The 55061-nt window shown below is 66.1% G+C and carries 54 protein-coding genes and 1 tRNA gene (2 of these 55 cut by a window edge); 28 read left to right on the top strand and 27 right to left on the bottom strand.

Annotated elements, in window-relative coordinates:
- Positions 1-669, bottom strand: the 5' portion of a protein-coding gene (gene fabB / locus ACU0DV_RS16455; protein WP_446242187.1) for a beta-ketoacyl-ACP synthase I. It extends 561 nt beyond the left edge of the window; 669 of the gene's 1230 nt are visible here — the first part of the coding sequence; it begins with the start codon at positions 667-669; its stop codon lies beyond the left edge, outside the window.
- A 184-nt stretch (positions 670-853) separates the two neighbouring features.
- Between fabB and ACU0DV_RS16450 the strand changes: the two genes are divergently transcribed.
- Together ACU0DV_RS16450 and ACU0DV_RS16445 are read left to right on the top strand one after the other, a co-directional pair.
- Entirely contained in the window at positions 854-1726 is an 873-nt protein-coding gene (locus ACU0DV_RS16450; RefSeq protein WP_446242186.1) for a sulfotransferase, read from the top strand.
- A 94-nt stretch (positions 1727-1820) separates the two neighbouring features.
- Positions 1821-2054 carry a hypothetical protein gene (locus ACU0DV_RS16445; RefSeq protein ID WP_283982068.1) on the top strand — a complete coding sequence of 78 codons (234 nt, stop codon included), beginning with the start codon at positions 1821-1823 and terminating at the stop codon, positions 2052-2054.
- 90 nt (positions 2055-2144) lie between these two features.
- Here ACU0DV_RS16445 and fabA read toward each other — a convergent pair whose 3' ends face one another.
- The gene (gene fabA, locus ACU0DV_RS16440) at positions 2145-2654 is read right to left on the bottom strand and encodes a bifunctional 3-hydroxydecanoyl-ACP dehydratase/trans-2-decenoyl-ACP isomerase (RefSeq protein ID WP_100928143.1); all 510 of its coding nucleotides are present in this window, start codon (positions 2652-2654) and stop codon (positions 2145-2147) included.
- Between the two features lie 166 nt (positions 2655-2820).
- Between fabA and irr the strand changes: the two genes are divergently transcribed.
- Positions 2821-3261, top strand: coding sequence for a Fur family transcriptional regulator Irr (gene irr, locus ACU0DV_RS16435; protein WP_283982067.1), 441 nt, complete (start codon positions 2821-2823; stop codon positions 3259-3261).
- 453 nt (positions 3262-3714) lie between these two features.
- Here irr and ACU0DV_RS16430 read toward each other — a convergent pair.
- From ACU0DV_RS16430 to ACU0DV_RS16415, 4 genes are all read right to left on the bottom strand, one after another.
- A tRNA-Leu gene (locus ACU0DV_RS16430) sits at positions 3715-3799 on the bottom strand.
- Positions 3800-3855: 56 nt separating this feature from the next.
- A complete protein-coding gene (locus ACU0DV_RS16425; RefSeq protein WP_446242185.1) occupies positions 3856-5679 on the bottom strand; it encodes a calcium-binding protein in 1824 nt (607 codons plus the stop codon).
- 121 nt (positions 5680-5800) lie between these two features.
- The gene (locus ACU0DV_RS16420) at positions 5801-6340 is read right to left on the bottom strand and encodes a tetratricopeptide repeat protein (RefSeq protein ID WP_254698360.1); all 540 of its coding nucleotides are present in this window, start codon (positions 6338-6340) and stop codon (positions 5801-5803) included.
- Positions 6341-6370: 30 nt separating this feature from the next.
- The gene (locus ACU0DV_RS16415) at positions 6371-6826 is read right to left on the bottom strand and encodes an Lrp/AsnC family transcriptional regulator (RefSeq protein ID WP_446242184.1); all 456 of its coding nucleotides are present in this window, start codon (positions 6824-6826) and stop codon (positions 6371-6373) included.
- 142 nt (positions 6827-6968) lie between these two features.
- On the opposite strand from ACU0DV_RS16415, the gene putA reads away from it, so the two are divergent.
- The 3 genes from putA to ACU0DV_RS16400 all read left to right on the top strand — a co-directional run bounded on the left by putA (position 6969) and on the right by ACU0DV_RS16400 (position 11823).
- Positions 6969-10424, top strand: a complete 3456-nt coding sequence (gene putA / locus ACU0DV_RS16410; protein WP_446242183.1) for a bifunctional proline dehydrogenase/L-glutamate gamma-semialdehyde dehydrogenase PutA — start codon at positions 6969-6971, stop codon at positions 10422-10424.
- A 284-nt stretch (positions 10425-10708) separates the two neighbouring features.
- Positions 10709-11452, top strand: a complete 744-nt coding sequence (locus ACU0DV_RS16405; RefSeq protein ID WP_446242182.1) for a rhomboid family intramembrane serine protease — start codon at positions 10709-10711, stop codon at positions 11450-11452.
- Entirely contained in the window at positions 11449-11823 is a 375-nt protein-coding gene (locus ACU0DV_RS16400; RefSeq protein ID WP_100928149.1) for a GFA family protein, read from the top strand. Before ACU0DV_RS16405 ends, ACU0DV_RS16400 begins: the two co-directional genes overlap by 4 nt.
- 33 nt (positions 11824-11856) lie before the next feature.
- Here the strand turns inward: ACU0DV_RS16400 and ACU0DV_RS16395 are convergent, their stop codons facing one another.
- The gene (locus ACU0DV_RS16395; protein WP_446242181.1) at positions 11857-12246 is read right to left on the bottom strand and encodes a hypothetical protein; all 390 of its coding nucleotides are present in this window, start codon (positions 12244-12246) and stop codon (positions 11857-11859) included.
- A 424-nt stretch (positions 12247-12670) separates the two neighbouring features.
- Here ACU0DV_RS16395 and ACU0DV_RS16390 point away from each other — a divergent pair, with 424 nt between their 5' ends.
- On the top strand, positions 12671-13078 hold the full coding sequence (locus ACU0DV_RS16390) for a hypothetical protein (protein ID WP_283982062.1): 408 nt from the start codon (positions 12671-12673) through the stop codon (positions 13076-13078).
- A gap of 18 nt (positions 13079-13096) precedes the next feature.
- On the opposite strand, the gene ACU0DV_RS16385 is transcribed toward ACU0DV_RS16390, so the two are convergent.
- The 4 genes from ACU0DV_RS16385 to ACU0DV_RS16370 all read right to left on the bottom strand — a co-directional run bounded on the left by ACU0DV_RS16385 (position 13097) and on the right by ACU0DV_RS16370 (position 16450).
- Entirely contained in the window at positions 13097-13888 is a 792-nt protein-coding gene (locus ACU0DV_RS16385) for an inositol monophosphatase family protein (RefSeq protein WP_283982061.1), read from the bottom strand.
- Positions 13889-13971: 83 nt separating this feature from the next.
- A complete protein-coding gene (locus ACU0DV_RS16380) occupies positions 13972-14292 on the bottom strand; it encodes a hypothetical protein (protein ID WP_100928153.1) in 321 nt (106 codons plus the stop codon).
- 542 nt (positions 14293-14834) lie between these two features.
- Positions 14835-15233, bottom strand: coding sequence for a hypothetical protein (locus ACU0DV_RS16375; RefSeq protein WP_100928154.1), 399 nt, complete (start codon positions 15231-15233; stop codon positions 14835-14837).
- A complete protein-coding gene (locus ACU0DV_RS16370; protein ID WP_283982060.1) occupies positions 15233-16450 on the bottom strand; it encodes a pyridoxal phosphate-dependent aminotransferase in 1218 nt (405 codons plus the stop codon). Before ACU0DV_RS16370 ends, ACU0DV_RS16375 begins: the two co-directional genes overlap by 1 nt.
- An 87-nt stretch (positions 16451-16537) precedes the next feature.
- On the opposite strand from ACU0DV_RS16370, the gene ACU0DV_RS16365 reads away from it, so the two are divergent.
- Both ACU0DV_RS16365 and ACU0DV_RS16360 read left to right on the top strand, forming a co-directional pair.
- Positions 16538-16930, top strand: a complete 393-nt coding sequence (locus ACU0DV_RS16365) for a helix-turn-helix domain-containing protein (protein ID WP_283982059.1) — start codon at positions 16538-16540, stop codon at positions 16928-16930.
- 50 nt (positions 16931-16980) lie between these two features.
- A complete protein-coding gene (locus tag ACU0DV_RS16360; protein WP_100930866.1) occupies positions 16981-17202 on the top strand; it encodes a succinate dehydrogenase assembly factor 2 in 222 nt (73 codons plus the stop codon).
- 75 nt (positions 17203-17277) lie between these two features.
- On the opposite strand, the gene ACU0DV_RS16355 is transcribed toward ACU0DV_RS16360, so the two are convergent.
- Together ACU0DV_RS16355 and ACU0DV_RS16350 are read right to left on the bottom strand one after the other, a co-directional pair.
- Positions 17278-18762 carry an inorganic phosphate transporter gene (locus tag ACU0DV_RS16355; RefSeq protein ID WP_283982058.1) on the bottom strand — a complete coding sequence of 495 codons (1485 nt, stop codon included), beginning with the start codon at positions 18760-18762 and terminating at the stop codon, positions 17278-17280.
- A 96-nt stretch (positions 18763-18858) separates the two neighbouring features.
- Positions 18859-19341, bottom strand: coding sequence for an NUDIX hydrolase (locus tag ACU0DV_RS16350; RefSeq protein WP_100928158.1), 483 nt, complete (start codon positions 19339-19341; stop codon positions 18859-18861).
- Positions 19342-19560: 219 nt separating this feature from the next.
- On the opposite strand from ACU0DV_RS16350, the gene ACU0DV_RS16345 reads away from it, so the two are divergent.
- Positions 19561-20058 carry a MarR family winged helix-turn-helix transcriptional regulator gene (locus ACU0DV_RS16345; RefSeq protein ID WP_198521836.1) on the top strand — a complete coding sequence of 166 codons (498 nt, stop codon included), beginning with the start codon at positions 19561-19563 and terminating at the stop codon, positions 20056-20058.
- A 252-nt stretch (positions 20059-20310) separates the two neighbouring features.
- Here the strand turns inward: ACU0DV_RS16345 and ACU0DV_RS16340 are convergent, their stop codons facing one another.
- The 5 genes from ACU0DV_RS16340 to ACU0DV_RS16320 all read right to left on the bottom strand — a co-directional run bounded on the left by ACU0DV_RS16340 (position 20311) and on the right by ACU0DV_RS16320 (position 24653).
- Positions 20311-20988, bottom strand: a complete 678-nt coding sequence (locus tag ACU0DV_RS16340) for a DUF1194 domain-containing protein (protein WP_100928160.1) — start codon at positions 20986-20988, stop codon at positions 20311-20313.
- The gene (locus ACU0DV_RS16335; RefSeq protein WP_446242180.1) at positions 20985-21701 is read right to left on the bottom strand and encodes a DUF1194 domain-containing protein; all 717 of its coding nucleotides are present in this window, start codon (positions 21699-21701) and stop codon (positions 20985-20987) included. Before ACU0DV_RS16335 ends, ACU0DV_RS16340 begins: the two co-directional genes overlap by 4 nt.
- Positions 21695-22129, bottom strand: coding sequence for a VOC family protein (locus ACU0DV_RS16330; protein WP_100928161.1), 435 nt, complete (start codon positions 22127-22129; stop codon positions 21695-21697). The genes ACU0DV_RS16335 and ACU0DV_RS16330 overlap by 7 nt, the downstream gene beginning before the upstream one ends.
- A 69-nt stretch (positions 22130-22198) precedes the next feature.
- Complete coding sequence (locus ACU0DV_RS16325) at positions 22199-23578, bottom strand: tetratricopeptide repeat protein (protein WP_446242179.1); 1380 nt, start codon at positions 23576-23578, stop codon at positions 22199-22201.
- Positions 23579-23582: 4 nt separating this feature from the next.
- Positions 23583-24653, bottom strand: coding sequence for a hypothetical protein (locus tag ACU0DV_RS16320; protein ID WP_446242178.1), 1071 nt, complete (start codon positions 24651-24653; stop codon positions 23583-23585).
- A gap of 224 nt (positions 24654-24877) precedes the next feature.
- On the opposite strand from ACU0DV_RS16320, the gene ACU0DV_RS16315 reads away from it, so the two are divergent.
- The 6 genes from ACU0DV_RS16315 to ACU0DV_RS16290 all read left to right on the top strand — a co-directional run bounded on the left by ACU0DV_RS16315 (position 24878) and on the right by ACU0DV_RS16290 (position 30288).
- Complete coding sequence (locus ACU0DV_RS16315; protein ID WP_446242177.1) at positions 24878-25669, top strand: thymidylate synthase; 792 nt, start codon at positions 24878-24880, stop codon at positions 25667-25669.
- Positions 25670-25680: 11 nt separating this feature from the next.
- Positions 25681-26187, top strand: coding sequence for a dihydrofolate reductase (locus ACU0DV_RS16310; protein WP_446242176.1), 507 nt, complete (start codon positions 25681-25683; stop codon positions 26185-26187).
- Positions 26188-26300: 113 nt separating this feature from the next.
- Entirely contained in the window at positions 26301-27176 is an 876-nt protein-coding gene (locus tag ACU0DV_RS16305; RefSeq protein WP_446242175.1) for a hypothetical protein, read from the top strand.
- 228 nt (positions 27177-27404) lie between these two features.
- Positions 27405-27893, top strand: coding sequence for a hypothetical protein (locus ACU0DV_RS16300; RefSeq protein ID WP_446242174.1), 489 nt, complete (start codon positions 27405-27407; stop codon positions 27891-27893).
- Positions 27894-28033: 140 nt separating this feature from the next.
- Positions 28034-29992, top strand: coding sequence for a DNA topoisomerase IV subunit B (gene parE / locus ACU0DV_RS16295; RefSeq protein WP_370311360.1), 1959 nt, complete (start codon positions 28034-28036; stop codon positions 29990-29992).
- On the top strand, positions 29989-30288 hold the full coding sequence (locus ACU0DV_RS16290) for a hypothetical protein (protein WP_283982050.1): 300 nt from the start codon (positions 29989-29991) through the stop codon (positions 30286-30288). Before parE ends, ACU0DV_RS16290 begins: the two co-directional genes overlap by 4 nt.
- Positions 30289-30481: 193 nt before the next feature.
- On the opposite strand, the gene ACU0DV_RS16285 is transcribed toward ACU0DV_RS16290, so the two are convergent.
- On the bottom strand, positions 30482-31447 hold the full coding sequence (locus ACU0DV_RS16285; RefSeq protein WP_446242173.1) for an MYG1 family protein: 966 nt from the start codon (positions 31445-31447) through the stop codon (positions 30482-30484).
- Between the two features lie 71 nt (positions 31448-31518).
- The gene (locus tag ACU0DV_RS16280; RefSeq protein WP_100928171.1) at positions 31519-31830 is read right to left on the bottom strand and encodes an ETC complex I subunit; all 312 of its coding nucleotides are present in this window, start codon (positions 31828-31830) and stop codon (positions 31519-31521) included.
- 587 nt (positions 31831-32417) lie between these two features.
- On the opposite strand from ACU0DV_RS16280, the gene uvrB reads away from it, so the two are divergent.
- From uvrB to ACU0DV_RS16265, 3 genes are all read left to right on the top strand, one after another.
- On the top strand, positions 32418-34613 hold the full coding sequence (uvrB, locus tag ACU0DV_RS16275) for an excinuclease ABC subunit UvrB (RefSeq protein ID WP_446242172.1): 2196 nt from the start codon (positions 32418-32420) through the stop codon (positions 34611-34613).
- A 284-nt stretch (positions 34614-34897) separates the two neighbouring features.
- Positions 34898-35185 carry a hypothetical protein gene (locus ACU0DV_RS16270; RefSeq protein WP_446242171.1) on the top strand — a complete coding sequence of 96 codons (288 nt, stop codon included), beginning with the start codon at positions 34898-34900 and terminating at the stop codon, positions 35183-35185.
- 283 nt (positions 35186-35468) lie between these two features.
- Complete coding sequence (locus tag ACU0DV_RS16265; RefSeq protein WP_005860190.1) at positions 35469-35657, top strand: PLD nuclease N-terminal domain-containing protein; 189 nt, start codon at positions 35469-35471, stop codon at positions 35655-35657.
- A 72-nt stretch (positions 35658-35729) separates the two neighbouring features.
- Here ACU0DV_RS16265 and ACU0DV_RS16260 read toward each other — a convergent pair whose 3' ends face one another.
- Positions 35730-37934 carry an NADP-dependent isocitrate dehydrogenase gene (locus ACU0DV_RS16260; protein WP_446242170.1) on the bottom strand — a complete coding sequence of 735 codons (2205 nt, stop codon included), beginning with the start codon at positions 37932-37934 and terminating at the stop codon, positions 35730-35732.
- Positions 37935-38255: 321 nt separating this feature from the next.
- Here ACU0DV_RS16260 and ACU0DV_RS16255 point away from each other — a divergent pair, with 321 nt between their 5' ends.
- Together ACU0DV_RS16255 and ACU0DV_RS16250 are read left to right on the top strand one after the other, a co-directional pair.
- Positions 38256-39650 carry a polysaccharide biosynthesis/export family protein gene (locus ACU0DV_RS16255; RefSeq protein ID WP_446242169.1) on the top strand — a complete coding sequence of 465 codons (1395 nt, stop codon included), beginning with the start codon at positions 38256-38258 and terminating at the stop codon, positions 39648-39650.
- Between the two features lie 166 nt (positions 39651-39816).
- Positions 39817-40503, top strand: a complete 687-nt coding sequence (locus ACU0DV_RS16250) for a metallophosphoesterase (RefSeq protein ID WP_283982046.1) — start codon at positions 39817-39819, stop codon at positions 40501-40503.
- A gap of 26 nt (positions 40504-40529) precedes the next feature.
- Here the strand turns inward: ACU0DV_RS16250 and ACU0DV_RS16245 are convergent, their stop codons facing one another.
- Complete coding sequence (locus tag ACU0DV_RS16245; RefSeq protein WP_446242168.1) at positions 40530-41180, bottom strand: M15 family metallopeptidase; 651 nt, start codon at positions 41178-41180, stop codon at positions 40530-40532.
- Between the two features lie 90 nt (positions 41181-41270).
- Positions 41271-42632, bottom strand: a complete 1362-nt coding sequence (locus tag ACU0DV_RS16240) for a hypothetical protein (RefSeq protein ID WP_446242167.1) — start codon at positions 42630-42632, stop codon at positions 41271-41273.
- Between the two features lie 170 nt (positions 42633-42802).
- On the opposite strand from ACU0DV_RS16240, the gene ACU0DV_RS16235 reads away from it, so the two are divergent.
- The 3 genes from ACU0DV_RS16235 to ACU0DV_RS16225 all read left to right on the top strand — a co-directional run bounded on the left by ACU0DV_RS16235 (position 42803) and on the right by ACU0DV_RS16225 (position 45450).
- A complete protein-coding gene (locus tag ACU0DV_RS16235) occupies positions 42803-44038 on the top strand; it encodes a lytic murein transglycosylase (RefSeq protein WP_446242191.1) in 1236 nt (411 codons plus the stop codon).
- A gap of 58 nt (positions 44039-44096) precedes the next feature.
- Complete coding sequence (locus ACU0DV_RS16230; RefSeq protein WP_446242166.1) at positions 44097-44879, top strand: oxepin-CoA hydrolase, alternative type; 783 nt, start codon at positions 44097-44099, stop codon at positions 44877-44879.
- Between the two features lie 64 nt (positions 44880-44943).
- Positions 44944-45450: a DUF2478 domain-containing protein gene (locus ACU0DV_RS16225; protein ID WP_370311354.1), complete on the top strand. Its 507-nt coding sequence runs from the start codon at positions 44944-44946 to the stop codon at positions 45448-45450.
- A gap of 13 nt (positions 45451-45463) precedes the next feature.
- Here ACU0DV_RS16225 and trxC read toward each other — a convergent pair whose 3' ends face one another.
- Entirely contained in the window at positions 45464-45889 is a 426-nt protein-coding gene (gene trxC / locus ACU0DV_RS16220; RefSeq protein WP_370315994.1) for a thioredoxin TrxC, read from the bottom strand.
- Between the two features lie 137 nt (positions 45890-46026).
- Between trxC and ACU0DV_RS16215 the strand changes: the two genes are divergently transcribed.
- Positions 46027-47226 carry an efflux RND transporter periplasmic adaptor subunit gene (locus ACU0DV_RS16215; RefSeq protein WP_446242165.1) on the top strand — a complete coding sequence of 400 codons (1200 nt, stop codon included), beginning with the start codon at positions 46027-46029 and terminating at the stop codon, positions 47224-47226.
- A 170-nt stretch (positions 47227-47396) separates the two neighbouring features.
- On the opposite strand, the gene speD is transcribed toward ACU0DV_RS16215, so the two are convergent.
- Complete coding sequence (gene speD / locus ACU0DV_RS16210; protein WP_446242164.1) at positions 47397-47750, bottom strand: adenosylmethionine decarboxylase; 354 nt, start codon at positions 47748-47750, stop codon at positions 47397-47399.
- A 384-nt stretch (positions 47751-48134) separates the two neighbouring features.
- On the opposite strand from speD, the gene ACU0DV_RS16205 reads away from it, so the two are divergent.
- On the top strand, positions 48135-48350 hold the full coding sequence (locus ACU0DV_RS16205) for a hypothetical protein (protein ID WP_100928182.1): 216 nt from the start codon (positions 48135-48137) through the stop codon (positions 48348-48350).
- Positions 48351-48395: 45 nt separating this feature from the next.
- Positions 48396-49637 (top strand): lytic murein transglycosylase, encoded by a 1242-nt coding sequence (locus ACU0DV_RS16200; protein WP_446242163.1) that lies wholly within the window; start codon positions 48396-48398, stop codon positions 49635-49637.
- A gap of 3 nt (positions 49638-49640) precedes the next feature.
- On the opposite strand, the gene ACU0DV_RS16195 is transcribed toward ACU0DV_RS16200, so the two are convergent.
- On the bottom strand, positions 49641-52271 hold the full coding sequence (locus ACU0DV_RS16195; RefSeq protein ID WP_446242162.1) for a Hint domain-containing protein: 2631 nt from the start codon (positions 52269-52271) through the stop codon (positions 49641-49643).
- Between the two features lie 255 nt (positions 52272-52526).
- Positions 52527-54134 (bottom strand): transcriptional regulator, encoded by a 1608-nt coding sequence (locus ACU0DV_RS16190; RefSeq protein ID WP_100928184.1) that lies wholly within the window; start codon positions 54132-54134, stop codon positions 52527-52529.
- Between the two features lie 321 nt (positions 54135-54455).
- Between ACU0DV_RS16190 and ACU0DV_RS16185 the strand changes: the two genes are divergently transcribed.
- Positions 54456-55061, top strand: partial view of a phosphatase PAP2 family protein gene (locus tag ACU0DV_RS16185; RefSeq protein ID WP_446242161.1) — the 5' portion only. Its footprint extends 339 nt past the window's final position; only the first 606 of its 945 coding nucleotides appear in the window; it begins with the start codon at positions 54456-54458; the stop codon falls past the right edge of the window.

Genomic DNA, 55061 nt, shown 5'->3' with positions numbered 1-55061 from the left:
CTTGTCGAAGGCGCGGCTCGCGCGCTCCGGCGTGTCGTTGTACTTCGAGGACATCGCGCCCATGGCGTCGAACAGGCAGCTGAGCGTCCAGTCCAGCTCCTCGCCGCCGCCGGCGAACATCACGTCCTGCTTGCCCATCATGATCTGTTCCGCCGCGTTGCCGATGCAGTGCAGCGAGGTCGAGCAGGCCGAGGTGATCGAATAGTTGATCCCCTTGATCTTGAACGCGGTCGAGAGGTTGGCGCTGATCGTCGAACACATCGCCTTCGGCACCGCGAACGGGCCGACGCGCTTCGTCCCGCCGGACTTCAGCACGGTCTGGTGCGCGGTCAGCAGGGCAGAGGTCGACGGCCCGCCGGACCCGGCCACAAGCCCGGTGCGCGGGTTCACGATGTCGGACTCTTCCAGCCCGGAATCGGCAATCGCCTGCTGCATCGCGATATGCGCATAGGCCGCACCCGGCCCCATGAAGCGCAGCGTGCGCTTGTCGACGTATTCGGACACGTCGATCTTGAGCTGGCCGGAGATCTGCGAGCGGAACCCGTGTTCCTTCATCTCCTCAGAGGCGGAAATCCCCGACCGCCCCGCCTTCAGCGAGGCGGTGACCTCTTCGGCGTTGTTTCCGATGCTGGAGACGACCCCCAACCCTGTAACGACGACGCGGCGCATGCGGCCTCCCTTGATTTGTTGGGTCTTACTAAGGCAGTCCTGCGGTCAGGCGCAAGGTGCGCAGCGCGCTTCCATCCACGGCAAGGCCGGCAATCGCCGCCGCGGATGGCCGGAACCGATCCCGCGGTTGAGCAATTGTGCGCCCCGTGGCAGCCTCTGCGTCACACGCAAGAGGACAGCGCGGATGCCCAGACACCTGCCGGAACTCGACGGCAAGACCTTCCTCGTCTGCATCGGCGCGGCGAAATGCGGGACGAGCTGGCTGCACCGCTACCTGTCGGGCCTGCCAGAGGTCGAACCTTCCCCCTTGAAGGAACTGCATTTCTTCAATTCCCGCACACCCGTTCCCGCCTTCGGCGATCCGGATGCCGTGGCCCTTGCCCGCCTGCGCGCCTTCATGGGCCAGCCGGGCGACACGCTCGCCAACCTGCGCGGACAGCCCGCCTTCGCCGCCAGCCTCGACCGGGCCCGGATGATCTATGACGAGGACGCCTATTTCGGCCATTTCGCGCGCCTCCTCTCTCCGCAGACCCGCGTCCTCGCGGACATCACGCCCGCCTATGCCACGCTCGGCCCTGCGGGTTTCGCGGACATGCGGGCCTTCTTCGCCAGCCAGCAGGTGACGTTGAAGGTGCTGTTCATCATGCGCGATCCCGTGGACCGGCTGTGGTCCCAGTTGCGCCATGTCGAACAGATGACCCCGGACAAGCCCGCCGCCACCCATTGGCACCTGGCGCCGGACGCGCCCGCGATCTGGTCGCGCACGGACTATCGCGCCACCATCGCCGCCCTGGACGCCTGCTTTGCCCCAGAGGACCGGCTCTGCCTCTTCTACGAAAGCCTCTTCGCCCCCGAGACACTCGGCCGCCTCTGCGGCTTTCTGGGCGTCGAAGCCGCCGCAGACATGCCCGCCGGACGCCAGAACGAAACACGGGTCCAAAGCGCCCTGCCCGATGACGCCCGCAGGACCTTCGCCGACCTGCTCGCCCCGCAGTACGCTTTCTGCCGCGAACGCTTCGGTACGGAGGTGCCCGAGGCATGGGGCAGGTATTCCTGACTCGCAGGCGCGCCCCTTTCCCCCCATCTAAGCCGTGTTCAACACAACCCGCCCGCAGATTTCAGGGGCGGTTCTCAACACAAGGACTTTTGCAATGCCCGAAGATCTTGGCGGCAGTTTCGCCGCGTTCAAATTCCGCTCTTCCGACCGGAACACCAGCTCCGACGACAGCGCGGGCGACGACTTCGACCTGATGCTCCAAACCGCCTTTGGCGACGCCTACGGTTCCTTCGACCAGAGCGTCGAGAGATCCGGCGACACCACCCCCACCACCTGGGAGGGAGACGTGCCGCCCGACCTGTCGGACGATTTCGACTTCCTGCTGTAGGCGCAGCGGCGCAAGGCCAATGCCCCGAAACGCAAAAGGGTGCGCCATGGCGCACCCTTCTTCATGTCCGGCAATTGAAACGCCGCGCCCTCAGCTCTCGCTGAGCGCCACCTTCATGTCCTTGACCTCGTAGATGATCTCGCCGTCGGCCTCGACGATGCCGTCGGCCACGCCCATCGTCAGGCGGCGGGTCTGCACGGCCTTGGTGAAATCCACCTTGTAGGTCAGCATCTTGCGGTCCGGGCGGACCATGCCCTTCAGCTTGACCTCGCCCACACCCAGCGCATAGCCGCGCCCGGTCCAGCCGCGCCAGCCGAGGTTGAAGCCGGTCAGCTGCCACAGGCCGTCAAGGCCGAGGCAGCCCGGCATGATCGGGTTGCCGGGGAAGTGGCACTCGAAGAACCACAGGTCAGGGGTGATGTCGAATTCCGCCACGACGTGCCCCTTGCCGTGCAGGCCGCCGTCGCCGGAGATGTCGGTGATCCGGTCCATCATCAGCATCGGCGGCTCGGGCAGCTGGGCGTTGCCCACGCCGAACAGCTCGCCTCGGGCGCATTTCAACAGGTCTTCCTTGCCGAAGCTGGTGGGGTAATCGGCCATGCGGGGAGGGCTCCCTATCCATCATGAAGTGATCGTGTCGCGAAGTCCGGCCCCCTCTAGCACCCGGAAAGCGCGCCATGCAAGCGGAACACGGTGCCGCAGCCCGCAAGCCGCTGGCACGAAAAGGTTTGAAATCGGGTGCGCCGACACATTATATAACAATGCAATGACCGAGACGGATATCACCTCCTCCATGTCCACGGAACTCGACCGCGGAAAATCCTGGCTGGCGCGCAGCGATCTGCGCCCGACCCGGCAGCGCGTGGCGTTGGCGGCCCTTCTTGTGGGCGACGGACGCAACCGGCACGTCACCGCCGAAAGCCTCTTTGCCGCCGCCAAGGACCAGGGGGAGCGTGTCAGCCTCGCCACCGTCTACAATACGCTCAAGGCGTTCTGCGACGCGGGCCTGATGCAGGAAGTGACGGTCGACGGCTCGCGCAGCTATTTCGACACCAACACCCACGATCACCCGCATTTCTTCTGGGAAGACGACGGCCACCTGACCGACGCCCCGGCGGATCAGCTTGTGATCACGCAGCTGCCGAACGCGCCGGACGGTGCAGAGATCGCCTCCGTCGACGTGGTCATCCGCCTGCGCCGGAAATAACCCCCGATCAGACGGGCCGACCACGGGCGGGAGATAGCCTCCGTCCACCTGCCCTTGGTTTCCCGTGCAGCGGCATCCGGCCATGCCTACCCTTTTCGGCCATCGTTCTCCGAAAACTGACGGCTGCTTGCCTCTCTGCTGCGTCTCCCGGGCAATCTTTGCGCCGTCGCTCTGGGCCCGGCTGCTCAGCGCGCCCCCTTTCACAGGTTTTGTCCTCTTGCTGCACGCGTGACCGGGTGTTTCTTTGCGATTTCCTTATCCTGCGCCTTTTTCTCGCGCAGCAGAATCGCCCTTATTCGCACCCTGATGGGTGGGATTTATGGGACCTCCCGAAATTCCACCTGAAATTATTTCACCGCATTCAGAATACGACGATTGTCGCGGCGCCCATAAAAAAGGCGTCTGGCAGGTAATCAATAATTCCAATACGGCGCCGGAATTGAAGGGAGAGGGTGGTACCCGCGGCCGGACTCGAACCGGCACGGCACAAGGCCTGGAGATTTTAAGTCTCCTGTGTCTACCATTCCACCACGCGGGCACACGCGCGCGACAATAGCGGCGGCGCGCGCCGTGTAAACCGGTCGCGTCGGCCCGTCAAAGCAGGAAATCGTCCGCCGTCACACCGCCCGGCACGTTGAGCAGGATCAGCTCGCCGTCCGACACGCCATCCCCGGTCTCGTCGAGATAGAGGATCGCGGCACCGAAGGCGTTCATGAAATAACGCACCTCCATCGCGCCGGAGCCGGAGAACCCCGCCGTGCCGCGAAAGACGAAGCTGCCCTCCTCGTTGATGCCGGACAGGTCGACCGTGTCGATGCCGCGCTCGAAATCCTTGATCCGGTCAGAGACGCCATCGTCCGCCTCCAGCACGCTGTCGAAGACGAAGATGTCGGCGCCGGACTTGCCGATCAGGATGTCGTAGCCCAGCCCGCCCTGGATCACGTCGTTTCCGCCGTCGCCCGCGATGGTGTCGTTGCCCGCACCGCCCAGCAGCGTGTCGTTGCCGTCGCCGCCCAGCACGCGGTCCGCGCCGTCTCCGCCATCGAGGAAATCGTCGTCCTGCCGCCCGACCATGTAGTCGTTGCCCGCCCCGCCGGACAGCGCGTCGCGGCCATAGCCGCCGTTCATCGTGTCGTTGCCCTCGCCGCCATCCAGCACGTCGTCGCCGTCCTCGCCCGAGAGTTCGTCGTTGCCCGCGCCGCCGATCAGCGTGTCCGATCCGGACCAGCCCGACATCGTGTCCGCGCCAAATCCGCCGTCCAGTTCGTCGTCGCCGGAATTGCCGCTCAGCAGGTCGTTGCCGTCGTCGCCGTAGAGGATGTCGTTGCCCGCGCCGCCCGCGATGGTGTCGTCGCCCCCCAGCCCCGCCAGCATGTTGTGGCCGGAGTTGCCGACGATCTGCTCTGCCTCGACAAAGCCACGGACCTCGTGGTTGCCGGCGCCCAGCAGCAGGATCGCCTCCACCCCGCTCACGTCCAGCACGTCGGAGCGGGCGATCACCGTGTCCTGCCCGGTGCCGCCGATCACCGCGACGCTGCCGTCCTCGATCACGATCAGGTCGTTGTCCGGGCCGCCGTCGATCCAGCCCTCGAAACTGCCGCCGGTGCCGTAGATCGTGTCGTCGCCATAGCCGAGGTCGAGGTTCCCGAGCCACTGCCCCGCGTTGTAGACCACATCCGCGCCGGAGCCCGCGTCAAAGTCCCCCCGTACCGTGCCGTCGTTGCGCAGTATGTCGGCGGTCTCGCTGCCCTGGATCCACGCCTCCCCCGCATCGGCAAGGCCCGCCACCGACGTTTCCCACCCTTCGATCACGCCGGTGTTGAACAGGGTCAACCCCAGCACGGCGGCGCCGTCGATCTGCGTCACCTCCATCCGGCCCGCGTTGTCGAGGTAGGCCCGCCCGGTGCCCGACATGCCCAGTTCGCCGCCGCGCATGGTGCCGGTGTTCTCCACCGTGACGTGCTGGGCGTAGTTGCCGTCGCGCAGCACGTCATGCCCGTAAAGCGCCTGCATCAAGCCGTGGTTCACCACCGTGTAGGACAGCGCCGCCGCCGCCCCGATCACGTCGATGACGCGCCCCGCGCTCGTGATCTCGCCGTTGTTGACGATCCGGTGCGTGCCCGCCGTGGCCAGCAGCAGCGCGCTGCGCATGTTCAGGGAATCGTCGTTGTTGCGAATCAGGCCGTGGTTCTCCACCACGGCCGAGGCCGCGCCCATGTAGATCACCGAATTGGCGTGGCCAATGATGTCGCCGTAGTTCACCAGCAGGCTGCGCTGGGACCCGCCGCTCATCTGCACGGTGTAGGTTTCGTCGTTGGCGATGATCGTGCCGTCGGTCACATAGACGGTGTCGCCATTGGCCACGGTGTAATGCGAGCCGGTGTAGATCTGGTCCGCGTTCTGGAATACGAAGGCCATTCTCGCCCTTTTCAGGCGGCCCGTTCTGACCGCTCACGACTGTCCGCGCCCTCTTCGACGCGAACCCACCATGGCGCGGCAGGGTAAAGATGGGGTTAGCCGGATCCGGGTCGCGCGGGCGTCACAGCTCCTCGCCCGGCTCTTCCTTCAGCAGGCGGCGTTCCACCAGCCACGGGTTGATCTCCAGCGCGGCGCGCAGCGCGGCCTGCCCCTCGTCGTCACGGCCCAGGGCGATCAGCGTCAGCGCCCGCCCCGACAGCGCCCCGACGTGGCGCGGGTTCAGTTCCAGCGCCCGGTCCAGATCGGGCAGCGCGGCGGCATAATCCTGACGGATGAAGTTGACGAAGGCCCGCTGGTTGTAGCCCTCCGCGTAGAACGGGCAGTAGCTCACCAGCGCATCGAACCGCTTCAGCGCGCGCACCATGTCGAAACTGGCCCGCGCGCGCATCCCCTCGTCCAGCATCTCCTGGCTCGGCTCGTCGGGCGCGTTGTCCCACAGCAGCCACATCCGGTTGGTGATCCCGCGCGCCGTCATCTCGTCGGGCGCCTGCAGCAGTTCCTCGTAAAGGGGGTCGATCTCTGCCGAGATGTCCGGCGCCTCAGGGCAGCCGTCGGCCAGCACGGGCGCGGCGGCGAGGCTCATGACAAGTGCAAGTCTCATGACGAAAGAGTGCCAGATCGACACCCTTAATCAAGTCACATCCGTGACAGCCTCGTCCTTGATCGCCTCCATCGCCACGAAGGTGGAGGTCGAGGCAACCCCCGGCAGGACCGAGACCTTCTCGGCCAGCACCTGCCGGTAACTGGGCATGTCGGCGGTGCGCACCTTCAGCAGGTAGTCAAAATTCCCGGCGATCAGGTGCGCCTGCTCGATCTCGGGGATGCGGGCGATCGCCGCGTTGAACTTCGCCAGCGTCGCCTCGCGCGTGTCGATCATCCGCACCTCGACAAAGGCCACATGCGCCAGTCCCAGCCGGATCGGGTCCAGAAGTGCGCGGTAGCCCTGTATGACACCCGTCTCTTCCAGCTTCTTCAGGCGCGCCTGCACCGGGCTTTTCGACAGGCCGACCCGGCGGGCCAGCTCGGTCACGGAAATCCGCGCTTCGGCCGCGAGCTCCCGCAGGATCGCCCGGTCGAAACGATCCATTTCCCCAAATTCTTTCTGCACTTCATTCTGCACTGGATGTGCCCCTTTTTTCAGTCCGAACGGTGTGCGCTCGTGCCTTCAACAGTCGGATCACCTGCAATCCCACCCGTATACTAGCCCCAACTTTGCTTTGAGGCATGACATGAATCACCCAGACCTGCGCACCCGCATCGATACGCTCACCTACGCATCGGAACAGACCGCGCTGGAGGCGCTGCGCGAGCGCGCCGAACTTTCCGCAGCCGACCGCACCGCCATCTCGCGCGATGCGGCGAAACTGGTGCGCGACATCCGGTCCAGCACCCGTCCCGGCCTGATGGAGGTCTTCCTCGCCGAATACGGCCTGTCGACCGAAGAGGGTGTCGCGTTGATGTGCCTCGCCGAGGCGCTGCTGCGCGTGCCCGACGCCGAAACCGTCGACGCGCTGATCGAGGACAAGATCGCGCCCTCCGACTGGTCCAAGCACATGGGCCACTCGACCTCGCCGCTGGTCAACGCCTCCACATGGGCGCTGGCGCTGACCGGCCGGGTGCTCGACGACGAGGTCCATCCCGGCCCCGTCGGCCACCTGCGCAACGCCATCCGCCGCCTGGGCGAGCCGGTGATCCGCACCGCCGTCGGCCGCGCCATGAAGGAGATGGGCAGCCAGTTCGTGCTGGGCGAAACCATCGAGGCGGCGATGAAGCGCGGCTCGAAGATGGAAGCCAAGGGCTACACCTATTCCTACGACATGCTGGGCGAGGCCGCCCGGACGGAGAAGGACGCCTCTCGCTACCACCTCGCCTATTCGAAGGCGATCTCGGCCATTTCCAACGCCGCCACCCACGGGGACATCCGCAAGAACCCCGGCATCTCGGTCAAGCTCTCGGCGCTGCACCCGCGCTACGACGAGCTTCAGGCCGACACCGCGCTGAACACGCTGGTGCCCCGGCTGACGGCGCTCTGCGGTCTGGCGAAAAGCGCGGGCATCGGCCTGAACATCGACGCGGAAGAGGCCGACCGCCTGTCGCTCTCGCTCGACGTGATCGAACAGACCCTCAGCCAGCCCGCGCTGAAGGGCTGGGACGGCTTCGGCGTCGTCGTGCAGGCCTACGGCCAGCGCGCCGGCGCGGTGATCGACTGGCTGCACGGGCTGGCCGAGCGGCTGAACCGCAAGATCATGGTCCGCCTCGTGAAGGGCGCCTACTGGGATTCGGAGATCAAGAAGGCGCAGGTCATGGGCCTCGACGCCTTCCCGGTCTTCACCTCGAAGGCCGCGACCGATGTCTCCTACATCGCCAACGCCCGCCGCCTTCTGGGCTACACCGACCGCATCTACCCGCAATTCGCCACCCACAACGCCCACACCGCCGCCGCCATCCTGCACATGGCCGGTGACATGAAGGTGTCGAAGGAGGCCTTCGAATTCCAGCGCCTGCACGGCATGGGCGAGACGCTGCACGCTCTCGTCAAGGAACAGAACGGCACCGGCTGCCGGATCTACGCCCCCGTGGGCGCGCACCGCGACCTCTTGGCCTACCTCGTCCGCCGCCTGCTTGAGAACGGCGCGAACTCCTCCTTCGTGAACCAGATCGTCGACGAGGACGTGCCGCCGGAAACCGTCGCCGCCGACCCGTTCGAGGCGGTGCAGACCAACACCCTGCCGACCGGGCGCGACCTCTTCCCCGGGCGCGAGAACTCCAGGGGGTTCGACCTCCGGCACCGGCCGACCATGGCGCGCATCGACGCCGCCCGCGACGCCTTTGCCACCCACCGCTGGAAGGGCACGCCGCTTGTCGCCTGCGACGCCGCCGCCGGTCCGCGTGAAGAACGGGCGAACCCCGCGATCCCCTCCGACATCGTGGGCTCCGTCACCTGGGCCACCGCCGAACAGGCCACCGCCGCCGCCGCTGCCGCGCAGCCCTGGGACGCCCCCGCGGCAGAGCGTGCGCGCATCCTGAACGCCGCCGCCGACCTCTACGAAGCGCACTTCGGCGAACTCTTCGCCCTGCTGCACCGCGAGGCCGGCAAGACGCTGCTGGACGCCGTGGCCGAACTGCGCGAGGCGGTCGACTTCCTGCGCTACTACGCCACCCAGGCCGAGGGCGGCGCACCGCGCGGCACCTTCGCCTGCATCTCGCCGTGGAACTTCCCGCTGGCGATCTTCACCGGGCAGCTCTCTGCCGCGCTGGCCGCCGGGAACGCCGTTCTGGCCAAACCGGCCGAACAGACGCCGCTGGTCGCATGGCGCGCCACCCAGCTCCTGCACGAGGCCGGCGTGCCCGCGACCGCCCTGCAACTCCTGCCCGGCGCGGGCGACGTGGGCGCCGCGCTCACCTCCTGCCCGGACGTGGACGGCGTGGCCTTCACCGGCTCGACCGAGACCGCGCAGGCCATTCACCGCGCCATGGCCGAGAACCTCGCCCCCGGCGCGCCGCTGATCGCCGAGACCGGCGGCCTGAACGCGATGATCGTCGACTCCACCGCGCTGCCGGAACAGGCCGTCGCCGCCATCGTCGAATCCGCCTTCCAGTCTGCCGGTCAGCGCTGCTCTGCCCTGCGCTGCCTCTACGTGCAGGAGGACATCGCCGAGGACTTCCTCAGGATGCTCACCGGCGCGATGGACGTGCTGGTGATGGGCAACCCCTGGGACCCGGCCACCGACGCGGGCCCGGTCATCGACGAGGAGGCCGCCGAGGGCATCCGCAGCTACGTCGCAAAGGCCCGCAGGGAAGGCCGCGTGCTGAAGGAGCTCGACGCGCCCGCGCCCGGCCACTTCGTCGCCCCCGCCCTGCTGCGCGTGCCGGGCATCAAGGCGATGGAGCGCGAGATCTTCGGCCCGGTCCTGCACGTCGCCACCTTCGGCTCGGAGGAGCTGGACCGCGTGATCGCCGACATCAACGCCACCGGCTACGGGCTGACCTTCGGCCTGATGACCCGGATCGACGACCGCGTGCAGCACGTGACCGAGGCGGTCCACGCCGGCAACATCTACGTCAACCGCAACCAGATCGGCGCCATCGTGGGCAGCCAGCCCTTCGGCGGCGAAGGGCTCTCCGGCACCGGCCCCAAGGCGGGCGGCCCGCACTACCTCGCCCGCTTCCGCGCCCAACCTGCCGAGTCCCCCGCCGAGACGCAGGAGGCGAAGGCCCCCGGCAGCGCGCTCCCCGCGACGGAGGCCGGCCTCGCCCAGAGCCTGACCCGCGCCACGGTCGAGGCAACGCCGGTGCCGCACCGCACGGTCCTGCCCGGCCCCACGGGCGAAGCCAACCAGCTCACATGTCTGCCGCGCCCGCCGGTCCTTTGCCTCGGTCCCGGCCACAAGGCGGCAGAGGCGCAGGCCCAGGCGATCCGCGCCCTGGGCGGCATCGCCCACCCGGTGACGGGCAAGGTGGCGCCGGACCTGCTGGCCACGCTCGAGGGCTTCTCCGGCGCGCTGTGGTGGGGCGACGAGAGCACCGCCCGCGCCTTCCGCAAGGCGCTGGCCACGCGCAAGGGCCCGATCCTGCCGCTGATCACCGGGATGCCCGACGCCGCCCACGCGCTGACGGAGCGCCACGTCTGCGTCGACACCACGGCGGCAGGCGGCAACACCGCCCTGCTGGCCGGCCACGCCTGATCCGGAAACACACCGCCCCGCCCTGCGCAGCATGCCGTAGGGCGGGGCTCCGCGCCGCCTGACCGTCACTATGGGGCGCGCGGGCGGCGCCCTACCAAAACGCGCAAGTCCCCTGACCACACCGCGATGACCAAAGGACGGCGCGGCCCCCGCACAGGCCAGAGCGGAACGTCCCGTAGGGCGGGGCTCTGCGCCGCCCTCCCGCGCGCACCAGGCCGCATCGGTGACGCCCTCCCCGACCGCCTCCTCTGGACGCCGCCCCGCGCCGGGAATACGGTCCGGGCATGTTCCCGATCCGCGATCACAACCCTTCGGGCCGGACGCCCTTCGTCACCTACACGCTGATCGCGATCAACTCGGTCGTGTTCCTGATGACGCTCGACGCGATCAACGACCTGAACTTCCTCGCCACATACTCGCTGGTCCCGCGCTTCCTGTCCGAGGGCTTCGGCTATCAGGGACTCGTCACCTCGATGTTCCTGCACGGCGGCTGGATGCACATCATCGGCAACATGCTCTACCTCTACATCTTCGGCGACAACCTCGAGGACCGCATGGGCCATGTGGCCTTCCTGCTGTTCTACCTCGCCGCGGGGCTGGGCGCCGGGCTGATCCACTACGCCTCCGCCCCCTATTCCAACGTGCCGACCGTGGGCGCGTCGGGCGCCATCGCGGGCGTCATGGGCGGCTACCTGCTACTCTTCCCGCGCGCCCGGGTCGACATCCTGATCTTCATCGTCATCATCATCAAGGTGATCCCGATCCCGGCCTGGGTCGCGCTCTGCTTGTGGTTCGTCATGCAGCTCTTCGGCGGCGTGGGCACCAGCGCCGACGAGGGCGGTGTCGCCTACTGGGCGCACATCGGCGGCTTTGTCATCGGCCTCGTGCTGACCCTGCCGGTCTTCCTGAAACTGGGCGGCCCGCGCTTCTGGCGCATGCACCACGGCCACCCGCCCCACCCGGAGGCCCGCACCCGCTGGAAGCCGGGTTCTTCCGTCACCCGAGTCCCGAGGATCCGACGCAAATGACCGACCCCGTGAAAGCCACCTGCCACTGCGGCGCCGTGGAACTCTCCGTGACCCTGACAGACGGGTTCGAAACCCGCCGCCGCTGCGACTGCTCCTTCTGCCGCCGCCGTCAGTGCGCCGCAGTCTCTGCCCCCTTGGGCGGAGTCGAGGTGGTGAAAGGCGCCGACAACCTGACGGAATACAGCTTCAACACGCACACGGCGCGGCACTACTTCTGCAAGACCTGCGGCATCTACATGTACCACCGGCGCCGGTCGAACCCGAACGAGTACGGCGTGAACCTCTACTGCATTGAAGGGACGGAGCCGAAGGACTTCGAGCCGGTCCACTGGAACGACGGCGTCAACCACCCCTCCGACCGCGCCACGTAAGCGGCAGACCGCGGCGCGCCACGGCAGGCCGGGTCACATGTCCCGGCCGTCCTCCGCGGGCGCCTCTTCCTCCACCGGGCCGGGCGGCTCAGGCTCTTCCGTCACCACGTCGGCCGTGAACGGCGGGTCATTGTCCCCGTTGTCCCGTGGCGGAGGCGGCTGCGGCGGCCCTTCGGGATTGTCGAGATAGTCGCGGATGACCTGTTCGCAGTCGCTGGGCTTCTCGCCGCAGCTGACCTTGGGCCGCCCCGGCAGATCGACGTAATACCACGTCTTGTGCTTGTACAACTTGCTGAAGGTGACGGTGTAGCGCACGCCGTCGATCTCGATCTCGCCGGCCGTGCCCACCTCCGGCTCGCAGCCCGCAGCCAGCAGGCAGGCCAGCATCCCGGCCATGAAAAAACTGAAACCGCGCAACGTCATGACAGGTCAATCTCCTATGCGCACAGGAATTGAAGGAGCGTAGGGCCGCCCTGAAATTGCGGCAAGCGATTCTGTTGACCCTGCGTAATGCGGGCTGATGCCCGGAGGTGTCGACTTCGCGAAAGGCCTTGGCAGCCGCGCGACCGCCAGACCTGTTCTCCCCTGCGCTGCCCTGTCTGCGGTATCCGCCGTTCCGCGCACCAACCTGCCCAATGTGAGTGGGGCAGACCGCACAGGTCCAGCCTCAGCCGCCCCTCAGGCAGCCGACTGGCCGAACACCCGCCCCGGAAACTTCTTGCCGCAAGGGAAAGTTGCGGCAACACTGGGCCATCTGGCGTGGGTTGTCGTGGCTGACACACGCGCCGGCCCCCGCGGCGCGACGCCGCGAACCGGACACGACCCTTGCCACGGACGGAGAAGACACATGCCCCTGATGCCCTTTGCCCAAGCGCGCGAAACCCTGCTGTCCACCAACTGGGAAATGAAAACGGGCGGAGGTTACACCAACCTGTACTCGAGCACGCGGGCTTCGGCCGATTCACCGGACGGCTATCCGCACATCCACATCAAGTACGATGCCACGCAATTCAAGTATATCGGCGTCACCTACGGAGCGATCGCCAGCATCTTCAACGTCGATCTGGTTGTCGACGGGGTGCTGAAAAACGTCAATCTCTCGACGGTCGAGCTCGAACTGAGCCACGTCAAATCCGCCACGCAGCAACAGCGCGACATGCTCAAGCACGTGCTGTTCTACATCCCGGCGAAAAAGGCACCGACAAAGAACCTCTCCGTCAATGCCAGCCCCGGAGACTGGCCGACCCTCGGATGACCGCCGTGACCGGGCGGGTCACTCCGCCCGCAGGATCTTTGCGAAGGTGGTGAAGATCTCGTTGTTGGCGCAGAGGATCGCGCCCGACTCGAGCGGCTCCTGGTCCGCGCGCACGCCCTCCACAAGGGCGCCCGCCTCCTTGGCCAGCAGGTAACCCGCGGCGATGTCCCAAATCTGCACCTCGCGCTCCCAGTAGCCGTCGTAGCGGCCCGCCGCCACATAGGCGAGGTCGAGCGACGCGGCACCGAAGCGGCGCACACCCGCGCATTCCGGCATCAGCCGCGCGAGGTCCTTCATCGTGGCAGGCAGGGTCCGCTTGGTGCCGAAGGGCACGCCCGTTGCGAACAGCGCCTCCACCATGCGGCGGCGGCCCGAGACGCGCAGCCGTTTGCTGTCGTTCAGCCAGGCGCCCGCGCCGCGCTCCGCATAGAACATCTCGTCCTTGGCGGCGTCGAAGACCACGGCGGACACGATCTGGCCCTTGTGCTCCAGCGCGATGGAGATCGCCCAGTGCGGCAGGCCGTGCAGGAAGTTCGTCGTGCCGTCCAGCGGGTCGACGATCCAGCGGCGCGTCGGGTCCTGCCCCGGCTCCTCGCCACCCTCCTCGGCCAGCCAGCCGTAGGTCGGGCGCGCGCCCATCAGCTCTTCCTTGAGGATGCGCTCCGCCTCGATGTCGGCCTTCGAGACGAAGTCCCCGGCGCCCTTCATCGACACCTGCAGGTTCTCCACCTCGCGGAAGTCCTTCACGAGCGACCGTCCCGCCTTGCGCGCGGCCTTCATCATGATGTTGAGATTCGCGCTGCCCTGCATGGGTCGGCCTCCGGCGTTCGCACAAAAGAAATCAGGCCGCGGCTATACGCGGCCTGACACGCAATGCCAAGGGTCCTTGCGGATCAGCGGTAAACCACACCCTTGTCGCCCGGCACGGCGACGCCCTTCACGCCCACCGGCGCATAGGTGCGCGGCGACGGCTTGCGGTAGACCTTGCCCGGACGGTCGACGTAGGGACCGGCGTTCGGGGTGCCGCAGCAGATCACGCCGCCGACCGACACCGGCTGAAGACCGGCGGGGCAGTAGTTCGGCGCGTTGTAGGTGTGGACCAGCATGTTGGAATTGGGGTTGTTGGTCGGATCCCCCATATACATGTCGCCCCAGGCAAAGGCAGCGGTGCCCGAAAGCGCAAATGCGGCAGCCGCCGCGAGAATGAGTTTCATAATGTCCCCCTTGGTGACGTCGGAATGGTGACTCGCAGAATTCCCCAGAGAAGGCTAGCAATCCCTGTGGGCAAGTCAATTTTTTACTGTCTTGTCGGTGGAAACGCCGGGAATTGTTTCCTGTATCGAACCAGTTCGATTGCAACGGCATCCCGGCCGCAAGTCGCCTCCGAAACCGAATGACGACCAAAGGCGGCAACCCCGACTTTCAGGCCAGCCGAAGACGGTCCCGCGCGGGCGGGCAATAATAAGCGGGCAGATCGTTTCCGAACCGGCATCACCTGGCGGGCATCGCATGCCCCCGGGACGCCCCCGTCAGTCCTCGCTCAGCAGCAGCGCGCGCACCGCTTCGGGTGCCAGCGGGAACAAGGGTCGCTGAAGGGTGGGAAGACCCGGTGCCAGTGTTTCGGCACGTTTTGAAAGGTCGATTGGCATGGCTGCCACTTAGAGCATGAATTGTGGCAGGAAAAGGGCACCCGCCGTCCGGCGCACCGCCATTCCGGCGAAAGACCGCCGAAATGAACGCGATACGGGCGGATTGATCAGGTTTTCATCACCCGGTCCGCCTTCTTTCGGACAAGAACGCTGCGCAGGTCGTGCATCGCCAGCAACAGCGCATCCGTCACCTCTTCGAGCTGGTCGTCGCTGGCCTTCGACTGCACCCATTGCGTCGTGGTGTTCAGGTAGTCGACGCAGCGGTGGATGTCGTCGATGTCGCGCATCGCCAGCAGCGCCTTGCGCGACGCCATCCAGCGGCGCATCTCGGCCAGGTCGTCCTCCGACAGGGTGGCGTCGCCGTGCGGCTTGATCTCGTTGCGGTTCAGGTTCAGCACCGCGATCTGGTCCATCTCGATCCGGCGCTGGCGGTTCTCGGTATCGACGCGGAACACGGCCGCACCGTTGTCGCGCACCCGGTAGTAGAAGGCGGGAAGATCGGCCATCAGTTGCCCTCCCCGTCTTTCAACCCCTCGCAGAACCGGCGAATTCGCACGCAAGCCTCGGTCAGCATCTCGTCCGAAGCGGCATAGCTGACGCGGAAATAGGGGCTGAGCCCGAAGGCCGACCCGAAGACGACGGCGACGCCCTCCTCTTCCAGGAGCGCGGTGCAGAACGCTTCGTCGTCGGCGATCGGCGTCCCGGCCTTCGACACCTTGCCGATGCACTCCGCGACCGAGGGGTAGACGTAGAACGCCCCTTCAGGCACCGCGCAGGTGATCCCCGGGCAGGCGTTCAGCCCCTCGACCACAAGATCGCGCCGCCGCTTGAACGCCGCCGACCGCTCCGCAAGGAAGTCCTGCGGGCCGTTCAGCGCCTCCACTGCGGCCCACTGGCTGATCGAACAGGGGTTGGTCGTCGACTGCCCCTGGATCTTGCGCATGGCGGCGATCAGGTGTTCCGGCCCGCCGGCATAACCGATCCGCCAGCCGGTCATCGCATAGGCCTTCGACACGCCGTTGCAGGTCAGCGTCCGGTCATAGAGACCCGGCTCCACCTGTGCGGGGGTGACGAACTCGAACCCGTCGTAGGCCAGGTGTTCGTACATGTCGTCGGTCATCACCCAGACATGGGGATGGCGCATCAGCACATCGGTCAACGCCTTCAGCTCGTCCCGCGTATAGCCCGCGCCCGTGGGGTTCGACGGCGAGTTGAAGATGAACCACTTGGTCTTCGGCGTGATCGCGGCCTCCAGCGCCTCAGGCGTGATCTTGAAGCCAAGCTGCCGCTCGCCCTCCACGATCACCGGCTCGCCGCCCCCCAGCCGCACGATGTCGGGATAGCTGACCCAGAAGGGCGCGGGGATCACCACCTCGTCGCCCGGGTTCAGCGTCGCCATCAGCGCGTTGTAAAGCACCTGCTTGCCGCCCGTCGACACGCTGATCTGCGCCGGCGTGTACTCCAGCCCGTTTTCGCGGCGGAACTTGGCGCAGACCGCCTCCTTCAGCTCCGGTATCCCGTCCGGTGCGGTGTATTTCGTTTTCCCCGCCTCGATTGCCGCAATCGCGGCAGCCTTGATGTTGTCCGGCGTGTCAAAGTCCGGCTCGCCGGCGCCGAGGCTGATGATGTCGCGGCCCTGCGCCTTCAGGTCTCGGGCCAGTTGCGTCACGGCAACCGTCGGAGAGGGTTTTACCCTCGAAAGCGTCTCGGACAGGAAAGGCATGGGGAACTCGTCGGTTTGTCTTTGGGAACGGGGTATCATAGGGTTCACTCATACCCCGATCAGGCGGTTGCGCAAGGGAGCTTACACATGCAGGACACGGACTGGTACGGCCCGGATGTCGCCACTCTGGGCGACAGGCTGGCGGCCGCCCGCGAGGCACAGGGCATGTCTCAGGAGACGCTGGCCAAGAATCTCGGGGTCAAGCTGAACACGCTGGAAAAGTGGGAAGACGACATGTCCGAACCCCGCGCCAACAAGCTCAGCATGATGGCGGGCATCCTGAACGTGTCGATGGTCTGGCTGATCACCGGAGAGGGCGAAGGCGTCGGCAACCCGGAAGACGAGACGCCGCTCAGCGCCGACCTCTCCGAGATCCTGTCCGAGATGCGCACGCTGCGGATGCAGATCAAGGCGCGCACCGACAAGCTCGGCCAGCTCGAAAAGCGCCTGCGCCAGGCGCTGAAGGAGTCGGCGCTGTGACCGAACAGGCGACCCGCGAACCGCACGACATCCGCCTGAAACGGCTGACCATGCGCTCCATGCGGCGCGGCACGAAGGAGATGGACATCCTCCTGATGCGTTTCGCCGAGGCGCGCCTGGCGACGATGGAGCCCGAGGCCCTCGACGCCTACGAGGCGCTGCTCGACGAGAACGACCAGGACCTCTACCAGTGGATCTCCGGCCAGCGTCCCGCCCCTGCGGCCCACGCCCCCCTCGTCGCCGAGATCGCAAGCGTCGCCGGGAACGGCTGACCCCCTGCGGGGCCGGGCACATCGCGCCGGCCCACTCGCTTGCCCTCAAAGGCGGACGGCAAAGCCCGCCGGGCCTCAGGCCACCATCGCCCGGATGCTCCAGAAGATCACCATCGACAAGAGCGCCGCCGCCGGGACCGTCACGATCCAGGCCGCCGCGATGGTCATGAAGTGCGCCCGCCGCACCAGCTTCCGCCGCCGCCGTTCCTCGGGCGAATAGCGCGCGCGTTCCGGCATCGCCATGCGCGCCTTGCGCAGCCGCCGCTCCGCGTCCCACTCGCGGAAGAACCCCACGCCGAACACCGCGCCCACCGCGATGTGGGTCGAACTGACCGGCAGCCCCAGCCAGCTTGCCACGATCACCGTGATCGCCGCCGACAGCGCCACGCAGTAGGCGCGCATCGGGTTCAGCTTGGTAATCTCCGACCCGACGATCCGGATCAGCCGCGGCCCGAACAGGAACAGCCCGAACGAGATCCCGAAGGCGCCGATCAGCATGACCCAGAACGGGATGCCGAAGCCTTCGGTGAAATGGCCGGACCGCGCCGCCTCGACGATGGCGGCCAGCGGACCGACCGCGTTGGCCACGTCGTTGGCGCCATGCGCAAAGGACAGCAGCGCCGCCGACACGATCAGCGGCACGCCAAACAGCACCTTGAGCGACTTGTTGCGGTTCTCCAGCCCCTCGGACTGGCGGCGCACCACCGGGATCATCACCAGCCAGATCAGTGCCCCCATCGCCAGCCCCAGCAACAGCGCCGTGGGCAGGCCTATCTCCACAAGGTGCTTCAGCCCCTTCATGGCGAGGTAGGCGGCAAAGGCCCCCGCCATGATCCCCACCAGCACCGGCACCCAAAGCCGGGCCGCGGCGATCTTGTCCTCACGGTAGATGATGCGCGACTTGATGAACCACAGGCACCCGGCGGCGATCAGACCGCCCATCAGCGGCGAGATCACCCAGCTTGCCGCGATCATCCCCATGGTGCCCCAGCCCACCGCGCCGAAACCCGCCGCGGCGATGCCCGCGCCCATCACCCCGCCGACCACCGAATGCGTGGTCGAGACCGGCGCGCCGATCCACGTGGCCAGGTTCACCCACAGCGCCGACGACAGCAGCGCCGCCATCATCGCCCAGATGAACACGTCGACCGAGCCCATGCTCGTCGGCGCGATGATCCCCTTGGCGATGGTCGACACCACGTCGCCGCCCGCCAGGAGCGCGCCCGCGCTCTCGAACACCGCGGCGATGGCGATGGCGCCGCCCATGGTCAGGGCATTGGCGCCCACCGCCGGTCCCATGTTGTTGGCAACGTCGTTCGCGCCGATGTTCAGCGCCATGTAGGCACCAAAGACCGAGGCGATGACAATCGTCACCGCATGGCCCGACCCGCCGAACAGCAGCGCCGCCAGAAGCGCGGCAAAGACCACGAAGACCAGCGCGATGCCGATCCCCGCCACGGGTTTCGCCACGTAGGCGGTGGCGAGTTCCAGCATCTGGACGCGGCCAAGGTCGCGGTCCAGCGTCTCAAGGTGCTTCGGGTGATGATCGTTCCCAGCCAAGTGCCGCCCCTCCCGTCGGGTCTTTCGCACCGGTCCGGCGCGCAATTCGGGGGTGTTTATGGGGTCGGGACGCCGAATTCAATCGGCCGGGGGCTTTCAGCGCAGAACGGGCGCCTCGGCGCGGAAATCACGCAGCAGGTCCTTCAGGCCCGGCTCGTTCACCATGTCGGCGGCTTCTTCCGGGTTGACCCAGACCCTCCGGCGCTGCGTGACCTCCGGGTAGTCGTCCAGCAGTTCCGCAACCTCTACCGCATAGACCAGCGTGCGGACCGGGATGCTCCAGTCGCCGGGCAGCGTCTTGCCGTAGACGAATTCGCCCAAGGGCGACTTCGATGCGCGGCCGGCGCGCACGCCCGCCTCTTCCCAGGCCTCGCGCATGGCAGAGCCAGCCGAGTCCAGTCCCTTGATCGGCCATCCCTTCGGCAGGACCCATCGTCCGGTGTCGCGGCTGGTGATCAGCAGGATCTGCGTGCGGTCCCCGTGCCCACGGTAACAAAGCGCCGCGAACTGAAGACGTTCGGGACGTTTGTAGAGTGGAGCGACATAGTCGCCCCAGAAGTGCCGGAACTGCTCTATCACGCGAAAGGGTCGCCTGTTTTTTCTCAAGTGACCGTTTCTAGCGCCTTTTTCCACAAAATGCAAATCCGCCCCCGGAAGGCGGCGCTGCGGCGTCGGCACAATGCCTATTAACCAAGCCACGAATATCGCTCGAATTTTCCGGGGTTTCACGACTGTTTAACCCGATATTTGCGTTTTTCCCGGAAAGCTGCCGTCAATCATAACAGGCGGAGAAAATCTATGAGCATACATTCGTCCATGGACAAGGGCCCCCAGCAGGGCTTCATGGCGAGCTACCTCGATGCGCTGAGCCTGGTGGAACGTCTCCACCGGCTGCTTCTGGACGTCATCAAGGATGAGTTCGAACGACTTGGGATCATCGACGTGAACGCGGTGCAGGCGCTACTGCTGTTCAACATCGGTGAAAACGAGGTGACGGCAGGCGAGCTGAAGACCCGCGGCTATTACCAGGGCTCCAACGTCAGCTACAACCTCAAGAAACTGGTGGAGATGGGCTACATGCACCACCAGCGGTGCGAGATCGACCGCCGCTCGGTGCGCGTCCGTCTCACCCAGCGCGGGCGGGAAATCCGGAACATCGTGTCCGAACTCTTTGCCCGCCACGCCGAGGGCCTCCAGACGAAGGCGGTCATCTCTATCGACGGCATGGACGAGATCACCTCGGCCCTGCGGCGTGTCGAACGCTACTGGACGGATCAGATCCGCTACATCTACTGAGCCCGCGCCCCGACGCGCCCCGGCCAGAACGGCCAGGCTCATCCCTTTCGGCAACCGCCCTCCGGACGCAGCGCACCAGCGCCCCTCCGACAACCGATGCCACGGTCGAAATGGCCCCTCCCGACAGTTCAGGACAAGACGCGCGCGCCCTATGAAGGCGCTTTTTCCTTGCGTTTCATGGCCATGCCGAATGCGTCGTTCCGTGACTGACGAACGCGCTGCCCGCCCGAGCGGTCTGCCAGTTGCCGCCCCCTACCGGGCCGAAACCACCAGCACCTGCAATTCGCGCTTCAGCTTGCGGACCATGGCCTCCTCGAAATCGGCGAAACCCGCCGCCGTCTCGACGAAGGCGTCGGCGCCCTGCACGACGTAGGCCTCGTAGTAGCCCGCCAGCGCGCCCACGCCGTCCGCCGTGCCCGGCCCGATCACCAGACCGTTGATCGTGATGGCCTCGGGGCGGACGAACTGCGGGCGCGGCCCGGTGTTCGAGGTGCCGTCGCCCGACACGTCCAGCACCTGCCGCCAGCACCCGGGCTGCTGCGCCAGAAGCCCCGCGCCGAACTGCTTGGCCGCGCCGATGGCGGTGGAGGTCTCTCCGCCCACCCGCGCCGTGCCCTCCAGCCGCGCCGCGACCCCCGCCAGCGCGCCCGGCCCGTCCACCGTGGTCCAGGGCACCAGCACCCGCTGCGCCTCCGGCCCGCTCCATTCGTAGACGGCCAGCGCCACCGGCGCCTCGGGCATGGCAAAGAGCGCGCCCTGCACCTCCGGATGCAGCAGCGCCGCCGCAAGCCCGTCCAGTTGCAGCCGGTACTCTGCCCCGTCGACCGAGCCGGACACGTCCAGACCCAGCGCCAGCGCCTGACGGCAGGCCGCCTCCGCCTGAGCGACCCACAGCGAAAGGGCCAGTGCCGCCGCGCCGGCCAGCCTCACCCGGGCCCCTCCTGCCCCGGCCGCGCGGGCTGTTGCAGGCCGCCCACCACGCGGTTCTCGATCTCCCGGTACAGCTTGCGCACCATCGCGCGCTCGTACCCCTCGTACCCCTGCGCGGTCTCGAGGAAGGCATCCGGCCCGTAGAGCACCTCGAACTCGAAATGCTCCACCACGCCCGGATCGGCGCCCAGCACCGCCAGCCCGTTCACCGTCACGCCGTCGAAGGGAAAATGCCGGTAGGCGAGCTGCGGCCCGAAGCCGTCATTCGTCACCCCGTCGCCCGACACGTCGATCACCCGACGTTCGCAGGCGGGGCCGCGCTCAAGCAGACCGGCGCCGAACCCCAGCGCATAGCCCATCGCCGTGGGAAAGCGCGAATAGGACCGCCGGTGCCCGGAGATGCGCGCCGCCACCTCCGCGATGACCCGGGGCGAGTCCAGCAGCACCCAGTCCTGCACCACGACCGACTGCCGCCGCCCGCTCCATTCGTAGACCGCGATCCAGACCGTGGGCTCGCCCGACAGGATCGCCGCCGTCACGTCCTCGGACATCAGCGCCGCCGCCACCCCGTCGCGCTGCAAAGCGTATTCCCGGGCGTCCACCGAGGACGAGACATCCAGTGCCAGCGCAAGCGCCAGCCGACAGGCCTGCGCCTGCCCCGCGGTGATCGCCACCGCGAGGCAGACACAGAGACTGGCGAGAAGCCTCACCAATGCCCGGTGTTCTCCATGCTGGCCCAGGGCTCCTGCGACGGCAGCGGATCGCCCTGCTGCAGAAGCTCGATGGAAACGTTATCCGGCGACCGGACAAAGGCCATGTGCCCGTCACGCGGCGGACGGTTGATCGTCACGCCCGCATCCATCAGCGTCTGGCACATCTCGTAAATGTTCGGCACCGTGTAGGCGAGGTGCCCGAAGTGCCGCGAGTCAGAGGGCAGACCCTCGTCGCCGTCCCAGTTGTAGGTCAGTTCCACGTCCGCGTGGCCGTCCGCCATGTCCGGCGGACACATGAAGACCAGCGTGAAGCGGCCCTTCTCGCTTTCGCTGCGGCGGCGCTCCACGAGGCCCAGCAGCTTGTAGAATTCGATCGACTTGTCCAGGTCTTTCACCCGGACCATCGTGTGCAGATACTTGATGCCCACGTCTTCCTCCTTCGTCCCACCTTCGGGCGCACCGGCACTTTCGCAGAAAACGCGCGCCGCGCCAAAAGATCAGAACACAGATTTCAATCCGAACCGCAGATCCGTACTGCGGTTCTCGTAGAGGTTATAATTGGAGTTCCGGTCGGTGAAGGAAACCCCGACTTCGGGGGCGAAGCCGTAATAGTCGAGCCCGGGCAACAGGAGGTCCACGCCGATCCGGCGCTGCCGGTCCTCCCGTGCGGGTCCGTCGGGCGCCCCGATCCACGGTGCATCGTAGTTGTAGACCCCGTAGTCGAAGCTGAGCGTCGGCAGCACACCCGCGACGGGCCGCGCGAAGGCATAGCTGAGACCGACGCTGCCGTCCTGCCGCCCGACGTTGTAGGCGGCAGAGAACGTCTCGCCCACGCCCATGTCCAGCGTCAGGGCGCCATGCTCGAAGCGTTTCGTCAGCGACAGGCCCGCGTCGCGGCGCTGCGCATCGCCCACCGGGGAATCCAGCCGCTTCACGTCCTCGAACCCGAGCCGCAGGCCAAGGCCCACGGTCGGGCTCAGCCGCTGGTCCAGCCCGAGGTCGAGCCGCGCGATGTCGGCGATGGGCGCGCCGCCCTGCCACTGTCGCCGCAGGCTCAGATGCGCGCGGCCCAGCCGCCCGCCGTCCTTCGCGATGCCCTCCAGCGTCACGGCACCGCCCAGCACCGCGCTGGTGTAATCGCCCGCCTCGGCGCCCGGCACGTCCTTCGCCTCGTCCGACAGGCGCACCGCCGACCCCTGGGCAAAGCCCGAGAACTGCAGGCGCACCCGCGGCGCCAGCGGCTTGATGTAGCGCATCTGCACGCCCGCACCGTAGCGCAGCCCCGACAGCGGCGGCGTCACCTTGACCACGCCGCCCGGAACCGGCGTGTCCTCTGTCGGCGCGTTGTTGAGGTTGTCCGACGGCTGCACGAACAGGTCCATCGCGAACCGCCAGGGCGTGATGCGGCGCACGTGGCGGAAGTCCTCGACCGCGATCTCCTTCAGCCGGTCGTCGGGGGCAAGCTGCATCGCCCGCCGCAGCCAAAGCTGCGCCACACCGTTCTGCCCGGCAAAGCTGCGCATCTGCGCCATCATCATCGCCGAATAGAACCGGTCGCGCGGCGTGTCGGAGGTCTGCCAGGCCACCCGCGCGGTTTCCACCGCCGCCTCGCGCTTGCCAAGCTGCCGCAACGCGCGGGCCTTGATGAACAGCGCCGTCTTGTCCTCCGGCGCCCCCAGCAGCACGCCCTGCGACAGGATCAGAGCGTCCTCGGCACGGCCCGCCATCAGCGCATTGGCCGCGGCCTGCCGGGCCTCGTCGAGCGTGATGCGCAGGGCGTCGGGACGCTCGGTCTGGGCGGTGGCCGGGACGGCCAGAACGCCCGCCGTCAGCAGTACGAACAGCCCCCGGCGCAGCAGGCGGGCCGACCCCGTCATGCGCTCAGCGCTTGGCCTGGAAGACCCCGGTCTCCCGCACCTGGTTGTGGGTCAGGATGATCGGCGAGCCGGTGGAGGTGTCGATGCCCACCGGGCCGGTGCCCTCGACAAAGACGATGCCTGCCACTTCCTCGCCGTTCGGACCGGCGAAAAGGCCCGCCCAGTTGCCGGTGGTCGTCTGTGTGTTCGGCGTGGCGCTGGCGATGTTGGTCGTGTCCTTGTCGACGGAATTCGGGATCTGCAGCGTCGCGTCGGAGGAAGTGATCGTCCAGTCGTCGAAGTTGATCTCTGCCGTGGCGAGCGAGATGAAGTCGCCCACGCCGCCCGCCATCTCCGGCACCTCGACGCCGTTCAGGTCAAAGAACCGCCGGTCCGCGATGATCCCCTCGACCGCGCCCACGTTGTTGAAGTCCTGGATGTCGACCTCGAGCCGCGAGGTGCCCGAGACGTACTGCACCACGGTGTTGGTGCCTTCCTCGACGATGGTCCGCACCGCCGCGTACTCACCCTGGAAGACATAGCTCTGGTTGGCGTTGGGCAGCGATCCGTCGCCGTTCAGGCGCTGCGCCGCCGCACCGCCGAAGCCGTAGCTGACATAGCGGTTGGTGCCCAGGGCGCCGACCTGGCTGTAATCGTCGGGCGAGCGCCGGAAGACCGCGAAGAACTCCGTCGTGGGCGATCCCGCCGTGCCCCGGTCGTTCGCGAAGAAGCCGAAGCTCGACCCGCTGGTGGCGTTGATCCGGGTGGAGGCCGTGGCGTTGCGGCGATAGACGTTGTCGTCCCCGTCGAACGGCACGTTGTCCAGCACCAGCTCGCCCGAGGCGGTGTCGTAGCTCATGCCGCTGACCGTCAGGTCGTCGCTGAACTGCCGCGCGTAGACGTCCGGATCGCTGGGATCGGCTGGCGGCGCCGAGGTGTTGTCATCCGTCGCGCACTCCGCCTCGTCCGAGACAAGAGGCTGGTTGCAGGTCCCCACGCCCACGGAATCCGTGCTGGTCAGGGGGCTGCCGCCGCCGCTGGATGAGCACGCCGCAAGCACACCCGCCAGCGCGAGCGCTGCGAAAATCCGGTACATGATGACTGCCTCAGGTCTTGCCTTTTATTTTGCCGACCAACCTGCGGGACCCCTGTGGAAAAGTCAATCTTCACCGCCCCTTGCCCGCCGGACCCGCGGCAAATGTGCGGCATAATCGTCCCACCCTTGCCCCATTCCAGCGGGACGCACCGCTTTACCCTGCGCGGCACCGGCTATATCTTGCGGCCAACCACGACCCCACCCCCAGAACTGGAGGGATTCCCTTGCACCAGTACCTCGACGCCCTCCGCACTGTCCTCAAGGAAGGCACCGACACCACCGACCGCACCGGCACCGGCACCCGCAGCCACTTCGGCCTGCAGTGCCGCTACCCGCTCGCCGACGGCTTCCCGCTGGTGACCACCAAGAAGCTGCACCTGCGTTCCATCGTGCACGAACTCCTGTGGTTCCTCTCCGGCGACACCAACATCGGCTACCTGAAGGACAACGGCGTCTCGATCTGGGACGAATGGGCAGACGACAACGGCGACCTCGGCCCGGTCTACGGCCACCAGTGGCGCCACTGGCCCTCCCGCAAGGGCGAGATCGACCAGATCGCCACCCTGCTCGACATGATCCGCAACACGCCCGACTCCCGCCGGCTGATCGTCTCCGCCTGGAACCCCACCGACGTGCCCGACATGGCGCTGCCGCCCTGCCACACGCTCTGGCAGGTGCGCATCGCCGGCGGCAAGCTGCACCTCCAGCTTTACCAGCGCAGCGCCGACATGTTCCTCGGCGTGCCGTTCAACATCGCCTCCTACGCGCTGCTCCAGCACATGATCGCCCATGTGACCGGCTACGAACCGGGCGACTTCATCCACACCATGGGCGACGCGCACATCTATTCGAACCACATGGAGCAGGTGGCCCTCCAGCTCTCCCGCACGCCCCGCCCGCTGCCGACCCTGCGCTTCACCCGCGAGGTCACCGACCTCTTCGACTTCCGTTACGAGGATTTCGCCTTCGACAATTACGACCCCGCGCTCGCCATCAAGGCGCCGGTCGCGGTGTAAGGGGGACGCACATGATCACCCTCATCGCCGCCCGCGCCCGGAACGGAGCCATCGGCAAGGACAACCGGATCCCCTGGCACATCCCCGAGGACCTCGCCCTCTTCAAGCGCGAGACGCTCGGAGGCGCCATCGTCATGGGCCGCAGGACGTGGGAATCGCTGCCCTTCAAACCCCTGAAGGACCGCCTGAACATCGTCGTCTCCCGAGACACCACGCTGACCGAGCATGTGGTGTCCAGCGTCGAAGACGCCATCGCCCTGGCGCAGTCCCAAGGCTACTTCCGCATCTACGGCATCGGCGGACAGGGCATCTACGAAGCCCTGCTCCCCCTCGCCCACCGCCTGCTGATCACCGAAGTCGATACGGTTGTGGAGGACGCGGATGCGTTTTTCCCGGCGTTTCATCATTGGCGGCAGACGTCAGAGTGGTCGCCAAACTCAACCAACCAAAATAAGGTGCCAGAAAAATTGAGTTTTTGGGTGAAGGAGTTTCAGAATGCCGTTCAACCTGATCAATGACGGAGACCTACAAAGTGTAAGAAGAACCGTTTTTGCACTTCTTAGCATTCAAGCTTTCCTCTTCGCCACCGATGGCGCTACGATTCTTATCCCAATAATAAGATTCCCCAACAATGCCCCCCGCCTCTCTGGACGAATGGAAGGTTTCAGCCTTCATGCTCATATGCCACCTTTACGCTATTTGGAGAACTCGCGAATTAAACCGAGTAAGCGAAAATGAGTTCAGGAGAACCGCCTCCGAAGAGTTTAACGAAGTCAGCAAGCAGCTGCACGAACACGTAGAAACCTTGAGAGAAGCATCGAACGACTTAAAGGGCCTGAGACACGACGAAAAAAGAAATACGGATTCGACGCATGATATCAAGGAAATCGCACTGATAGCTTCTAAATCCACCGCAAAGTACGCGACCGCCTTCAAAGAAATCGCGAACTCCATGAAAGTCGCCCAAGATGATATTAAGAACTCCATGAATTATCAATCAGACATGGGCAGCGACCATCGTGTGGAAAACCAGATAGACGCCAGCGGCGCGACACCTAAGCAAAAAGAGGCTGCGCTTCGCCTCATTTCCGAAAACAAAAGCACTCTGAGGGCAGTAACGGGAAGACTAAAACTAGCTGAAGAGACATATCCAGACATGATCAAGTTTTCTGAGAGCGCCGCGAAGAAACTCTTAAAAATCACCGAGGACCTGAAAAAGGAAATGCTTTCCTCAGAAAAATTAGCAGCAACTTTGGACAGAAAGCTGCACATAAAAGAAAGAGAGGAAAAGACCAATAGAGCCATTGATCTGACAGAGTCAACAGCGAACCTCCTTCAAAGTTACGCTGAGAAAAATCTAGTGGAAGCTCGTGAAAAACAATTTTATAGAATGAGACGTTTCGACCGCGACATTCCCATGGTCGCGTCAATAGCGGGAATCGCTTTTGCGGTGCTATCACTCTATCAAGCCTACTCAACCCAACTTGCTCCGACGCTCGCCCCTTAAAACCGTAGGGTGCGTGCTCCGCACGCACCATTGTCACGAAGCCGCGCCCGGGACCAAGGCGCACGTGCCGCCTCCATCAGCCACCCACCCGGGCCAGGGCCTTCATCCGGGGCCCCACACCGGCGAAGGCACCCTCCCCACGCGCCAGAACCTCTTGCCGGGCGCCCCTGTCCCCGGCACACTCGCGGCAGACATTTGTCCAGCCCCTTTGCCAGGAAAGCCCGTTTCATGATCCGTGTCCTGACCGCAGCCCTTCTTGCCCTCGCCACAGGGGCCCATGCCGGATGCGCGGTCTGGGACACGCACGATCCCGGCGCCACCGGGCCGGGCAGCCAGCGGGTGATGATCCGCACCGATCTCGAAGACCTCGGGCCGCTCCTCGCGCAGGCCGCCGGCGCCGCCGCGCGGCGGGCAGCGGCGCGGGACCTTGTCTTCGTCGACGTCTTCCTGACCCGCGCGCAGGACATGGTGACGGCCGAGGACCACGGCGAACAGTCGGCCCTCGTCTGGCTGCGCTACAATCCCGGCGGCACGGACCGCATCCGCGGCACCTTCGAGGTCCGCGCCATCGAGGACCCGAAGGGCCTGACCTACAGCCACGGCATGCTCCTGCGCGGCGACGATTACGCGCTGAAGGCGGACATTCCCGAGGGCCGGGTGGACACCGCCGCCGCCGCCCATCCAGACGCCTACACCACCCCCTGCACCGGCGAATGAGCCCCATATCTGCCGAACCCTGCGGATCTCCTGTGTATAGGTAGTGCCCCGGCGCGGCGTTCCCCTTTCGCCGCCCTGCCGCCTCTGCCATACTGCCCCTCAATCAACAGAACAAACCGAGCACGCGTCGAGGGACATACATGGCAGACGATCTCCTCCACTCCGCAGTCGAACCTATTTATGACGCCTCCTCCATCGAGGTGCTGGAAGGGCTGGAACCCGTCCGCAAGCGCCCCGGCATGTACATCGGCGGCACGGACGAACGGGCGCTGCACCACATGGTGGCGGAGATCCTCGACAACTCCATGGACGAGGCGGTCGCCGGCCACGCCAATCGGATCGAGGTCACGCTGCGCGCCGATTACGCCGTGGAGATTCGCGACAACGGCCGTGGCATCCCCATCGACCCGCACCCCAAGTTCCCCGGCAAGTCCGCGCTCGAGGTCATCCTCTGCACGCTGCATGCCGGCGGCAAGTTCTCCGGCGACGCCTACGAGACCTCCGGCGGCCTGCACGGCGTCGGCGCCTCGGTGGTCAACGCCCTGTCGGATTCGATGGTCGTGCAGGTGGCCAAGAACAAGGAGCTCTACGAACAGCGCTTCTCCCGCGGGATCCCGCTCGGCCCGGTCGAGAAGGTCGGCGCCGCCCCCAACCGCCGCGGCACCACCACCACCTTCCACGCCGACGAGGAGATCTTCGGCCACCACCGCTTCAAACCCGCCCGCATGTTCAAGATGGTCCGATCCAAGGCCTATCTCTTCTCGGGCGTGGAAATCCGCTGGAAGTCGGAGATCGACGACAAGGAAACCCCGACGGAGGCGACCTTCCACTTCCCCGGCGGCCTCTCCGACTACCTGACCGAAACGCTGGGCGCCGCCAGCACCTACGCCGACGCGCCCTTCGGCGGGGTGGTCGACTTCCGCGAACGCTTCCAGGTGCCGGGCAAGGTCGAATGGGCGATCAACTGGACGCCCTCCCGCGACGGCTTCATCCAGTCCTACTGCAACACCGTCCCCACGCCCGAGGGCGGCACCCACGAGGCCGGCTTCTGGGCCGCGATCCTCAAGGGCATCCGCGCCTACGGCGAGCTGGTCAACAACAAGAAGGCCGCGCAGATCACCCGCGACGACCTGATGACCGGCGGCTGCGCGCTGGTCTCCTGCTTCATCCGCGAACCGGAGTTCGTCGGCCAGACCAAGGACCGCCTCGCCACGACCGAGGCGCAGCGCCTCGTGGAAAACGCCGTCCGCGACCACTTCGACAACTGGCTCGCCTCCGACACGAAGTCCGCAGGCGCCATCCTCGACTTCCTCGTCCTGAGGGCAGAGGAACGCCTCCGCCGCCGGCAGGAGAAGGAGACCGCCCGCAAGTCCGCCACCAAGAAGCTGCGCCTGCCGGGCAAGCTGACCGACTGCACCGCCAAGTCCCGCGAGGGGACAGAGATCTTCATCGTCGAGGGCGACTCGGCCGGCGGCTCCGCCAAGGGCGCCCGCAGCCGCGAAACCCAGGCCCTTCTGCCGCTGAAGGGCAAGATCCTGAACGTGCTCGGCGCCGCCTCCAACAAGCTGACCTCGAACGCCGAGATCCGCGACCTCTGCGAAGCGCTCGGCGTGTCCCTCGGGACGAAGTTCAACATCGACGACCTGCGTTACGAAAAGGTTATCATCATGACGGACGCCGACGTGGACGGCGCCCATATTGCCTCGCTTTTGATGACATTCTTCTTCACCCAGATGCGCCCGCTGATCGACCAGGGCCACCTCTACCTCGCCTGCCCGCCGCTCTACCGGCTGACCCAGGGGGCGAAGCGGCTTTACGTGGCCGACGACGCCTCGAAAGAGGCCGCGCTGGCCAAGGGTCTGGGCGGAAAGGGAAAGATCGACGTGCAGCGGTTCAAGGGCCTGGGCGAGATGGACGCCAAGGACCTGAAGGAAACCACGATGGACCCCAACACCCGGACCCTGATCCGCGTGACCATCGACGAGGACGAACCGGGCGAAACCGGCGACCTGGTGGAGCGCCTGATGGGCAAGAAACCGGAACTGCGCTTCCAGTACATCCAGGAAAACGCGCGGTTTGCGGTGGAGCTGGACGTTTGAGTGACGAGTTGACGGGCGAACAGCCGCAATCCACCAGCCTGATAAAGCGTATCATTCGCGGCGCGGCGATCGGCGCAGCCATTTTCGCCATTCTTGCGGTCTCGACACTGCTTTTGACCGCCGGAAAAATCGACGGCGCGATGCCGTCTCAGGAGCAGTATCTGTCCGCTTTTCCAGACCGCGACTACGGCCAGTACGTCATGCGATCCGTAATGCGTCTCATGCCCGAGGCCTTGGTGGTCGGCGCCGTGATCGGAGCAGCCTATCAGCTTATCAGGTGGGCTTTTTCTCGCTGACGAGAGCCGCGCCCGGCACCCGAGCACAGACCAAACACCAGCCCCCCTACGCATCCGCGATTCGGCGCCGCATCGGAGAGGTTAACAACCGGCCGTTTCGGCCCCCCGAACCGGCCGGGACTCACCATAAGGAATGGTTAACGCGGCATGGTTAACGCACCGTGCCCCGCGTTCAGCGAAGCACAGGCAAGGCCTACTTCGCCGCCGGTTCGAACACCGCGCCAAGACCCTTGGGCGCGTCCGTCACCGCCTCTGCCACCGCGAGGCGGGCCATTTCCAGCACCGCTTCGCGCGTGTCCGCGACGGCGATGAAGCGGGCGTTGTGGCAGAACTTGGCGCCTTTGACGCCGCTTGCCGCTTCCAGCGCGCTGTCGGTCAGACCGGCCCAGCTTTCCGGCAGATCTGCCCGCGATTCAAAGGTGTTGGAGCCTTTTCGGATGGTGTTCAGCGCCCAGTCGCCGTCGCGCGGATGCACGACGAACAGCAAGTGATCGGCGCCTGCCGCCTCGATGGCGCCGCGGAAGGGCATGCCCATGGGCAGCTCCAGCACGCGGGAGGCGCCGGCCTCCGCGATGGCGGCCATGACCATCGCCTCTGCCCGCCGTTTGGCCGCCTGGCCGCGCACCGCCGCTTCGACGAAGGCGCGGGCGACCGTTAACGAATCCATGAACGCGCGGTCATCTGCCCCGGGGCCCCGGTCGTCGAACACCGGTTTCAGCGTTTCCAGAAGCACCGGTAGGGTCATCCCCGCCAGTGGCCCGGCGACCGACGGCTCCATCGCGCCGTTGTCCAGAAGGTCCACGGGCAGGACGAATTCCCTGTCGAAACAATGGTGTATCTCGTCCACGTCGGCCTCGGGCACGCGCAGCGCGCGGAGGTAGCCGCGGCCGAAGTGCTTCCAGATCAGCCCGAAAGAGCTGTAGGGCGCGCCGTCCTCGCGCTGCGGCACGGGGCGCTGGTGGTGGTCGAAGATGCCCGCCTCGGCGTCGTAGACGCGACCGACATCGTAGACGACCCGCCCGGGCGCCGGAGAGATCCAGTCAACATCCCGTGAGCGCACCAGTTTTGCGTTTGGAAACAAGCGGGTAAGCACCACCGTCGACAGAAGTTCGTCGGCGTGGAAGCCCCCGGAGTGGGTGACGAGATGAGTGGTGTTCATGGCGAGGGTGCTCCGCTAAAGCATTGGATCGCTTCGGAAAATGCCGGCGCCCCCGCCCGCGGTGAAGACGCTCAGTGCGTCCAGGGCGCCCGGCGGTCGGACGCGAAGTTCTCCGCATACCCCCGCGCCCGGATGTTCACCTTCCGCTTCTTCGGCTCCATCACCATCGCGTCGATGCCGTGTTCCTTGGCGTAGGCCAGCGCCGCTTCCTTCGTCTCGAAGCGCAGGCGCACCTGGCTTTGCGTGTCGGCGGAGGAGGTCCAGCCCATCAGCGGGTCAATCGACCTCGGGCTGTCCTGCACGTAGTCGAGATACCAGTGCTTCGTCTTGCCCTGCCCCGAGGACATGGCCGTCTTTGCCGGTTGATAGATGCGAGCCCGCATTTCCACACCTCCATGAATCACAACGGTTATCCGGGATTCCGCGGCGAAGGGCAACATGCTGCGCCGCTCCAATTGTCACAGTGAGCGCTGGCCGGGACAGGGATCGGACGACAAGCAGGCTCAGGTGTCCGACCGGAGACACAGGGAGCGAGGGGTGGGTTCGTGGCACCGGGCCACCGAGCGCTGCTTGTCTCCTTCAAAGCTACATATCAGCTTTCGGTTTTGGCAAATGCTTCCTTTGTGGCAGTCGGGCAGCGTGACACGGGCGATCCGCCGCCAGTCCGCTATTTCCCTTTGTTATCAGATGGCCCTTTCAACCCGCGCCAGAAGGTGCTGCGACCAAAGTTGGTAGGCAGGCGAGCAGTGGATCAGCAGTTCGCGCATGTATTCGGCACTCTGCGAACCCTTGTTCGGCCTCGCCAACGACACGCACGTCAGTCAACCGAGCCCAAACAGGCCGCTCTCCCAGACGTCTTGCAGACAGTTATTGTCAGCATCGGACTAGCGCGAGGCCGCCCTGCGACTTACGTTGCGCTGCAGCGACAGGACCGGCGCTGGACAACCGGGATCGCGCACAGGAGACCCCGATGCACAACAATTCGCCGCAACAGATGCCCATGATGCATGCCGCCGCGCCAGATGTGCGCACGCGCGAAAAGCTCGAAGGCGGCAAGCAGTTCGTCATGCAGACCACCTTCTCTCCGGCGGGCGACCAGCCGACCGCCATCGCGGAGCTTGCCGGCGGCATCGACGAGGGAGAGCGCGACCAGGTGCTTCTGGGTGCGACGGGCACCGGCAAGACCTTCACCATGGCCAAGGTGATCGAACAGACCCAGCGCCCGGCGATCATCCTTGCCCCGAACAAGACATTGGCCGCCCAATTGTACGGCGAATTCAAGGGGTTCTTTCCGGACAACGCGGTCGAGTACTTCGTCAGCTACTACGACTACTACCAGCCGGAGGCCTACGTCGCGCGGTCCGACACCTACATCGAGAAGGAAAGCCAGATCAACGAACAGATCGACCGGATGCGCCACTCGGCCACCCGGGCGCTGCTGGAACGCGACGACGTGATCATCGTGGCGTCCGTGTCCTGCATCTACGGTATCGGCTCGGTCGAGACCTACGGGGCGATGACGCAGGACCTGTTCGTCGGCAAGGAGTATGACCAGCGCAAGATCATGGCCGACCTCATCGCGCAGCAGTATCGCCGCAACGATCAGGGGTTTTCGCGCGGCACCTTCCGGGTGCGCGGCGACGTGCTGGAAGTCTGGCCGGCCCACCTCGAGGACCGTGCATGGCGGCTGTCTTTCTTCGGCGAGGAACTGGAAGGGCTGACCGAATTCGATCCGCTGACCGGCACCAAGACCGACAGTTTCGAGCGCATCCGGATCTACGCCAACTCACACTATGTCACGCCGCGTCCGACGATGCAGCAGGCGATTCAGGGCATCAAGAAGGAGCTGCGCCAGCGGCTCGACCAGCTTGTCGGCGAGGGAAAACTGCTGGAGGCGCAACGGCTTGAGCAACGGACGAACTTCGATCTGGAGATGCTGGAGGCCACCGGCGTCTGCAACGGCATCGAGAACTACTCGCGCTACCTGACGGGCCGCGCGCCGGGCGAACCGCCGCCGACGCTCTTCGAGTTTATCCCTGACAACGCGATTGTATTCGCCGACGAATCCCACGTCTCCGTGCCCCAGATCGGCGGAATGTATCGCGGCGACTACCGGCGCAAGTTCACGTTGGCCGAACACGGTTTCCGCCTGCCGTCCTGCATGGACAACCGCCCCCTCAAGTTCGAGGAATGGGACGCGATGCGCCCGCAGTCGATCTTCGTCTCCGCCACCCCCGCCGCGTGGGAGCTGGAGCAATCGGGCGGCGTCTTCTCCGAACAGGTGATCCGCCCCACCGGCCTTCTGGACCCGCAGGTGGAGATCCGGCCGGTGGAGATGCAGGTGGACGACCTGCTGGACGAGATCCGCAAGGTCGCCGCAAACGGCATGCGCACCCTGGCCACCGTGCTGACCAAACGCATGGCCGAGGACTTGACGGAGTACCTGCACGAACAGGGTATCAAGGTGCGTTACATGCACTCCGACATCGACACCATCGAACGGATCGAGATCCTGCGCGACCTGCGCCTTGGCGCGTTCGACGTGCTGGTGGGGATCAACCTGCTGCGCGAGGGTCTGGACATCCCGGAATGCGGGCTGGTGGCCATTCTCGACGCCGACAAGGAGGGCTTCCTGCGATCCGAGACCTCGCTGATCCAGACCATCGGGCGGGCGGCGCGTAACGCCGATGGGCGGGTCATCATGTACGCCGACCGCATGACCGGATCCATGGAACGCGCCATCGGAGAGACCAACCGCCGCCGCGAGAAGCAGATGGCCTACAACGAGGAACACGGGATCACGCCGGAGACGGTGAAGAAGAACGTCGACGACATCCTCGCCGGGCTCTACCAGGGCGACACCGACCAGTCCCGCGTCACCGCCAAGATCGACCCGAAGCGACAGGGCTCCAACATCGCCGCCGTGCTGGAAGGCTTGCGGACGGACATGCGCAAGGCGGCGGAAAATCTCGAGTTCGAAGAGGCCGCGCGTCTGCGCGACGAGGTCAAGCGGCTGGAGGCGGTGGAACTGGCGGTGGCCGACGACCCGCTGGCCCGACAGCAGGCGGTCGAACGGGCCTCAGAAGAGGCAACAAAGGCCAAGGGCCGTTCGACAGCAGGGCGTCCCGGCCAGCGCGGCGGGAACGTCAAACGGCGCAAGCGGTAGGCTGAAGGGGGCTTTCGGGCGGATTGAGCCGTCGTTTTTCGCAGCCGTGCGGGAGCGGGACGACACATTCGTTCAAAGGCCCGGGAACGCTCTGGGGATGCAAGCGCTGCCGCCTCCCAAGCGCCTATGGCAACAAGCCGCCAGCGGCAAAGAATCCCTTGCAAGACCACTTGAAAAGATGCGCCGCCATGTCATCTTCGCGTCATCCGGGCGCGAGGCTCCGCCCGGCGGCTGCAAGCGCGGGGATCGCGCCTAGAGCGCCATCCTCCCTTCGGGCAAACCCCATGCGTTTCACGCTTATCGCGGCTCTGGCCGCCCTCGTCGCAGGTCCGGTCCTCGCCGATCAGACCACTGGCACCGTCCACAGCTGGACCCCGGCCACCCACACCCTCGTCCTGACCGACAAGACGGTCTGGACCCTGCCGGCGGACCTGCTGGTTCCGGCCGACCTCGCCACCGGCGACCGCATCGACATTTCCTTCCAGTGGAAGGGTGACGACGGCCTTGGCGTGATCCATTCCGTTGCCCGCGTGGCCCCGGCAGATGCGGCCGCCAAGCGCAGCGGTATCTGATATCAGACCCGAACGGGGCCCCGACCGGGGCCCCGCCACGGCGGCCGACCTGCGCCGCCCCCTTGGACGGCAAACAGGACGGCCCGTCACGCATCTGACCGGGTGCCCTCCCCCTTCCCCCGAACAACCACACGAGCGGCCCTTCGCGCCTGCCAAAAGCCGCTCTCAGCGGCCTTGACGCACGCCTGACACGCCCGGCCCCGCCTTGCCAATTTTGACGTCGAGGGAACCCGATGGGCGCGAGCACGTTGTCTCCCCAGATAGCTAAACGGGAGCTGAACCAATGGAATATGGTCTTCTGGGTCTTCTGATCCTCATCGCCGACATCTACGCAATCTACCAGACTCTGACCTCTGGCGCGTCCACGCTCGCCAAGATCGTCTGGACCCTCGCCATCCTGATCCTGCCGGTTCTCGGCTTCATCGCATGGCTGGTGGCCGGTCCGCGCGGCGGCGCACACGCCCGCATCTGACCGCAGGTTCAAAGGCACGAAAAAAGCGGGTCCCTTTCGGGGCCCGCTTTGCTTTTGTCCGGTACGAACGTCTCAGCCGATGATCGCGTTCAGCGTCGGCGAGGGGCGCATCACCGCGGCGACCTTTTCCGGGTCGTTGTGGTAGTAGCCGCCGGTGTCCGCAGGGCTGCCCTGTGCCGCCGCCAGTTCGGAGACGATATCTGCTTCGCCATCGGCCAGCGCCTTGGCGATGGGGGCAAAGTGGGAGGCAAGCTCGGCATCGTCGGACTGCGCGGCCAGCGCCTCGGCCCAGTAACGGGCGAACCAGTAGTGGCTGTCGCGGTTGTCCGGCTCTCCGACCTTGCGCGAGGGCGAGCGGTCGTTGTCGAGGATGCCCTGCGTCGCGGTGTCCACCGCCTCACCCAGAACGCGGGCCTTTTCGTTGCCCTTCTGGTCGGCGAGGAACTTGAACGATTCGCCAAGCGCGCAGAACTCGCCAAGGCTGTCCCAACGCAGGTGGTTTTCGGACTGGAGCTGCTGGACGTGCTTGGGGGCAGAGCCACCAGCGCCGGTTTCAAACAGCCCGCCGCCCTGCATCAGCTTCACGATCGACAGCATCTTGGCGGAGGTCGCCAGCTCGAGGATCGGGAAGAGGTCCGTCAGGTAGTCGCGCAGCACGTTGCCGGTGATCGCGATGGTGTTCTCGCCCTTTGTGATCGTCTCGAGCGAGGCGATGGTGGCTTCGCGCGGGGCCATGATCTCGAATTTGTCGGTGACGCCCTTGGCTTCGAGGATCGGCTTGACCATGGCGATCAGCTCGGCGTCGTGGGCGCGGCTTGCGTCCAGCCAGAAGATCGCGCGGTAGCCCGTGGCCTTCTGCCGTTCGATGGCCAGGTTCACCCAGTCCTCGATCGGCGCCTTCCGGGCCGAGGCCGAGCGCCAGATATCGCCCGCTTCGACGGTGTGCGAATGCAGCACGGTGCCGTCGTCGAGGATCATCTTGACCGTGCCGTCAGCGGGGATCTCGAAGGTCGTCGGGTGGGAGCCGTACTCCTCCGCCTTCTGCGCCATCAGGCCGATGTTCTGCACGGTGCCGGCGGTCGCCGGGTTAAGCTTGCCGTTGGCCTTGAAGAACTCGATGGTCGCGTCATAGACCGGCGCGTAGGAGCTGTCGGGGATCACGCAGTTGGTGTCCGATTCCTTGCCGTCCGGGCCCCAGCCCTTGCCGCCCGCGCGGATCAGCGCCGGCATGGAGGCGTCGATGATGACGTCCGACGGCACGTGCAGGTTGGTGATGCCGCGGTCGCTGTCGACCATGTACATCGGCGGGCGCTGCTCGCGGCAGTCCGCGATGGCCTTGGTGATTTCCGGATCGTCCTTCACCCGCGCCAGCAGGTCGCCCATGCCGGATGCCGGGTTCACCCCCAGCGCGGCCATCTTGTCACCGTACTTCTCGAAGACCGGGGCCAGCCATGCCTTGACGGCGTGACCGAAGATGATCGGGTCGGAGACCTTCATCATCGTGGCCTTCATGTGCAGCGAGAACAGCGTGCCTTCGGCCTTGGTCTTCTCGATCTCTTCGGCAAGGAAAGCGTCCAGCGCCTTGGCCGACATGTAGGTGGCGTCGACGACGGTACCAGCCGGGTAGGAGACGCCCTCTTTCAGGACCGTCTCGCCAGCGGCGGTCTCCAGCACGATCTTCGCGGTCGCGGCCTTGTCCAGCGTGGCAGAGACTTCGTTGGAGTAGAAATCGTCGCCCGACATCGCGGCGACGCGGGTCTTGGAATCGGAAGACCACTCGCCCATGCGGTGCGGGTTCGACTGCGCGAACTTCTTGACGGCAGCGGCGGCGCGGCGGTCGGAGTTGCCCTCGCGCAGGACCGGGTTCACAGCCGAGCCCTTGATGCTGTCGTACTTGGCGCGGACGGCCTTTTCCTCGTCGATGGACGGGGATTCGGGATAGTCGGGAAGTGCGTAGCCCTGGGACTGCAGTTCCTTGACCGCAGCCACGAGCTGCGGGACCGAAGCGGAGATGTTCGGCAGCTTGATCACGTTGGCGTCCGGCTTCTTCACCAGTTCGCCCAGCTCGGCCAGGTCATCGGACTGGCGCTGCTCTGCGGTCAGGGCCTCCGGGAAGGTGGCGATGATGCGGCCTGCGAGGCTGATGTCCTTCGTACCCACCGTCACGCCGGCGGCGGAGGCAAAGGACTGGATGATCGGAAGCAGCGACGCCGAGGCCAGCTCGGGCGCTTCGTCGACCTTGGTGTAGATGATATCGGGCGTGGACGTGTCGGACATGGGATCCCCCTTGTTAACCTTGCGCCCTCTCTAGGCCAAACGCGCAACGGCGTCTACAGTATGCAGCTGTATACAGTGAGCCATTTCGTCGCCCATGCGCTGAAAACGAATTGTTCACTTTCACCCTGTGGAAGATTCTTGCCGATGTTGCAGATTTGCCCCGCTCGTCGGATTTGCTGCAGTGTAGCAGGAGCGTCATGTCGCCATGTGGCCGGAACGCATGTAATTCCGTCAGAGATTGACGGCCCTCGCGGTGCGGCTTGCAAGCCGCGTTGCGCAGGTCGAGAATGAACAAAAGCAAGTTTTGGGACGGGGTAAGATATGAGCGTGACCTCCAAGCGGGCGCAGGGTCGGAGACTTATGCCGAAGGCCGGACGCTGGATCGGTGTTGCGGCGCTGACCCTGGCTCTGACGTCCTGCGGGATCACCTACAACAGCCCCACGGTCAATTCGGCCGCCGACGGCTTCCAGGTGACCGTTCTGGAGATGTCGCCGACCGTCGTGGCAAGTGCCAACCGTTCGGCCTATGCGCCGCAAAGCCTGCCCGCATCGTTCTTTGCCAACGCGGGCGGCGGCAGTGCACGCGGTGTCGGTGCCATCCCGCCGACCCCCTACTTGCCCGACGAATCGCGTGAGACGCTCGAATTCCGGCCGCTGCCCGATGTCGCGCCGCAGCCCTACCGCATCGGCGTGGGCGACGAGCTTCTGCTCGCCACCAAGAGCCGCAACTCCGTCGAGGAACTGTCCGGTCTGCTCGCCGCGGCAAATCAGCGTCAGGGCTACACCGTCCGTGACGACGGCAACATCGCCATCCCCGACGTAGGCTCCATCCCGGTGGCTGGACTGACCATCGAAGAGGCCGAGAACCGTCTGTTCCAGGTGCTCGTCGACAACCAGATCGACCCGACCTTCAGCCTCGAGGTCAGCCGCTTCAACTCGCAGCGCGTGGCCGTAGGCGGCGCCGTGCGCTCCCCGACCATCGTGCCGATCACCCCGAACGACCTGACCCTCGGCGAGGCGATCATCGCCGCCGGTGGCACGGACATCCGCGACCGCGAATTCGCCTCGATCCGCGTGTACCGCCAGGGCACGCTCTACCAGATCCCGCTGGAAACCTACCTCCAGAACCCGGGCATGCAGGACAAGCTCATGCAGGCGGGCGACGCGGTGTTCGTCGATACCTCCTATGACCTCGACCGCGCGCTTGAGTTCTACCGGGCGAAGATCGACGTGATCTCGCTGCGCCAGAGCGCCCGCAACAGCGCCCTGGCCAACCTGCAGTCGGAAATCAACATCCGCCGCGGCGCGCTGGAAGAGGACCGCAGCAACTTCGACCGCCGCGAGAAATATGGCGCCAACGGACGCCAGTACGTTTATCTCGCCGGTGAAGTGCGCGGCCAGAACCGCTTTGCCCTGCCGTTCAACGACCGGGCGACGCTGGCAGACGTGCTTTACAACGAGGGCGGCTTCGACACCACGACCGGCGACCCGTCGGAAATCTACGTGCTGCGCGGCGACCCGCAGGCCGGCTATGGCGACATCGTCATCGCCTACCACCTGAACGCGCGCAACGCGGCGAAGCTGATCCTCGCGACGAAGTTCGAGATGCGCCCGGACGACATCATCTTCATCGAGGAACAGCCGATCACCAAGTGGAACCGCGCCCTGCAGCAGCTGTTCCCCGTCCTGCTCCGCAGCGCACAGAACGCTCTTTGAGCATCTGATCGAAAATTCGGCAGGTGTGACCGTTTTCAAGCACGGTCGCACTTGCTGGGCTGCGAAAACGCCTCATATACAATCCGGTATGAGACTTTTCGGCAAGCCACGCGGGCGTGACCGCGATCAGCAAGCAGTGCGTGCAAACGTCCCCTTCGAAGCGCCCTTGGCGCCAGATGAGGCTTTCTTTGCCATCGGTGACGTGCACGGCTGCCTCCGGCCGCTCGGCAACCTGCTGCTGGAGATCGACAAGCGCGACAGCGCTCCAAAGATCGTGTGCCTCGGCGACATGATCGACCGCGGCGAACATTCCGCCGGTGTCCTGCAACTGCTGTTCGCCATGAGCCGCGAGATGGGCGACCGTTTTGTCTGCCTGCGCGGTAACCACGAAGAGATGATGCTGCGCTACCTTGAAGATCCGGAGCGGCAGGAGTCCCGATGGCTCGGGCATGGCGGGCTGCAGACACTCGCCAGTTTCGGCGTCTCCCGCAGTGGCAAGCGCGATCCGGAAGGGCTGCGCGACCGTCTTCTTTATGCGATGGGGGACGACATGCTGGAGTGGCTGCAGGGCCTGCCCTCACGCTGGCAGACCGGCAACGTGACGACGGTGCATGCCGCCGCTGACCCTGCACTGCCGATGGATTTCCAGTCGACGCAGGTGCTGACCTGGGGCCACCCCGACTTCTTCCGGGTCAACCGCGACGATGGCATCTGGGTGGTCCACGGCCACACCATCACCGAGGACGCCAAGGCGGAGGACGGGCGCATATCCGTCGACACCGGCGCCTACCTCTCGGGCCGCCTAACGGCCGCGCATGTCTACCCCGGCGGTGTCGACTTCATCCAGACCTGAGCCGAAGACAGACGGGAGCGTATCGCTCAGTTGCCGGATTCGGAGAAGTGCTGGTAGTCCTTCGCGGACGACCATGTGCCGCCCCACCCCCAGCCCCGTTTTGTAAAGGCGGTGACGACCGTATCGTCTGGCAGGATGACTCCCGGGACGTCTGGTCGGCGCTCTGACGCCTCGTCGTAGTCCACGCCCGCGTCCGGCGACGTGTGCCGCCCCTGCACATAGGGATTGTGAACCGGGTTGATGTCGATGGCCTTCCCGAGCGCGTGCTGCGACAGCCGCGACGTCCCGGCGACAAGACGGCAGTTGAACGCAGAGGTATTATTGGCCGCCATCGAAAATCCGTCGTCCCCGGCGAACTCGTGCACCGGGCGCATGCTCTGGATCGGGTAACGGGCTGCGTGGATGTCGGCGAAAATGTCCAGCATGGTATCGGCCACCTCTGTCGCGACAACCAGCTGGCCGGTCTGCTCGGCGCCCGCGAAATCCACGTAGGGCACGCTCAGCAGGCGCAGACCGTCGCGGTTGGGGCACGGCAGGTCGGCGTGCCAGCTCACGCCCTGCATCTTCTGCCAGATGTCATCGGGGATGGGCGACTGGCTCCCGCGTTCGGCCAGTGCGGTTGATGCGAAAGCCGTCAGAGCCGCGACGCCCAGAACCGCTGCGATGTGTCGTGTCATCCGCCCGTCTCCCTTTTTCTCGCACGTTCGCGGCATTGGCCCGATGCGGCAAGTGCGGATTTCCCGCCTTTCTCCGGCATGTTCCGACGCTCAGTCCGACAGGTACTTGCGGCTGATGTAGCCCAGCCGGCCCTGCGCATCGCTGACCTCGTACCAGAAGACATTGCGCGATATGCAATCCAGCGCCTGTTCCTTCTGCTCCGTATCGGCCGGGTCCAGCGTGAAGGCGTTGCAGGCCTCGCGGCAGGTGCGTGCACGGTCCTGGTCTCCCGGCGCCTCCAGCGACTGGCTGCCGACGATGGTCAGCGGTTCGCCCAAAGGCACCTCGCGCAGAACGGTCGCGCCAAAGCCCGCCTCTGCGCGAAGGTTCACGAAGTCGGAGACGTTCACCACCTTCACCTGCGGGGAGGCGACCCAGCAGGACGGGAAAGTGACGGCGGTCAGGGCCTCGCGCGCCTTGGCGGCAAGCTCCGCGCGGAAATCGGTCTGGGCGGTGGGGTTGTCCGCTGGCGCATTGGGTCCAGGCAGGTCGGAGAGCGGCGTGGCGGGGTCATGGAAGGCGAAGGGCGCAAGGGCCCGGGAAGTCGTGTCTCCGACCGTCCCGTTTCCGAACCGGAGTGTGCCCAAGGCCTCCGCAGGACCCGCATCGAGCGAGAGGTCGACTTGGCACCGCGTCGTCTGCGCCGCACCAAACGCGGCTTCGGAGCTTATGCGCACCGCACCCGTGCCGAAGCTGTCCACCGTGAAGCCGACCTCCCGGTCGTAGGACGGCAGGTCGGCGGGCGACAGGTCGAGCCGCGCGCCGTCCGCATTGGAACAGGCGTTCTGCAGCGCCGTATCGGCCCCGGAGGCAGGCAGCGCCACCGGCGCCACGGCAATCCCCCATCGTGCGGCATCGCCTACTGTGGAGATCCGGAACACGCCGTTCCCCTCCAGAAGCGCCAGCAACAGCGAATCCGGCAGATCCAGATCCCGGCGCGTCCGCAGCCGGATGACCTCTGCCACGGCGGAGAGGCCCGCGCCAAACGCGGCTTCGGCCTCTGCCCGCGGGATCATGTCCTTGTCGGGGACGACCTGCGGAACGGAAAACCTAAGGACCGCCGAAGGGTGCATTACCCGCGCCCCACGCGCACCGGCGATGAAGATCAGCGCACAAGGCCCTTCGCAGGTCGCACCCTCGGACAGCTGGGTCGCCATCGGCACCTGCGCCACGAGGTCCGCCACCTCCAGTGCGGCAGGCATCGAGCCGCCGCTGCCATCGAGACAGAGCCGCACGGGCCCCTCCCCCAGGTCCCGGATTGCCGAGCGCAGCGCGCGGGCGTCGCCTTCGGCGGGCGAGCCGGAGAGTGTCAGGCTGCACCCGGCATCCGCATCGCCTTCGACGATCTCCGCGGCCCGGGCATCGGGCGCGATCAGGGCGAGGGCGGCGAGGACAGGGATGACACGCAACATGGAGGCTCCGAACCGGTCGATTTCGGCGCGACCCTAGCACAGCCGCAAGTCGAAGCGACCCCGCGGATGGGCTACCGGACGATCGTTGCCGATGCCAGCCGCAGGGGGTGTGTTTGCCGCACGATCCGCTAGACTCGACCGCCAACACCCGAGCAGGAGCCCACACCGTGATCCGATCCGTTTTCCGCGTCCTCTGCCTGTTGACGGTGCTCGCGGCGCCCGCCCACGCGCAGGACCGCGCCGCCGTTCAGACGCAGTTCGAAGGCTGGCTGAGGCAGGAGGTCTGGCCGCGCGCGGAGGCGAAGGGCGTCTCGCGCAACACCTTCGACGCGGCGTTCAAGGGCGTCACGCTGGACTGGGACCTGCCCGACCTCGTGCCGCCGGGCAGCAGGCCGCAGACGCCCAAGCAGCAAAGGCAGGCGGAGTTCGGGCAGCCCGCCAAGTACTTCTCTCGCGGGTCGCTCGACTACGCCACGCGCGAGGGCCGCAAGATGGCAAACGCCTACGCCCGCCCGCTCGCCGCGGCAGAGGCGCGGACCGGCGTTCCCGGGCGCATTGTGCTGGGCATCTGGGGCCGGGAGAGCAACTACGGCAGCGCCGCGATCCCGCACGACGTGTTCCGTGTGCTGGGCACCAAGGGCTTCATGAGCACCCGCGCCGCCTATTTCACCGATGAACTCGTCGCCGCGCTGCAGATCGCGGAGGCCGGACACGCGCCGTCCTCGGCTATGAAGAGCAGCTGGGCCGGGGCGCTGGGGCAGCCGCAGTTCATGCCGACCAACTTCCTGTCCTACGCCACCGATGGCGACGGCGACGGGCACGCCGACATCTGGCGGTCGGAGGCGGACACCATCGCCTCCATCGCGCGCTACCTACAAAGCCACGGCTGGGTGAAGGGCCGCGACTGGGGGTTCGAGGTGACGGTGCCTGCCTCCGTCTCCTGCACGCTGGAAGGACCGGACCAGGGCAAGCGTATCTCCGACTGGGCGGCGATGGGGATCACGCGGGTCAGCGGCCGCCCCTTCCCCGATCACGAGGCGCAGGGCGAGGGATTCCTGTTGATGCCCGCCGGGCGCAGCGGTCCCGCGTTCATCGTCACGCCGAACTTCTACGTGCTCAAGGACTACAACATGAGCGACCTCTACGCGTTGTTCGTGGGGCATGTTGGCGACCGCATCCAGTACAATTCCGGCGATTTCTCTGCCGCCTGGGGTAATGTCGGCGGGCTCTACCGGTCCGACGTGGCCGTGATGCAGAGGGCGCTGGAAAAGATGGGCCACGATGTCGGCGGCGCGGACGGGTTGCCGGGGTTCAAGACCCGCCGCTCCATCGGGCGCTGGCAGGAAAGCCGCGGGGAACCGGCCACCTGTTTCCCCGAAGCGTCGATGAAATCCGCCTTGCGCTGACTTGCATCCCGCCCGGCCTTGCGCCTTTCTGCGCAGGACACGCAGGGAGGAGACCGCGATGACCGACACGGTGTTGAAGGCCGAGCGCAGGGGCGCCGTGCTGGTGCTGACGCTCGACGGGGCCAAGAGCCGCAACTCCATCGGGCCGGAGCTCTATACCGCGCTGCGTGAGGCCGTGATCGATGGCAGCGACGATCCGAGGGTGCGCGCCATCGTCCTGACCGGGTCAAACGGCTATTTCTGTTCCGGCGGTAACATCGCCATGCTGAAGGACTCTGCCAGCCGCCCGCGCGGACAGGTTTCCTCCAACACCGACCTGCTGAACGCGCTGATTCGTGCGGTGCACGACGCGCCGGTGCCGGTGGTTTGCGCGCTCGAAGGCGGGGCGGCGGGGGCCGGTGCGTCCTTGGCGATGGCCTGTGACATGATCGTCGCCGCCGAGGGCGCCAGCCTCGTGATCGCCTACGTCAAGGTCGGGCTGACACCGGATGGCGGCGCCACGCACTTCCTGCGCGGTGCCCTGCCGCGTCAGCTGGTAATGGAAATGTGCATGACCGGACGTCCCATGCCGGTCGAGCGGCTTGCGGACTTCGGCCTCGTGAATGAAATCGCGGCACCGGGCAGCGCCCTCGACCGCGCGCTGGAGATCGCCGAGCGGCTGGCCGATGGACCGGCGGGCGCGCTGGCGTCGATCAAGCACACCGTCAACATGGCGGAGGTCAACGGCCTGACGGCGCAGATGGCGCTGGAGGCAGACGGCATCAACCGGGCACGCTACACGGAGGAGGCGGCGGAAGGTCTGGCCGCCTTCCTCGAAAAGCGCCGCCCGGTCTATCGCTAAAGGCGGGCTTCCCCGGCGGCAGTTGACGGGCTATGTCTGGCAGACCGGGGCCTAGGGAGGAACCATGCTGGGATATGTGAGCGTCGAGGCGCGCGGCGAAAGCGACGTCCTGATCCGCGATGCGGCGATGGCGCTGCACGCGCGCGGCGTGCGGCTGGCGGGCGCGGTTCAGGTGAACTCCGAACGCGACGCGACGCACAAGTGCGACATGGACCTGCACATCCTGTCGGGCTCTGACGTGGTGCGCATCAGCCAGAACCTCGGCGCGCTGTCGCGCGGCTGCCGACTGGACCCGGCGGGCCTCGAACACGCGGTCGGTATGGTCGCCGCGGCGCTGGAGAGCGGCCCGGCGCTTCTGGTGGTCAACAAGTTCGGCAAGCAGGAGCTGGACGGGCGCGGCTTCCGCCCCCTGATCGGGGAGGCGCTGTCGCGCGGGATCGCTGTCCTGACCGCCGTGAACCCCGGCAACCTGCCAGGGTTCCTCGAGTTCGCCGGGGACTATGCCGAGGCACTGCCCCCGGATGTCGATGCGATCGTCGACTGGTGCAACGCCCAGCGTCTGGCCGCCTGACCCGCGCGCTCCGTTACCCCCTGACCCACGTCACGATCTGCGCAGCAGAGGCCGCGCCGGACTGGCGCTTTGTCTCGCGCCCCGCGGTGTAGGCGATCATCGTGGGGATGCCGCGGATGCCGAGCCGCGCGCTGGGTTCGGGATGGGCCTCCGTGTTCAGCTTGACCAGCCGGGCCTCGGACCTGAGCTGCCCCGCCGCCTTCGAGAACTCCGGCCCCATCATCCGGCACGGGCCGCACCACGGCGCCCAGAAATCCACCACCAGCGGCACCTCGTCCACGCGCGACGCCTTGGCCAGGGTCGCCGCGTCGACCTCGATGGCCTTGCCGGGCATGAGCGGCGCGCCACAGGTGCCGCATTTCGGACCCGCGCCCAGCTTTTCCTCGGGCACCCGGTTCACCTGACCGCAATCGAAACAGGACAGCTTCTTGCCAGCCATCTGATCACTCCTATTCGTTTTTCCGAATATAATAACGCACGATCCTGTCACAAGCCCCGAAAACGCGCGACTTGCCCGATTCTGGCGTTATAGTCGCGGCGACGAACAGGATGCCGTTACAGGACAGGAGGCTTCGCATGACCCTGATTGCCCGGAGAATGTGCCAGACGCTCGCGGTGGGGACCGCGCTTTTGACCGGCGCGGCCGCCACTGCGCAGACCGCGCAGGAATGGCCGGTCGAGGTGGTCCGGCTGGACCCGGTCAGCGCGCCGCAGGAAAGCTATGTCGGGACCGTGCGGGCGCGGGACATGTACGGCCTCTCCTACGGCACGACCGGCTGCATCGTCGGGATCTCCGAAGAGGCGAAGCGCATGCAGGTGGCCAAGGCCGGGCAGGTACTGGTGGAGCTGGACGACAAGCATTCCCAGCTTGCACTGAAGACTGCGGAGGCCCGCCTTGCCGAACTGCGTGCCGCGGTGGAGGAGCGGCAACTGGCCGTGACCGCCGCCGAGAACGACGACCGTCGCCGGGCCGAAGACAGGGCGTTTGTCGCCAAGGAATTCGAACGGAACCAGACGATGTTCCGCCGCGGCCTGATCAACGAGACCACGATGGAAGCCGTGGAGAGCCGGATGATGGACGCGACCTTCGCCGCCGAGCAGGCGAAAGAGGCGATGGCCAGCGCGCGGTCCGCCAAGGCACGCGCCGAAATCTCGGTTGGGATCGGCGAGCTCGAACTCCAGACCGCCGAGATCGACCACGAGGACCTGCAGCTCGTCGCGCCTTTCGACGGCGTCATGATCGGGTTCGAACCCAGCGTCGGCGCCTGTGTCTCGGACGGGGCGCTGGCGGGTCAGATCTACGACCCCAGCCAGAAGTCTGTCGATGTCTACGTCCTGATCTCCCGTCTTTCGGCCCAGGATGCGACGGGCGTGTCCCGCGGCGCCGAAGTCACCGTTCGGCGCGGCAACGGCCAGACCTGCGGCGGCGCGATCACCCGCATCGACACGGAAGCCGACCTCGAAAGCCAGTACGTGCAGACGACCATCGACGTGGACGAAGCCTGCGCCCCCGAACTGTTCCTGAACGAGGCTGTCGCGGTGGAGATGAACAGCGGTCCGGACGCCTTCCGCCTGCCGGAGACGGCGCTGCTGGAAGGCTCCGTCTACATCGTCAACGAAGAGCGTGAGACGCTGGAAAGCATCACGGCGGATGTGGTGTCGCGCGAAGACGGAGCTGTTGTCGTGCGCCTGCCTGGCATGGCAGGCCGCCTGGCCGTCGTGGACGCCATGTCGGAAGGCGTCGACGCGATGCTGGAAACGTCGGAGCCGTCCTGATCCGTATATCATCGGCCATCCGATATGCCCTAGCGTGTCTCAGGTTAATTGAATTCAACCGCGGGCACTTAACGCACTCTGAATTGACGTAAGAAAAAGTCGCGTAATGCGAGACTATTCCGGCGGCGCGTTTCGCCTGCCGCCGGCCCCCTGAACCGGCGCCTGCGACGTCACGCCTCCCCTGCCATGCCGCCACCGCGCGACAGCATCCGGGAGACGTGTCGCTCGGGCCGGAAGTAGCTCAGCAGGACATCCAGGCTCTTCTCCGGCTCTGCAGAGCCACACATGAAGATGTCGACCGTGGCGATGCCGAACTCCGGCCATGTGTGCACGGAGATGTGCGATTCAGCCAGCAGCGCAACGCCCGTAAACCCCGCCCTTTCACCGAAATCATGCGCCGCCACCTGTAGTACGGTTGCACCCGCAGCCACCCCGGCACGGCGCAGGACGTCTTTGGCCGGGCCCGCGTCCACAAGTGCGCTGGCGCCATACATGTCGCAGATCAGGTGCTTCCCCAAGGCCACGGGCACGGTTCCATTCGGGTACCGTGAAACCGTTTCCGTTGGAACATTTCTTCGCGTCACCCTTGCTCCCTCTCCGCCCACCGTATCAGAATGACAAAAATACTAGGCGGGAATCCGCTATTTTTGCCAAACTCGGGTGGACCAATGCGATAAAGAAGATATGTGCGCATCGCTGCCTCACGAACAATGCCGAATCATGAGGCCATGTCGTCCGGGTAACAAGATAGTGATGCGCAATAGTTCGTCTGCCTGAACGCAACCAGCAGTCGAGCGCGTGTGTGTAGGTTCCGTCGCCATTTGGGGAGGTGGCGGTGTCGGGTGTCTGAACGGCACCGGCAACCGGCAACCGGCAATAAAAAGGGGCGAAGTTTGAAACTACGACGCATGTCTAAATGTCCACACTGCAACTATGACCTACGCTTTGGCGCATCCACATGCCCCTATTGCTTCCGTCCGACCCGGATCCGCAACCGCGCGTGGTTCTGGCTGATCATCGTGGCGGTTGTCGCGTTCTTCGGATACGAGGTCTTCGGCGCCGAGGCCGGCACCGAACCGCTAATGGAAGCGGAAGAAAAGACTGTCCCATTGTCGGACAGTTGATACCCGCGATAGGGTCGTCCGGAGCATGAAAGAAGGATCCGGAGAATGACCCTCACGCGGCGAAAGCTGCTTATGTACGGCGCGGCCCTCGGTCTGGCAGGCTGCAGCACGTCGGCACCGATACGCGCCCCGCAAGGCACCACGCGCGATCCCTCCCTGCAACCGCAGCCGAATGCCGCCTACGATCAGTGGGTTGCGGCCTTCAGAGGCCGTGCCCAATCCCGCGGGATTTCGGCCTCAACGCTGGACGCCGCCTTTCGCGGGCAGGGGTTCCTGCCCGGCGTGGTGGAGCGGGACCGCAACCAGACGGAATTCAAGCGCAGCCTCGAGGACTACCTCGCCATCGTCGCGCCCGAGGAAAAGGTCACCTTCGGGCGGCGTGCCGTGTCGGCGCATTCCGGACGGCTGGCACAGGTTGAGGCGCGCTACGGGGTGGACGCCGACGTGCTGGGCGGTGTCTGGGGGCTTGAGAGCTACTTCGGCACCCGCCGCGGCGACATCCCGGTGATCTCGTCGACATCGACCCTTGCGTGGGAAGGACGGCGGGGGGCGTTCTTCGAATCCAACCTGATGGATGCGCTGCGCATCCTTCAGGCGGGCGACGCCACACCCCAGCAACTCGTCGGAAGCTGGGCGGGGGCGTCGGGCCACACCCAGCTGATGCCCAACGCCTTCCAGCGCTACGCCGTCGACTTCGATGGCAACGGCCGGCGCGACGTCTGGTCCGACGATCCGATCGACGCCTTCGCGACCACGGCCCGGTATCTGAGCGAGAATGGCTGGCGCAAGGGGCAGCTCTGGGGGCTGGAAGTGCTCCTGCCCGATGGTTTCTCGGCGCAGATCGGGCGTGGCACACGGCGCAGCGTCTCGGAATGGCAAAGCCTTGGAGTCCGGCCCGCCCAGGGCGGCAGCCTGCCCGACTACGGCGCGGCAGCGGTCGTGGCACCGATGGGCGTGGACGCGCCTGCCTTCCTCGTGTTCCGCAACTTCGACGTGATCCTGCGCTACAACCCGTCCGAGAACTACGGGCTGGGCGTCGGCTACATGGCCTCGCGCCTTGCGGGCGGTGGGCCGCTGGTGGGCCGCTTCGGGCGGGACCGCTACGGTCTCGACCTCGACGACCGGAAGGCACTGCAACGCGGGCTGACGCGCGCGGGCTTCGATGCCGGGACGCCTGACGGCGTGCTGGGCAAGAAGACCGAGGCGGCAATCCGCGCCTACCAGCAGTCGCGTGGCATGACAGTCACCGGCACGCCCTCGCGCGATCTTCTGAACGCCGTGGCGTGACGCTCAGGCGCTGATCAGCAGACGGGTCTGGTAGGCCTTCAGCATCGGGCGGGCGGCCATGTAGGCTTTCCGCCCGACATCGACCTTCAGTTCCGGGAACAGGGCGAACAACTCGTCCCGCTGCGGCGCGTCGAGCCCGGCAAGGGACAGATCGCCCGGCTGGAAACTCTCGGTCCACAGCCCTTCGGACATGACCAGTTCGTGCCGGTCGAACATGAAGTGGATGTAACTGGTCCCATGCCCCGGCAGGAGCTGCTCGATCCCCGGCAGCCCTACGAGGTGCAGCGCCGCGGCAAGGACCTCTTCCTCGCCGAAAAGCAACTCCACCGGCGCACCGGTCATCACCACGCGATGCTGCGGCGACACCATCATGTCCCGCTCCGGATGGCCGGGGCCAAGCGCGCCCTTGCGGATGAGGATCGGGCAGAACGCCTGTTCGGCCGCCAGTTGCCGGGCCGACAGGGATTTGGCGCCGCACCAGCGCACTGCCTGATAGCCGTTATCACGGGTCAGGAGCCGGTCGCCCACCCGGATCTCCTCGGCCGCGACGTCCCCGCGCAGGGTCTTCAGCCGCGTGCCGGGTGTGAAACAGGGCACGTAGTTGATGTTCTCGATCTCCGAGAACGTCAGAACCGATCCGTCCTTCCATGTGACCGTCCCGGACTCTGCCCCCGTCATGTTGATTGCCGCGGGTCCGGAAATGTTCAGCGTATCGCCTGCCTTCTCGCCCGTTTCGCCGCCGATGATCGTCAGCGCTGCGCCGTTCAGGTCCGCCGGGTCGACAAAGAAAGTGTCGTCGCCGTCGCCGCCCTTGGCCACGTCGCCCGACCCGGCGTGAAGCGTGTCATTGCCGGCCCCGCCGTCGAGGCTGTCCGATCCCTCCAGACCGTAGAGGTCGTCGTTGCCTTCACCGCCCAGCACGGTATCGTCGCCCTCGCCCGCGTTCACCGTGTCGTTGCCCGCGCCAGCCACGATGCTGTCGTTGCCTGCACCCGCTTCGATGCTGTCATCGTCGGAGAAGTCCGCCGCGTCGCCGTCATCGATGTGATCGCCATCCGGGTCGCCGGTGTAGCCCGCGTCGATGATGTCGTCGCCAGACGTGCCTTCGACCACGTAGTCTCCCGCGAAGGCCGGGATGCCCATGGCCACCAGTGCCTCAGGCGCCGAGACCTGAGCCGCCGTCAGCCCGGTCAGCACGAGCACGTCGCCCGAAGGGAAGGTCAGGGTCGCGACACCCGTCCCGTCGCCATTGGTGTCACCGACCACCACGTCCTCGACCGAGACCGGCTGGCCCCAGAAATCCGTCAGGTCGGAGACGTCCAGCAGGTCCTGCCCGGTGTAGGTGCCGTCGCCGTTGTCGATGGGGCCGTCGAACCCGGCAATCACATCGGTGCCGGATCCGTCCGCCAGCTTCAGCGTGTTCACGCCGGAACCGAGCACGATGGTCTCGACCTCGTCGAAAACCAGCGTGGAGGTGCCGTCCGTGACAGTGCCGACCTCCGGGTTGAGGTTCGACAGGTCGATGGTCAGGTCATCCGTCACGGCAGAGAGGTCGAGCACGTCGCCGGTGGTTTCGGCCACGCCCTCCGCGTCGACGGTGTCATTGCCAAAGCCGTTCTCGATGATGAAGGTGTCGTCGCCCCAGCCGCCCCACAGGTAGTCGTCGCCCGCGCCGCCATAGAGGATGTCGTTGTCGTAGGACCCCCGCAACCAGTCGTTGCCCGCACCGCCATAGAGGGTATCGTCGCCCTCGTTGCCCTCGACAGTATCGTCCCCATCGCCGCCACTGACAAAATCGTTGCCCTGCTCGCCGTAAAGCGAATCCGAGCCGTCTCCGCCGAACAGGCTGTCGTCGCCCTCGTTGCCCGCGACCAGGTCATCTCCCAGACCGCCCTCGATGGTGTCGTTGCCTGCGGCGCCGCGCAGCGTGTCGTTGCCGGTCCCACCGGTCAGGCTGTCGTCACCGGTGCCAGCGATGACACTGTCGTTGCCGTCCAGCGCGTCGAAGGTCAGGTCGACGGAGGACACGGAAGCATCGACCGTATCGTCCTGGTTGGTCAGGACGAAGTGCTCGATACCTGAGAACGTGCCATTGTTCGTGCCGTCGCCGAGAAACCCGCCTTCGTCGGCGTTGAAGGTGAACTCGATCCCTGTTGCGGTGAACCGGGACGCATCCAGCGTGTCGTCGTCGCTGCCGGTGGTGACGGTCTCTCCGCCGTGCAGTTGCTCTCCGGTCGCGATGTCGGAGATCATGAGCAGGTCGGCATCGGCGCCGCCGTCCAGCGTGTCGGCACCGCCCCCGGCAAATATCGTGTCGTTGCCGTCTCCGCCGGACACGTTCTGGCTTTCGTCTCCAAGGTCGAAACTGTCGTCCCCGGCCGTGCCGATCTGCACGTCGAAGTCGTCTACGACGCCACTGCCCAGCTGTGCGTCGGTTCCGGCCGACCCGGCGTTGCCGATGGTAAAGCTGGTGACGCCGTCGGAAATCGTCATGACGCTGCTGGCGCCGTCGAAGTCGAACGAATACGCCGCGCCAAGCGCCGACAGGTCGAGGGTGTCGCCGTTCGAGGCATCGATCGCAGACCAGAAACCCGGCTGGTTCCAGTTCGATGTTGTTACAACGTACGTGGCCATTTCAGCGGTTCTCCAGCCCGCGCAACGCGACATGTCCGGCCACAGGCCGGTTCGGATCGGCGGGATCCCCCGGACCGTTCAACATGTGCGGCAGCTGCGCGATTCAATTATGTCTTCAGGGCGTCTGCTCGTTGTCCAGAAACGCGAAGAATGTGACGCAAATAGGCAGATTTGGCGGTATCTTGACGAAATCGGAAACCAACGGCCAACCGCCGCGCACATTGTTTCAGCCTCTCCAAGGGCTGTCTGGCGGGTTCAGAGAAGGGCGCGGATCGGGTCCAGCAGACCCTTGTTGCGCAGCGTCCGCACCGGGTAGGTGTCGTCGTTGATGAGCTTGTCGAGACTGAAGCCCGGCTCGATCTTGGCCATCTTCCTGGCCACGGCCTGCGCCTTTTCCAGATCGCCCTGCATGGCGTAGAGCGCGAGCAGGTGGCGGTGCGCCGGGCGCGACAGGGGCGCGGCGCGGGCGGCGGCCTCCCCGGCTTCGATTGCGTCCTGTGGCCGGTTGCAGGCGATGGCGATCACGCAATGCCCGGTGTCCCAGTAGTGGCGGAACGGCGAGGTCCGCGCGATGGCGCAAGCGCGGGCCGACGTCTTGTAGGCGCGGTCCAGGTCGCCCGCCAGCATGTAGCCCTCGGACAGCGACTTCAGCGCATAGGCAGAGGCCGGGTTGCGCTCCACCGCGTTGCGCGCCATGTCGATCACCCCTGCGGTGTCCCCCACGGTCGTGGCCCGGACCTTGGCGACGATGGACTGCACCAGCGCATTGTCGGAATCCAGTTCGATGGCGCGGTAGTACAGCTCCATCGTCTCGTCCATGAGGTCGCTCTGGTCCGCCTCCGACAGCTCCATCATCTGCGTCATGCGGATCAGGCTGCACCACGCGAGGTAGATGCCCGACGGGTCGTTGCGGAAGGCCTGATCCATCAAGCCGTAGGCCTCGCGCAGGGCATCCTGGTCGAAGCTGAACATGCGGTAGAGCCCCAGCCGCGACAACGCGGTCGAACGCGACTCGGGCCGGTCCTTCTGCAGCACGTGGGGCAGCTTGCCGAGGATCTGGTCCGCCGCCTCGAAAACGGTGCGGGCGACCGCCTCCTCGCTGTTCATCACGTCCTCCAGCCGATCGATGCGCTGGAGCTTGGAATAGAGGATGCGCGCACTGGGCTGGTGCACGGCCTTCAGGAACAGCGTGTGGCCCTCGTTGTCCTGCACGATCTGGCTGTGGATCACCACGTCGCTGTCCGGCGCCTCGATAGCGCCCGAAAGCTCCGGGTCCGCCTGACGCCATGCGCGCACCTGCTCGCCGATGTTCTCGCCGATCTGGTTGGACAGGACCTCGCTCATGATCTGGCTGTGCAGGCCGCCCGACACGTCGCTGCGGCAACTGATGAGAACGCCCTTGCTGTCCGACGGCGTCGCGCGGGAGATCATCGTCTGAAGCTGCGCGCGCTCCTGCCTGAGCCAGTCCTCGAACTCCGGGTCGCGGACGTCCATGCCTTCCAGCAGCTCGGTGCGCTCGTCGCCGGGGACGACCTCTTCCAGCAGGTCGACACGAACACCGGCCTGCTCCAGCCAGACGGCGCTGCGGTCCGACCCAAGGCGCACCGCCTCGTCGCCGAGCGCGCTGCGCAGCTTGGACAGGGCCTGTCTGAGGTTGGCGCTGGCCTGCTCGGGACCGAAGGTCGACCAGAGCTTGTCCTCAAGCCAGCGGCGTGTGCGGTTCATGCCGGGACTCAGCGCCAGCATCGCGATGAGGGCCTGATTCTTTGCGCCTTTCGGGGTCAGGTCCATGCCGTTTGGACCGACCACCCTGAAGGGGCCGAGCACCTCGATCCTCAGAATATTGTCCTGCGGTCCGGACATGGATTACCCCTTAGGTCACGCGACGTTAACACCGGCTCACGAGACCGGCAACACTCGTGAAATTTCCGTAAATCAATTACTACAATTCGTTAAGCAATTTGACGCAACGGCAGGCATCGGGTCTGAATTGGTCGAAATGCGGGGTTGGGGAGAAAAGACGGCATGCCTGTATTCGGGATCGATAATCACCAGAACCATCAGAACCACCAAAATCATCAGAATCACCAGAACCATCAAAACCACCAGAATCACCAAAACCACCAGGCGACGGAAAACCACCAGTCGGGCCCGGACAGCGGGTTCACCGGGGCGGCCCTCGGCATGGCGCGGGATGGCACGGTGGGGTTCTGGGACGGTTCGCCCGACCGGGAGCCGCACCCCACCGGCCGCGACAGCTGGGCCGCGCTGAAGGCCATGGAGACCGGACCGCGCCGGGCGGTCCTAGACCAGGCGCTGACGGGCATGTTCGGCGTCTCCCTCGACACCTCCACCGACACCAACGACGAGGGGCGCGTGACCCTGGGCGGCGAAACCATCGTCACGCTCAGGAAACCCACGAACGCCTTCCTCGCCCAGAACCAGCTTGGCTTCCTGCGCACCTACGCCGACCTGCGCGGCGACCGGCTGTCGGAAATCGTCATGCAGACCGGCGACATCCAGAGCTTCTTTGCCCTCGTCGGCTACATGGCGCCGGACGCCACAAAGTGGACGCTGGCCCTGAACCAGGCGATCTACCGTCTGTGCACGATGATCGAGCAGCCGCTGAAGCATGCCTTCGACGTGGCCCGCCCGATCGCCATGACCGCCAAGGTGCAGCCGATCATCCAGACGCCGGGTCACGGGTCGTGGCCCTCGGGCCATGCCACCGAAAGCTTCGCCTCGGCAACGCTGCTGACGCGGCTGTTCTACAACAGGGCCTTCGATCCG

The organism is Sagittula sp. (genome assembly GCF_052825245.1).
The sequence above is the reverse complement of the archived record's forward strand: the minus strand, read 5'-3'. Positions and strand labels throughout refer to the sequence as shown.

What these genes read in the sequence shown, in the direction of transcription:
- ACU0DV_RS16380 (WP_100928153.1), bottom strand. Translation starts at nt 14,292, where the DNA reads ATGAAACTCATTCTCGCGGCGGCTGCCGCATTTGCGCTTTCGGGCACC.
- ACU0DV_RS16405 (WP_446242182.1), top strand. Translation starts at nt 10,709, where the DNA reads ATGTTCCCGATCCGCGATCACAACCCTTCGGGCCGGACGCCCTTCGTC.
- irr (WP_283982067.1), top strand. Translation starts at nt 2,821, where the DNA reads ATGACCGAGACGGATATCACCTCCTCCATGTCCACGGAACTCGACCGC.
- ACU0DV_RS16240 (WP_446242167.1), bottom strand. Translation starts at nt 42,632, where the DNA reads ATGTTGCGTGTCATCCCTGTCCTCGCCGCCCTCGCCCTGATCGCGCCC.
- ACU0DV_RS16270 (WP_446242171.1), top strand. Translation starts at nt 34,898, where the DNA reads ATGCGTTTCACGCTTATCGCGGCTCTGGCCGCCCTCGTCGCAGGTCCG.
- ACU0DV_RS16215 (WP_446242165.1), top strand. Translation starts at nt 46,027, where the DNA reads ATGACCCTGATTGCCCGGAGAATGTGCCAGACGCTCGCGGTGGGGACC.
- ACU0DV_RS16225 (WP_370311354.1), top strand. Translation starts at nt 44,944, where the DNA reads ATGCTGGGATATGTGAGCGTCGAGGCGCGCGGCGAAAGCGACGTCCTG.
- ACU0DV_RS16285 (WP_446242173.1), bottom strand. Translation starts at nt 31,447, where the DNA reads ATGAACACCACTCATCTCGTCACCCACTCCGGGGGCTTCCACGCCGAC.
- ACU0DV_RS16445 (WP_283982068.1), top strand. Translation starts at nt 1,821, where the DNA reads ATGCCCGAAGATCTTGGCGGCAGTTTCGCCGCGTTCAAATTCCGCTCT.
- ACU0DV_RS16245 (WP_446242168.1), bottom strand. Translation starts at nt 41,180, where the DNA reads ATGACACGACACATCGCAGCGGTTCTGGGCGTCGCGGCTCTGACGGCT.
- ACU0DV_RS16400 (WP_100928149.1), top strand. Translation starts at nt 11,449, where the DNA reads ATGACCGACCCCGTGAAAGCCACCTGCCACTGCGGCGCCGTGGAACTC.
- ACU0DV_RS16320 (WP_446242178.1), bottom strand. Translation starts at nt 24,653, where the DNA reads ATGTACCGGATTTTCGCAGCGCTCGCGCTGGCGGGTGTGCTTGCGGCG.
- ACU0DV_RS16345 (WP_198521836.1), top strand. Translation starts at nt 19,561, where the DNA reads ATGAGCATACATTCGTCCATGGACAAGGGCCCCCAGCAGGGCTTCATG.
- ACU0DV_RS16200 (WP_446242163.1), top strand. Translation starts at nt 48,396, where the DNA reads ATGACCCTCACGCGGCGAAAGCTGCTTATGTACGGCGCGGCCCTCGGT.
- trxC (WP_370315994.1), bottom strand. Translation starts at nt 45,889, where the DNA reads ATGGCTGGCAAGAAGCTGTCCTGTTTCGATTGCGGTCAGGTGAACCGG.
- ACU0DV_RS16365 (WP_283982059.1), top strand. Translation starts at nt 16,538, where the DNA reads ATGCAGGACACGGACTGGTACGGCCCGGATGTCGCCACTCTGGGCGAC.
- ACU0DV_RS16420 (WP_254698360.1), bottom strand. Translation starts at nt 6,340, where the DNA reads ATGAGACTTGCACTTGTCATGAGCCTCGCCGCCGCGCCCGTGCTGGCC.
- ACU0DV_RS16310 (WP_446242176.1), top strand. Translation starts at nt 25,681, where the DNA reads ATGATCACCCTCATCGCCGCCCGCGCCCGGAACGGAGCCATCGGCAAG.
- putA (WP_446242183.1), top strand. Translation starts at nt 6,969, where the DNA reads ATGAATCACCCAGACCTGCGCACCCGCATCGATACGCTCACCTACGCA.
- ACU0DV_RS16265 (WP_005860190.1), top strand. Translation starts at nt 35,469, where the DNA reads ATGGAATATGGTCTTCTGGGTCTTCTGATCCTCATCGCCGACATCTAC.
- parE (WP_370311360.1), top strand. Translation starts at nt 28,034, where the DNA reads ATGGCAGACGATCTCCTCCACTCCGCAGTCGAACCTATTTATGACGCC.
- ACU0DV_RS16370 (WP_283982060.1), bottom strand. Translation starts at nt 16,450, where the DNA reads ATGCCTTTCCTGTCCGAGACGCTTTCGAGGGTAAAACCCTCTCCGACG.
- ACU0DV_RS16385 (WP_283982061.1), bottom strand. Translation starts at nt 13,888, where the DNA reads ATGCAGGGCAGCGCGAATCTCAACATCATGATGAAGGCCGCGCGCAAG.
- ACU0DV_RS16415 (WP_446242184.1), bottom strand. Translation starts at nt 6,826, where the DNA reads ATGGATCGTTTCGACCGGGCGATCCTGCGGGAGCTCGCGGCCGAAGCG.
- ACU0DV_RS16360 (WP_100930866.1), top strand. Translation starts at nt 16,981, where the DNA reads ATGCGCTCCATGCGGCGCGGCACGAAGGAGATGGACATCCTCCTGATG.
- ACU0DV_RS16230 (WP_446242166.1), top strand. Translation starts at nt 44,097, where the DNA reads ATGACCGACACGGTGTTGAAGGCCGAGCGCAGGGGCGCCGTGCTGGTG.
- ACU0DV_RS16255 (WP_446242169.1), top strand. Translation starts at nt 38,256, where the DNA reads ATGAGCGTGACCTCCAAGCGGGCGCAGGGTCGGAGACTTATGCCGAAG.
- uvrB (WP_446242172.1), top strand. Translation starts at nt 32,418, where the DNA reads ATGCACAACAATTCGCCGCAACAGATGCCCATGATGCATGCCGCCGCG.
- ACU0DV_RS16205 (WP_100928182.1), top strand. Translation starts at nt 48,135, where the DNA reads ATGTCTAAATGTCCACACTGCAACTATGACCTACGCTTTGGCGCATCC.
- ACU0DV_RS16325 (WP_446242179.1), bottom strand. Translation starts at nt 23,578, where the DNA reads ATGACGGGGTCGGCCCGCCTGCTGCGCCGGGGGCTGTTCGTACTGCTG.
- ACU0DV_RS16190 (WP_100928184.1), bottom strand. Translation starts at nt 54,134, where the DNA reads ATGTCCGGACCGCAGGACAATATTCTGAGGATCGAGGTGCTCGGCCCC.
- ACU0DV_RS16280 (WP_100928171.1), bottom strand. Translation starts at nt 31,830, where the DNA reads ATGCGGGCTCGCATCTATCAACCGGCAAAGACGGCCATGTCCTCGGGG.
- ACU0DV_RS16260 (WP_446242170.1), bottom strand. Translation starts at nt 37,934, where the DNA reads ATGTCCGACACGTCCACGCCCGATATCATCTACACCAAGGTCGACGAA.
- ACU0DV_RS16300 (WP_446242174.1), top strand. Translation starts at nt 27,405, where the DNA reads ATGATCCGTGTCCTGACCGCAGCCCTTCTTGCCCTCGCCACAGGGGCC.
- fabA (WP_100928143.1), bottom strand. Translation starts at nt 2,654, where the DNA reads ATGGCCGATTACCCCACCAGCTTCGGCAAGGAAGACCTGTTGAAATGC.
- ACU0DV_RS16390 (WP_283982062.1), top strand. Translation starts at nt 12,671, where the DNA reads ATGCCCCTGATGCCCTTTGCCCAAGCGCGCGAAACCCTGCTGTCCACC.
- ACU0DV_RS16305 (WP_446242175.1), top strand. Translation starts at nt 26,301, where the DNA reads ATGCCCCCCGCCTCTCTGGACGAATGGAAGGTTTCAGCCTTCATGCTC.
- ACU0DV_RS16395 (WP_446242181.1), bottom strand. Translation starts at nt 12,246, where the DNA reads ATGACGTTGCGCGGTTTCAGTTTTTTCATGGCCGGGATGCTGGCCTGC.
- ACU0DV_RS16425 (WP_446242185.1), bottom strand. Translation starts at nt 5,679, where the DNA reads ATGGCCTTCGTATTCCAGAACGCGGACCAGATCTACACCGGCTCGCAT.
- ACU0DV_RS16450 (WP_446242186.1), top strand. Translation starts at nt 854, where the DNA reads ATGCCCAGACACCTGCCGGAACTCGACGGCAAGACCTTCCTCGTCTGC.
- ACU0DV_RS16195 (WP_446242162.1), bottom strand. Translation starts at nt 52,271, where the DNA reads ATGGCCACGTACGTTGTAACAACATCGAACTGGAACCAGCCGGGTTTC.
- ACU0DV_RS16375 (WP_100928154.1), bottom strand. Translation starts at nt 15,233, where the DNA reads ATGGCCGATCTTCCCGCCTTCTACTACCGGGTGCGCGACAACGGTGCG.